This window comes from Lysobacter arseniciresistens ZS79, from assembly GCF_000768335.1.
GTDB lineage: Bacteria > Pseudomonadota > Gammaproteobacteria > Xanthomonadales > Xanthomonadaceae > Novilysobacter > Novilysobacter arseniciresistens.
On record NZ_AVPT01000009.1, the window covers coordinates 1 to 55,470 of the forward strand.

Here is a 55,470-nt window from a genome sequence, read left to right on the forward strand (position 1 = left end):
CGGCGACCTCCCACTGGCCGAAGCCCGCGCCGCCTGCCTCTACCGGCCGCCGCTGGACCGCCTGCTGCCGCGCTTCAAGTTCCACCGCGACCTCGCCGCCGGCCGGCTGCTGGCCCGGTTGATGGCGGTCGCGCTGGCGCCGCTCGCGCACGCGTGGCCGGCGCCCGCGACGCTGGTACCGGTCCCGCTGCACCGCGCCCGCCTGCGCCGGCGCGGCTACGACCAGGCGCTGGAACTGGCCCGCCCGGTGGCCACCACCCTCGGACTGCCGCTGCAGGCCGGCGCGCTGGTGCGGGTACGCCACACCGACCCGCAGTCGACGCTCGACGCCGACGCCCGCCGCGCCAACCTGCGCGACGCGTTCCGGGTCGTCCCGGGCGTCGCCTTGCCGGCCCACGCGGTGCTGGTCGACGACGTCATGACCACCGGCGCGACCCTGCACGCGGCCGCCGACGCGCTGCGCCGCGCCGGCGTCGCGCGGGTCGATGCCTGGGTGTGCGCGCGGGTGCCGTAGCCGCGCCCGGCACGCGCCCGCATCCGCCGCCGCTCTACGTAGGAGCGATATCAGTCGCGACCCACTGACCTCAAAAGAACGACGATCAGCGCGCTTCCGCGATCGCGCGACCGCTGCATCGGGTTGAGCGCGGCCGAACGGCTGTCAGTGGGTCGCGACTGACGTCGCTCCTACAGGAGTCCCGACGCCGCGGACCTTCGTCGGCACGGCCGCCGCAACGCCCCTCACCACAGCGCCAGATCCGCAGCGATCCCGGCGAACACCGCCAGCCCGACCCAGTGGTTGTGCAGGAACGCCCGGAAGCACGCATCGCGCCCGCGCCGGCGGGTGGTCACGAATTCCCACGCCACCAGCACCAGCGCCACGCCCCAGCCGGCCCAGTAGTACCCGCCCAGCCCGGCGCGCTGCCCCACCAGCGCCAGCGCCGCGAAGAAGAGCGCGTACAGCACGCCCTGCGCGACGAGGTCCATCTCGCCGAACAGGATCGCGGTCGACTTGCTGCCCACCTTCAGGTCGTCCTCGCGGTCGACCATCGCGTACCAGGTGTCGTAGGCGGTCGACCACAGGATGTTGGCGACGTACAGCAGCCACGCCAGCGCCGGCACCTCGCCGGTGACCGCGGCGAACGCCATCGGGATGCCCCAGCCGAACGCCATGCCGAGGTAGACCTGCGGCAGGTAGGTGTGGCGCTTGAGGTAGGGGTAGCTGGCCGCCAGCAGCACGCCGACGAAGCTCAGCAGCACGGTCAGCCGGTTGAGCGTCAGCACCAGCGCGAACGCCGCCAGCATCAGCACCGCGAACAGCGCCAGCGCCTCGCGCCCGCGCACCGCGCCGGTCGCCAGCGGGCGGTTGCGGGTGCGCTCGACGTGCGGGTCGAGCCAGCGGTCGGCGTAGTCGTTGATCACGCAGCCGGCCGAGCGGGTCAGCCACACCCCGGCGGTGAACACGAACCACGTCCACAGCGGCGGCACGCCTCCGGCCGCCAGCCACAGGCCCCACCAGGTCGGCCACAGCAGCAGCAGCCAGCCGATCGGGCGGTCATTGCGGGTCAGCTTCCAGTACAGCGCCAGCCGGGTCTTCCACGGCGCCGGTTCGGCCGCGGCGTCGGATCGTTCGTCACTCATGGCGCGCAGGGTAACGGAGGGCGGCCGCGACCGCGCCAGACACGGCCGCGCTTTTGCCGCTAGAATGCCCTGCTCGCGTGCCCGGCCCGGCCGGCTGCGCGTCCAAGCCAGGCGCCCGTAGCTCAGCCGGATAGAGTAGTGGCTTCCGAAGCCATTGGTCGGGGGTTCGAATCCCTCCGGGCGCGCCAACCTTACGTTTGGTGGATCGTGCGCAACTACGACCTCGAGTTCCTCAAGAAATTCTCCATGGTCATCGGCTTCCTCGTGCTGGTGACGCTCGGCCTGATCCTGGTGGCGTGGTTCGCGCACCGCTCGCTGCCGCAGGACGTGCCGGAAGGCGTGACGCGGCGGATCGAGGCGCGCATCGCCCCGGTCGGCGCGGTCTACGCCGGCAGCACCGGTGCCGCGGCACAGGCCGCCGCGCAGGCGGCCGCGGCCGCCGCCGCGTCGGCCCAGGTCGCCTACGGCGGCACGCTCGACGGTTCGGTGATCTTCAACAACCTCTGCACCGGCTGCCACACCTCCGGCGCCGGCGGCGCGCCGACCATGGCCGCGGCCGACTGGGCCTCGCGCATCCCGCAGGGCATCGACGTGCTTCACCAGCATGCGATCGAGGGCTACACCGGCAGCACCGGCGTGATGCCGGCCAAGGGCGGCAACCCGGCCCTGACCGACGAGCAGGTCATCGCCACCGTCGACTGGATGCTCGACAACCTGCAGTAACCGGCCCCGCCGTGCAGACGAAGACGCCGCCTCCGGGCGGCGTTTTCCGTTGTGGCCGGGCGTCCAGCGCGGCGTCTTGCCGGAACCCCGCCCGGCCCGCACGCGCCGGCCTCGCACCAGCACCCCGACCGCGCGCCGTATCATGGCCGGATGGACACCCCCACTTTCCCGGCCGGCGACGACTTCCGCGCCGGCAAGCCCGTCGCACTGACCCTGTCCGGCCCGGCCGGCGCGATCGAGGCGATCGTCGAAGGCCCCGAGCCCGACGTCCCGCCGCGGCCGCTGGTCTGCGTGGTCTGCCACCCGCTGCCGACCGAGGGCGGGACGATGCACAACAAGGTCGTGACGATGACCGCGCGCGCGTTCCACCTGTGCGGCGCGAGCACGGTCCGCTTCAACTTCCGCGGCGTCGGCGCCTCCGAGGGCGCGTTCGACCACGGCGACGGCGAGGGCGAGGACCTGCGCGCGGTGTTCGAGTGGGTGCGCGCGCAGCGGCCCGACGCGCAGGTCTGGCTGGCCGGTTTCAGCTTCGGATCGTACGTCGCCTACCGGATGGCGGCCGAGCTCAAGCCGGGCATGCTGGTGATGATCGCGCCGCCGGCCAACCGCGGTTACGGTTTCGACCGGGTCACCCCGTTCGACGGCCCGTGGCTGGTGGTGCAGGGCGAGGCCGACGAGATCGTCGACCCGCAGGCCGTGTACGCCTGGGTCGACGGCCTGAAGCAGCCGCCCGAACTGGTCCGCATCCCCGACACCAGCCACTTCTTCCACCGCCGCCTGATGGACCTGCGCGGCGCGGTCAAGAACGGCATCCGGCCGTACCTGCCGGCGGCGACCACCACCCCCGATGACTGAGCCCGACGCGGCGCTGCCCAGCGCGCGCTATGCCGCCGGCGTCGCCCGCGGCGACTGGAACGACGACCCCGCCCAGCACCCGGTGCTGGTCGAACTCGACCGCCTGCACGCCGCGCTCGTCGCGCCGCCGAAGCAGCGCCTGCTCGACCGCCTGCGCGGCATCCCGGCGCCGGCGCCGCAGGGTCTGTACCTGTGGGGCGGGGTCGGCCGCGGCAAGACCTTCCTGATCGACCTGTTCTTCGACGGCCTGCCGATCGCGCACAAGCGCCGCACCCACTTCCACCGCTTCATGCGCGAGGTCCACGCGCAGCTGCGCGCCCACGCCGGCGAGTCCGACCCGCTGAAGACCATCGCCCGCCAGTGGCGCGACGACCTGCGGGTGCTGGTGCTCGACGAGTTCTTCGTCACCGACATCGGCGACGCGATGCTGCTCGGGCGCCTGCTCGAGCGCCTGTTCGCCGAGGGCGTGGCACTCGTGACCAGCTCCAACATCGAACCGGCCGGGCTGTTCAAGGACGGCCTGCAGCGCGAGCGCTTCCTGCCCGCGATCGCGCTGATCGAGCGCCACTGCAAGGTGCTCTACATGGACAGCGACACCGACTACCGGCTGCGCGCGCTGACCCGCTCGCCGGTGTACCGCGCACCGCTGGACGCCGGCAGCGACGACTGGCTGCGCGAGCGCTGGGACGAGCTGACCGCCGGCGCCCCGCGCGAGGACGGCCCGCTGGTGGTCGACGGCCGGCCAATCCCGGTGCGCTGCCTCGCCGAGGGCCACGCCTGGTTCGACTTCGCCGCGCTGTGCGAAGGCCCGCGCTCGGCGGGCGACTACATCGAGATCGCCACCGAGTACCACACCGTGCTGGTCGGCGGCGTGCCCTGCTTCGACGGCGGCAACGACGACCCCGGCCGCCGCTTCGTGCACCTGGTCGACGAGCTGTACGACCGCCACGTCAACCTGGTCTGCACCGCCGCCGCCGCGCCGCCGGCGCTGTACACCGGCCGCAAGCTGGTCGGCGCGTTCGAGCGCACCGCCTCGCGCCTGATCGAGATGCAGTCGGCCGAGTACCTCGCGCTCGAACACCGCGGCTGACCACCACCGACACGCGGCCTGAACATCGCCGCGCCAATAGTCGGTCCGGACTGTCCACGGACCGACGCCATGAGCCGACCACGCGAGTCCCAGGGGCTCGACCTCGACCAGCAGCTCGACTTCCAGCGCCACATGTTCGCGGTGCGGCGGGTCGGCGTCGCGCTGCTGTCCGCCGGCGTGCTGGCGACGCTGGCCGGACTGTTCGGCGGCAAGGGGCCGCTCGCGTCCGGCCATGCGGAGACCGGTGCGTTCAGTGCGACCTGGCCGCGCTTCAGCCGCTACCAGATGCCGGACCGGCTCGCGTTCGAGATCGACACCGCGGCGCTGCCGGCCGGCGACACCTTCGAGCTCGTCATCGCAGGGGATGATGGGCGACGACTTCTCGGTGACGACCGCGCTGGTGCTGGTCAGCACGCTGGTGCTGATGGAGCTCGGGCTGGCCTTCATCAAGCAGCACTCGAAGACCGCCGAGCGCTGGCTCGACGACGCACCGCTGGTCGTGGTCGAGGACGGCAAGCCGCTGCAGGAGCGGATGGACCGCGCCCGGGTGGACGTGGAGGACGTGCTGGAGGCCGCACGCAGCAGCCACGGGCTGGAGAACCTGTCGCAGGTGAAATACGCGGTGCTGGAGCGCGGCGGAACGATCTCGGTGATCCCGCGGAAGAACTGAGCGCGGCGCGCTAGGATCGGCGGACCACATCCGGGGGACCACCGATGCGCCGACTGCTGCTGCCCGCCCTGCTCGCCAGCCTGCTGGCCCCGACCGCCGCGGCGCAGACCGCAGCGACCGCACCCGCCGCCACCGAACGCCCCGAAGTCAGCGCCGCCGCCGAGCGCCTGCGCGACGACGTGGTCGCGCTGCGCCGCCACTTCCACCAGTTCCCGGAGCTGTCCAACCGCGAGGCCGAAACCGCGGCCAAGGTCGCCGAGCACCTGCGCGGGCTCGGCCTGGAGCCGCGTACCGGCATCGCCCACCACGGCGTCACCGCGATCATCACCGGCGGCAAGCCCGGCCCGCGGATCGCGCTGCGCGCCGACATGGACGCGCTGCCGGTGACCGAGCAGACCGGCCTGCCGTTCGCGTCGAAGGCGACCACCACCTTCAACGGCCAGCAGACCGGCGTCATGCACGCCTGCGGCCACGACGCCCACACCGGCATCCTGCTCGGCGTCGCCGACGCGCTGGTGGCGATGCGCGAGGAGCTGCCGGGCGAGGTGATGCTGGTGTTCCAGCCGGCCGAGGAAGGCGCGCCGGCCGGCGAGGACGGCGGCGCGTCGATGATGCTCGACGACGGCCTGTTCTCCGACTTCGAGCCGGAGGCGATGTTCGGCCTGCACGTGTTCTCGTCGCTGCAGGCCGGCACGATTGGCGTTAGACAGGGTCCGCTGATGGCGGCGTCGGACAAGTTCACCATCACCGTGCAGGGCGTGCAGACGCACGGTTCGCGGCCGTGGGGCGGGGTCGACCCGATCGTCGCCGCGGCCGACCTGGTCGGCACCGCGCAGACCGTGGTCAGCCGTCGCAGCGACATCGCCAGACTGCCGGCGGTGGTCAGCTTCGGCGCGATCCACGGCGGCATCCGCTACAACATCATCCCGGACTCGGTCGAGCTGGTCGGCACCATCCGCACCTTCGACGAGGGCATGCGCGAGAAGATCCACGCCGACCTGAAAAACGTCGCCGAACACGTCGCCGCCGCCCACGGCGCCACCGCCGACGCCCGGGTGCCCGACAGCGAGGGCAACCCGGTCACCGTCAACGACCCGGACCTCACCGCGCGGATGCTGCCGAGCCTGCGCGCGGTCGCCGGCGCCGCCAACGTGATCGAACCGCCGTTGCAGATGGGCGCCGAGGACTTCGCCTACTACGCCCGCGAGGTGCCGTCGATGTTCTTCTTCGTCGGCGCCACCGCGCCCGGCATCGACCCCGCGACCGCGCCGGGCAACCACTCGCCGAAGTTCATGCTGGACGAGTCCTCGCTCGACCTCGGCCTGCGCGCGATGCTGCAGGTGACGCTGGATTACCTGCACGGCGCGCGATAATGCGCGGATGACGTCCTCCGACCTCCCCCTCGGCCGCCAGGTCGACTACCCGCACGGGTACGACGCGTCGCTGCTGTTCCCGATCGCGCGGTCGCTCGGCCGCGGCGAGATCGGCCTTGGCGACGCCGCGGCGCTGCCGTTCGCCGGCCACGACCGCTGGCACGCCTACGAGCTGGGCTGGCTCGACCGCCTCGGCAAGCCGCGGGTGGCGACGGCGACGCTGACCGTGCCGGCCGATTCGCCGAACCTGGTCGAGTCGAAGTCGCTCAAGCTCTACCTCAACTCGTTCAACGCCAGCCGCTTCGACGACGACGACGCGGTGCGCGAGCGCATCGCCGACGACCTCTCGCGCGTGGCCGGCGCGCCGGTCGCGGTCGCGTTCGGGCTGCCCGGGTTCGACCGGGCCGACGATGCCCGCGTCCACTGCATCGACGACCTGCCGGTCACGATCGATCACTACGGCCCGCCGCGCGCCGACTTCCTGCAGGCCGACGCCACCGGGATCGTCGAGGAGACCCTGTCCAGCGCGCTGCTGAAGTCCAACTGCCCGGTCACCGGCCAGCCCGACTGGGCGCGCGTGCTGGTCGCCTACCGCGGCCCGCGGATCGACCGCGCCGGGCTGCTGCGTTACCTGGTCTCGTTCCGCGACCACTGCGAGTTCCACGAGCAGTGCGTCGAGCGCATCTTCATCGACCTCATGCAGCGGGTCGCGCCCGATCAGTTGTCGGTGGAAGCGCGCTACACCCGCCGCGGTGGCCTCGACATCAACCCGTGGCGCGCGACCCCGGGCACCGCCGCGCCCGCCGCCGGCCGCGACCTGCGCCAGTAGCGCGCCGCGTCGCCGCGGCAATTCGTAAGCGGCCCGTTCACGTTTGCGACATCACCGCTTAACAAACCGGCTGTCATGTTGTGCGCGCCCTTACCAGAAGGCCCGATGCACATGACCCCTGACAGGAAAGCCGACTTTTCCGGCGTGAGTTCCAGCGTCGACACGACCGGCGACACCACCGGCCGCAAGGCCGATTTTTCCGGCGTGAGCAGCAGCGTCGACACCAGCGCCGACGTCGTGGACGGCGGCGAGCAGACCTACACGGTCGAGAGCGGCGACACCCTGTCGCACATCGCCAAGCGCTTCTACGGCAAGGCCGGCGAGTGGAACCGGATCTTCCAGGCCAACCGCGACCAGCTCGACGACCCCGACCTGATCCAGCCCGGCCAGGTGCTGCGCATCCCCCCGCACGACACCGACGCCGACTGAGCCACGCGGCCAGCCCCGCGGCCGAACCCTCAAGGAGAACCACCCGATGAGCCTCACCCCCCGCCATGCCCTTGCCGCTGCCGTGCTCGCCTGTGTCGTCATGGCCGGCTGCAAGAAGGACGAGGTCGACACCACCGCCGACACCGGCATCACCCCGCCGGTCGCCAGCGAGCCGGCACCGGCCCCGCTGCCGCCGGCCGACGCCCCGGCACCGACCGCTACGGCCGCGCTCGACGTCAGCTCGGTCACGCTCGGCACCGCCGCCGGCGCCGACCTGTCGATCACCAACCCGACCAGCACCTTCGGCGTGAACGACCCGATCATCGTCTCGGTCGCGACCAACGGCGCGGCCAGCAACGCCGAGGTCACCGTCCGCCTGAAGTACCAGGACGGCCAGCAGGCCGGCGAGGAGTCCGAGACGATCACCACCACCGGCGCCGAGACCACCAACTTCACCTTCGAGAACGCCAACGCCTGGCCGGCCGGCAGCTACACCGCCGAGGTCTGGATCAACGGCACCCAGGCAGAGACCAGCACATTCACGGTCCGCTGAAAGAGCGACATCTCTCTCCTCCGCTAACGCGGGCAAGCTGGGCGCGAGCACTCTCGCGCCCTCTTTTTTTTCCGGACCACGCCAACCGCCGACACCGATGACCGCGCCCGCCACCCGTCCCCGCCACCGCATCAACCCGCCGGTGTTCTTCACCTCGTTCGCGCTGGTGCTGGTGTTCGTCGGGGCCGCGGTGATCTGGCCGCACGAGTCCGAGCGCATGTTCGTCGCCGTGCAGGGCTGGGTGATCCACAGCGCGGGCTGGTTCTACGTGCTGGCGGTGGCCGGCTTCCTGGTGTTCGTGGTGGCGGTGGCGGCTTCGCGCTACGGCGCGATCAAGCTCGGCCCCGACCATAGCGAGCCCGACTACAGCTACACCGCGTGGTTCGCGATGCTGTTCTCGGCCGGCATGGGCATCGGCCTGATGTACTTCGGCGTGGCCGAGCCGATCATGCACTACACCAGCCCGCCGGTCGGCGAGCCGGCGACGGTGGCCGCGGCGCGGCAGGCGATGCGCATCACGATGTTCCACTGGGGCCTGCACGCGTGGGGCATCTACGCGGTGGTCGGGCTGGCGCTGGCGTACTTCTCGTTCCGCCAGGGGCTGCCGCTGGCGATCCGCTCCTCGCTGTACCCGCTGATCGGCCGGCGCATCCATGGCCCGATCGGGCACGCGGTCGATGTCTTCGCCGTGCTCGGCACCCTGTTCGGCGTCGCCACCTCGCTGGGCTTCGGCGCGATCCAGGTCAATTCGGGGCTGGACTACCTGTTCGGCATCCCGGTCGGCACCGGCGTGCAGGTCGCGCTGATCGCGGTGATCACCGCCTTCGCCACCCTCTCGGTCGGGTTCGGGCTGGACGCGGGTATCCGCCGGGTGTCGGAGTTCAACCTGATCCTCGCCGTCGCCCTGCTGCTGTTCGTGCTGGTCACCGGGCCGACGATCTTCCTGCTGCAGACGCTGGTGCAGAACACCGGCGCCTACCTGTCCAACCTGTTCTCGATGACGTTCAACCTCTACGCCTACCAGCCGACCGGCTGGATCGGCGGCTGGACGCTGTTCTACTGGGGCTGGTGGATCGCCTGGTCGCCATTCGTCGGCATGTTCATCGCGCGCATCTCGCGCGGCCGCACCATCCGCCAGTTCACCGTCGGCGTGCTGCTGGTGCCGCTGGGCTTCACCTTCCTGTGGATGACCGTGTTCGGCGACACCGCGATCCACATGGTGATGGTGCAGGGCATCACCGGGCTGGCCGACGCGGTCGCCACCGACGAGTCGGTCGCGCTGTTCCGCTTCCTCGGCGAGCTGCCGCTGGCGTCGGTCTCCTCGCTGCTGGCGACGGTGCTGGTGGTGACCTTCTTCGTGACCTCGTCGGACTCCGGCTCGCTGGTGGTCGACATGCTGACCTCCGGCGGCGCCGGCGACTCGCCGACCTGGCAGCGGGTGTTCTGGTCGGTGCTGGAGGGCGTGATCGCCGCGGCGCTGCTGGTCGCCGGCGGGCTGGGCGCGCTGCAGACCGCGTCGATCGCCAGCGCCCTGCCGTTCGCGATCGTGATGATCGTGATGTGCTGGGGCCTGCTGCGGGCACTGCGGATCGAGGGCGCCAAGCGCACCAGCCTGCGGGAGGCGCGGGTCGGGCCGCACGGGCCGCACGCCGCGCTCAACTGGAAGCAGCGGCTCGGCCAGATGCTGCACCACCCGACCCGCGCCGAGGTGGTCGAGTACCTGCACGAGACCGTCGAGCCGGCATTGCAGGAAGTCGCTTCCGAGCTGCGCCGGCGCGGGCTGGACGCGGTGGTCGAACACGGCGACGACGGGCGGGTGTGGGTGGAGGTCGGTCATGGCGAGGAGATCGACTTCCACTACTCGGTGCGGCCGCGCCCGTACGAGCCGCCGGCCTTCGTGCTCAACGACACCCGCGACGAGCGCGCCGAGGCACTGAAGTACTACCGCGCCGAGGTCCACCTGCGCGAGGGCGGGCAGGACTACGACATCATGGGCTGGCGCGGGGAGACCGTGATCAACGACGTGCTCGACCACTACGGCCGCCACCTGCACTTCCTCGCCGCGGTGCGCTGAGCAAGGCCCCGCCGGCTACCATTGCCGCCCGTGACATCCCCCGCCGAGACCCGACCGATGACCAAGCCCACCCACCTCGACGACGCCCAGATCGAGCGCCTGGCCGACCTGCTCGAACAGCGCGCGGTGCCGTTCAAGGGCTTCAACCTGGAGGCGCTGGACGGCTACCTGTCGGCGCTGGCGGTGTCGCCCGGCGAGGCGCTGCCGATGTCGGCGTGGGAGCCGGACGTGTGGGGCAAGCCGCCGCGCTGGGACGACGAGGCCGAGCGCGCCGAGGTCGTCACCCTGCTGCTGGCCCACCACCACATGGCCACCGCCCGCGTGCGCCACGGCGACGACGACCTGCCCGACCACCTCGCCCCGCTGCTGTGGCTGCCCGAGGACCCGGAGGAGGAAGCCGACGACGAACTCGACGTCGGCCGCGACTGGGCGCTGGGCTTCTTCACCGCGGTCGCCCTGCGCGAGGCCGAGTGGGACCGGTGGCTCGACGACAACGAGTGGATCGACGACATCTTCGGCCTGCTCGACCGCCTGGCCAGCGGCGAGGTGCTGGCCGAGGACCCGACCGCCCCGGCCACCCCGATCAGCTACCGCGAGCGGCTGGAGATCATCGCCGGCCTGCCCGACATGCTGGCCGACCTGCACCACCACCGCATCGACGCCCTGACCCCGCGCGAACCGATCCGCCGCGACGCCACCCCCGACCGCAACGACCCGTGCCCATGCGGCAGCGGCAAGAAATACAAGAAGTGCTGCGGCGCGAGCTGAGCCGGACGGGATGCGCGCCGCGGCCGATGGGCCGTGCCGGTAATCCTTGATCCGTAATCGTCCGGGGCACGCCCATTCACCGCTTTTCGTAGGAGCGACGTAAGTCGCGACCCGCCGACCCCGCCTACCGATGTACAGGTCGCGACTCACGTCGCTCCTACATCCAGGCGACCATCCGGTGCCCGCGGCCACGGGCTCCCGCCCCACCGCGCCCCATCCTCACAACAACCGCGTTCCCAGCGGCACCTCCCGATCGGGCACGCACAACGCCACGTCGCCGTTCGCGTCGTGGAAGCCGGTCACCAGGCACTCCGACATCAGCGGCCCGATCTGCTTGGGCGGGAAGTTCACCACCGCCACCACCAGCCGCCCGACCAGCTCGTCCGGCGTGTACAGCGCGGTGACCTGCGCGCTCGACTTGCGCACCCCGATCGCCTCGCCGAAGTCGACCCGCAGCACGTAGGCCGGCTTGCGGGCCTGCGCGAACACCTCGGCGCCGACGATGCGGCCGACCCGCAGCTCGACCTTCAGGAAGTCCTCGAAACCGATCGTGTCCATCGTCGTCTCCATGCGCGGCATCCTACGCCGCCGCCGGCGTCCGCACGCTTCAGCCGCCCGCGCGGAACCGCCAGGCCACCGTTGCTATCCTTCCGCGCGGAGGACGACCTCCCCCGTTGCGGGCACCACGACCAGGACGGCCTGGCACCACCAGGAGCCTGCCATGGCCTGGATTTCCCTGTTCTTCGCCGGACTGCTCGAAGTGGTCTGGGCGTTCTCGATGAAGCAGTCCGAAGGCTTCACCCGGTTGATGCCGAGCCTCGTCACCGCGGTCGCGATGACCGCCAGCTTCGCCCTGCTCGCGTTCTCGATGCGGCAGCTGCCGCTGGGCACCGCCTACACCGTCTGGACCGGCATCGGCGCGGTTGGCGCGTTCATCGCCGGCGCCGCCTTCCTCGGCGAACCGCTGACCCCGATGCGGGTCACCGCCGCGGCGCTGATCGTGTCCGGGCTGGTGCTGATGAAGCTGTCGTCGTAGCGGCGGCCCGCCCCCGTCCGCGCGCCCCGGTTCCTGTAGGAGCGACGCAAGTCGCGACCCGCCGACCCCGCCAACCGACGTACAGGTCGCGACTCACGTCGCTCCTACCGCCGCACGCATCGCCACCACCCGTGCACCGACGCACCGCCCCATGTAGGAGCGACGTAAGTCGCGACCCGCCGACCCTGCCTACCGACCCACAGGTCGCGGCCCGCGTCGCCCCAACCGGCAAATGGATGCCGCGCCCGCCGGTGGATGCCCACGCCCCGCTCAGCGCGGCAGCATCGCCACCGCGCGGATCCCCACCCACACCGCCGCGATGCCGAGCACCATGCTCGAGCCCGCGTACAGCGCCGCCACCGCGAACTCGCCGCGGCGGACCAGCTGGGTCGCTTCCAGCCCGAACGCGGAGAACGTGGTGAACCCGCCGAGCACGCCGGTGAACAGCAGCAGCCGCGTGCCCGGCCCGAACACCCCGTAGCGCGCCACCGCGCCGGCCAGCAGCCCCATCACCAGGCAGCCGGCCAGGTTGACCGCGAACGTCGCGAGCGGGAACCGCGTCGGCCCCGCGAAGTGCAGCACCCAGCCGCCCAGCGCATACCGCGCGACCGAGCCGGCGAACCCGCCGAGCCCGACCAGCAGCAGCTCCTTCAGCGCCACGCGCGACGCCCCGGCGCCGGCCACGGGTGCGCCGTGGTCAAACCCGCGCCTCCAGCACCAGCCCGGCCAGCACCAGCCCGATGCCGAGCAGCGAGGCCCAGCGCCCGGTCGCGTCGACCGGCACCGGCTCGCCGGCGGCGTCGCGCGGGGTGCCGAAATCGTTGCGCCAGGTGCCGTAGGCGATCAGCCCCAGCCCGAGGCCGGTGAGCAGCTCGTCCATCGCCCAGCCGCCGGCGACGAAATCGGCCAGGTTGACCGCGGCGAGGATGCCCGCGACCCAGACGAAGACCTTGGCGCCGGTGCCGAGCGCGCGCGTCGGTGATGGATCGGTCATGTGTTGCCCCTGTGTGCGGTTGCGTTGTGCGGATGCCGGGCAGCTTACGCGTCACTCGAAACGTTCGATGGCGTCGGGCAGCCGCACCCACGGGTGGCGGCGCGCGTCGTACACCGACACCCGCGGCGGCGGGAAGCCGGCGTCGGCGAACGCGCCGGCCGGGATCGCGACCATGCCGGGGATCGCGTCCATCAGGTAGTAGACCGTGGCGCCGCACACCGGGCAGAAGTGGAAGCGCGCGGCGGTGCCGGCGTCGCCGGTGCGCGCGAACACCGTGCTGTCGCCGGCGACCGTCACCGCGTCCTGCGGGAACCGCGCCTGCACGCCGAACACGCTGCCGGTGCGCCGCTGGCAGGCGTGGCAGTGGCAGACCGAAATGCGGACCGGCTCGCCGGTGGTGGTGGCGGTGAGCTGGCCGCAGCTGCAGGAGGCGTGGCGGGTGGTCATGGGGGGAATCTACACGGCCACGATCCGTCGGGCATCGCAGGACGCGCAGCGACCGGGGCCTGTATCCCCTTGTTATGCTGCGCCCGGTTTCAAGGCGATATGGAGATTGCCGTGTCACGGATGTGGATCGTACTGGGTGATGTCACCACCAGCGGCGGGCGGGTGGTCACCGCCTCGCAGTTCACCGATATCGACGGGAAGGGCGTTGCCCGGCGCAACGACAAGGCGACCTGTCCCCAACACAAGGGCGTGTTCGCGATCGTGGGTGGCTACGACCCCACCACCGTCATCGACGATGCCGAAGTGGCCCTGCACGGGGCAACGCTCGCGTGCGGTTGCCAGGTACTGGCCACGCAGCAGTTCCGTGTGCTCAACACCACCGCACCTGGCGCCTCCGCAGCGCCCGCTTCGATGAGCGACGGCGGTGCGCAACCCGTAGGTACGCGGCAGTTCATGCCAAACAGCGGTTCTGGCCTGGGGGCGGATCTTGCGGATGTATCGGCCGTCACCGCAGCGGACGTCGAGGCGCCGGAAGGCGCCGGACCCGACGACTGCGAAGCAAGGTTCCACAAGGTGTCCCGCGTTGTGCTCGCCAACGAAGGCGGGTTTGTCGACGATCCCGACGATGCCGGTGGCGCGACGAACATGGGCATCGCATGGCGTACGTGGCAGAACTATGCAAAGACCGACCTGGGCGTCGATCCAACACTTGAGAACCTGAAGCGACTGACCGAAGACCAGGCGGAGACGATCTACCGCAAGCGCTATTGGGAGCCCCGCGGCTTCTGCAGGATCGACAACCCGCGCGTCGCCCTGATGGTGTACGACTGGACCATCACTTCGGGAAAGGCCGTCCGCGAGGTACAGCAGGTGCTTTCGGGGCGGTTCGGGGCGGACGTCACTGTCGACAATGCGATGGGTGGACAGACCATCGACGCCATCAACGACGTGCCGGATCAGGAGGCGCTGCTCAACGCCATCGCGGACGCACGCAAGGACTATTACCGCTCCCTGACCTTCAACCGGGACGGCAGCCGCAACAGCAATCAGAAGTTTCTCAAGGGCTGGCTTGCCCGTGTCGACCGCTGCCTGGGAGTGGGTCAATGAAGTGTCTGAAAGCCATCGTCATCGCCTTCACCTGCATCGTCTTGAGCGCCTGCGCTGCAACCCGAGCCGACTCGGGATCATCCGCCCTGGCCGGCAGTTGGGAAGAGGAAGTCCTGCGCGACGGCAGCGATGTCCCCTACTCGGTGCTCACGGTCGAGTTGCGCGTGTCCGGTCAGACGCTCGCTGGCTCCTACTGCTTCGTGACCCGATTCGGCGGGAAGATCGATTGCGACCCGGAGAGCGGCGACAACCTTGCAGGGGTGGTTCACCCGGATGGGTCGGCCACCGTTTACTTCGATTCGACGTTCGGCGCGACCGGCGGCATGGCCGTGCTGAAGTCCAGTGGCGACCGGTTGGAATGGACGACCGTGGAACCGCCGACCGGCGGCGATTTCTACGGCCCCGACTCGGCGGTGCTGCATCGAGTCGAGCGCTAGATGTGATCTCTCAGTAGGTTGTTCATCCGGGGTGATCCCGGAAGACTGGAGGTGCGAATCAACGCCTTGCGGTCGAGCCCTTTTGGTTGAGCGGGTGTTCGAACAGGGTTTGCGGGTGGAGGAGGCGGCACACGCTGCCAGAGTGAGCGTGCGCAGGACTAAGTCTGACCCGCATGCGGAAATCATCTTAATGACAAGCGGTTTTCCGGGTCGTGGCACCCGCGTGAGTAGACTCCGGGGGGGCATCACGGGGCATGGTGACCCCGGACAAGGAGCGTCATGGCATACGACCGACCATGGAAGTCATTTGAGGAGCAACTGGAGCTGCTGCGATCGCGCGGGCTACAGGTGTCCGATGAGCAGGCTGCGCTTCGCTGTCTGGAGCGCATCGGCTATTACCGCCTGAGCGCCTACTGGTACCCGTTCCGGGTGTTCCGGCACGTGCAGGATCCTGGCACCCACGCTCTGACGACGGTCAGGACTGACGAGTTCGTGCGCGACACCCACTTCTCGGATGCGTACGAGCTGTACTTGTTCGACAAGAAGCTGCGCCTGCTGGTGCTCGACGCGATGGAGCGGATCGAGATCGCGCTTCGAGTGGACGCGGCGTACGAACTCGGGCGCAGCGGGGCATTCGCGCATCTCGGAACCGAAGCCCTTCATGCCGTCGCCAGCAAGACGAACCGCCGCACGGGCCGTACGCGGTACGAGGAGTGGCGCTCCCGGTTCGACTCGCTTCTCGATCGCTCCAAGGAGGATTTCGTTGAGCACTACAGGGAGCGCCACGGCGCCGACCTGCCGATCTGGGTGGCGGTCGAGGTGATGGATTTCGGCAGCGTCTCCCAACTGTTCTCGATGATGAAAGTTTCCGCCCTGCGAAACATCGCGGACAAGTACGGAGTGCCGGATACCCGAGTACTGCTCGGCTGGCTGCGGTCGCTGAACTACCTGCGCAACCTCGCGGCACACCACAGCCGCTTGTGGAACCGAAACGTGATCGATCAGCCGGTGCTGTGCGGGCCTAGCGAACTGGAGTGGTGTGATGCCTTCATCGGCCAGCCCTCCCTGGTTGCAAAACCATTCCTGCTGTTGGCGATTGCACGGCACATGTTGCGAGCGCTTTTCCCCGAGACCCGCTGGGCGGCGCAGGTGGCAGAGCACCTGAACCACTTCCCCAGGCAACAATCGAGCCGGAAGCTTTCCCTGACCGATATGGGAGCACCCGACGGGTGGGAAGCCTGGTGGACACGCAAATAAAAACCCCCGCGCAGTTCCCAGCGATTTGCAGGGAGGCGGGGGCCGTGTTGACGCTAACGTTAGGCGTTCGGACCATTGCTGTCAATTCCGCCGGGGACAACGGGTCAGCCGCTGCTAATTCCCGTCGGACTGGGCAGGACGGCACTTCACTTCCCGCGCCTCCCCGCCCACCGGGACAAGTACGTTCTTCTCCAGCGTCCGGACCAGCAGCGCCCCCGAAGCCAGCCGGTGCCAGCGGGTCGGGGCGCCGGGCAACTCCACCGACGTCGTGTGTACCGTGTCGCCCTGCTCGGTGACCGTGATGATGGAACCGACGCCGTTCATGGAATCCATGAAGCCCCGCCCGGCCACGACCTGGAAGCCATCGGGGATCGGCTGGATACCCCGGATGTTGATGTCTGCCAGCATCCGGTCGGTCCCGTTGCCATCGCGGTAGACCAGCTCGCCGCCGAACTCGCCGTGGTCGCGACCCAGCAGCCAGCCGTCGAATGCGCGGACGGCAACGGTGGGCGCTATCGGTCCCGGCGGGTGGATGCCCACGGTGTAGGACAGGTGCTCGAGTCCACCGTCACGATGCGTGGCGTGCAGCACCTGCGCCGCGGCAGGATTCTCGGCCGGGCTACAGTCGATCGGGCGAGCCGCGAGGTAGGCAGTCCATTCGTCCGGGGGCGCGAGTGCGAGGGTGGCGGCAACGACGGCGACAGCGGCCCCCAATCCGAGTGCGAGGGCCAGTCCCAATCGCGGCCTGCGGCGATCGGACGACTCAATAGGTGACATAGCTTTCTCCAAGCCGCACGACGCGCAGGCGGTCCTGTTCCAGCAATGCCATGTAGTCGTCATATACCCAGCCGTGCAGTCCGGCGGAGTCGGCGATGTAGGCGTTCTTGCGGACGGTGAACGCACTTACCAAATCGCCTGAGCCGATGCCCGCGCCCATGTTTGCGCCGACAACATCGTCGGGCGTCTGTCCCCAGGAATAGCCGCGGTCCTTGCCGACCCATCCGCCGGGATAGGGGTGGGTATGCACATACGCGACCAGCTCGCCCTGGGTATAGGGGCCGTGTTCCAGCAGTCCATTGCAGTTGTCGTAGGCGCCCGCGCTGTAGGCGCCGCCCAGGTGGTAGTTGCCGTCGGGGGTGCGCGTGATCAACGCGCCGATCTCGACGCCGTGGTCGTCGGCCACCGGCAGCACTTCGCCGCGCCACGCCTTGGCTGCGGCGAGTTCGGTCGGATAGGGGCGGAAGGCGCCCGCTTGGCGCAGAGCGGCGTTGGCCGACCGCACCGCATCGCGCGCCTTGGCTACGTCTGCCTCGCCGCCCCCTTCATTGAAGTTGGTCGCAAGGTGATCGTGCAGGTGACCGGCGGCGGGCGTCGTGGATGCAGCCTGAAACACAGGTGCCGGAGGCGTCGCGGCGGTTCGCACCGCTCCGGCTTCCAGCGACACGCGGATCTGGGCGGTTGCGAGCACCTGACAGCCGCAGCTAAGGGTTGCGCCATGCAGTGCAACGGGTTGTCCGTCGATGATCGTCGTCGGATCACATCCGCCGACGATCGGGAACGTCCCCTTGTGAGTCGGGCACGTGGCCTTGTCGCCGAACCGGGCGACACCCTTCCCGTCCACGTCGGTAAACGGGGTGAAGGTGACAACCCGACCGCCACTGGTGGTCGTGTCCCGTTCAACAATCCACATCCTTGTCATGGCTCCCACTCCGGTCGGGAAAAGCTCCGAGGCGTCACGGTACCGCGGCGGGCCACATCCGTCAGCGTACGCCGGCCTTTTGCCCTACCCCTGCGCGGGCGCGACAATGCGGGCTGCCGCGCAGCTGCATGCGCCACTCCCTCAAAGGAACCGAACCCCCATGTCCGACACCCCCCAGCCCCAGAACCCGGTGATCATCTACACCCTCACCGACGAAGCCCCCTTCCTGGCCACGCAGTCGCTGCTGCCGATCGTCGAGGCCTTTGTCGAGACCGCCGGGGTCGAGGTGGAAACGCGCGACATCTCCCTGGCCGGACGCATCCTGGCGCAGTTCCCGGACGTGCTGCCGGCGGACCGGCAGGTCGGCGACCACCTGGCCGAGCTGGGCCAGCTGGCCACCACGCCGGAAGCCAACATCATCAAGCTGCCCAACATCTCGGCCTCGGTGCCGCAGCTGAAGGCGGCCATCAAGGAGTTGCAGGCGCAGGGCTACCCGCTGCCGGACTACGCCGACACGCCTGCGACCGATGCCGAGCGCGACGCCAAGGCGCGCTATGACCGGGTCAAGGGCAGCGCGGTCAACCCGGTGCTGCGCGAGGGCAACTCGGACCGCCGCGCGCCGCTGTCGGTCAAGAACTACGCGCGCAAGCACCCGCACCGGATGGGCAAGTGGTCGGCGGATTCGCGCTCGCACGTGGCCCACATGGACGGCGGCGACTTCTACGGCAGCGAGCAGTCGGTGACGGTGGACAGCGCCACCGACGTGCGCATCGAGCTGGTCGGCACCGACGGCGTGACCACGGTGCTGAAGGAGAAGACCTCGCTGACCGACCGCGAGGTGATCGACGCCTCGGTGATGGACACGCGCCGGCTGGCGCAGTTCATCGATGCGCAGATCGACGACGCCAAGGCGACCGGCGTGCTGTTCTCGCTGCACCTGAAGGCGACGATGATGAAGGTCTCCGACCCGATCATCTTCGGCGTGGCGGTCAACCGCTTCTACGCGCCGGTGCTGGCCAGGTACGACCGCGAGCTGATGGAGGCGGGCTTCGATGCCAACAACGGCATCGGTGACCTGTACGCGCGGCTGCCGTCGCTGCCGGCGGAGCTGCAGGCGTCGATCAAGGCCGACATCGATGCGCTGTACGGCGAGCGCCCGGCGCTGGCGATGGTCAACTCGGACAAGGGCATCACCAACCTGCACGTGCCGAGCGACGTGATCGTCGACGCGTCGATGCCGGCGATGATCCGCGACAGCGGCAGGATGTGGAACGCGGCCGGCGAGCTGCAGGACGCGAAGGCGATCATCCCCGACCGCAGCTACGCGGGGATCTACCAGGCGGTGATCGAGGACTGCAAGGCCCACGGTGCGTTCGACCCTGCGACGATGGGCAGCGTGCCCAACGTAGGCCTGATGGCGCAGAAGGCCGAGGAGTACGGCAGCCACGACAAGACCTTCCGCGCGCCGCGCGACGGCACCATCCGGGTGGTCGACACCGCCGGCAAGGTGCTGCTGCAGCACGCGGTGCAGGCCGGCGACATCTGGCGCATGTGCCAGACCCGCGACCTGCCGGTGCAGGACTGGGTGAAGCTGGCGGTCAGCCGTGCGCGCATCAGCCACTCGCCGGCGGTGTTCTGGCTGGACCCGCAGCGCGCGCACGACGCGCAGCTGATCGCCAAGGTCGAGGTCTACCTGAAGGACCACGACACCAGCGGGCTCGACATCCGCATCCTGTCGCCGGTGGAGGCGATGAAGCTGTCGCTTGAGCGCATCCGCCGCGGCGAGGACACCATCTCGGTGACCGGCAACGTGCTGCGCGATTACCTGACCGACCTGTTCCCGATCATGGAGCTGGGCACCAGCGCGAAGATGCTGTCGGTGGTGCCGCTGATGGCCGGCGGCGGGCTGTTCGAGACCGGCGCCGGCGGCAGCGCGCCCAAGCACGTGCAGCAGTTCGAGGCCGAGGACTACCTGCGCTGGGATTCGCTCGGCGAGTTCCTGGCGCTGGCGGCGTCGCTGGACCATGTCGCGCAGACCACCGGCAACGCCAAGGCGAAGGTGCTGGCGGACGCGCTGGACGCGGCCAACGGGGCGTTCCTCGACAACGACAAGTCGCCGTCGCGCAAGCTCGGCGGCATCGACAACCGCGGCAGCCATTTCTACCTGGCGATGTACTGGGCGCAGGCGCTGGCCGCGCAGGATGCGGACGCGGCGCTGAAGACGAAGTTCGCGCCGCTGGCGAAGGCGCTGGCGGAGAACGAGGAGACGATCGTCGCCGAGCTGGTCGCGGTGCAGGGCAAGCCGGTGGAGATGGGCGGGTACTACCACCCGGACCTGGCCAAGGTGGGCGCGGCGATGCGGCCGAGCGCGACGTTCAACGCGGCGCTGGCGGGGTTGTGATCTGAAGCGGGTCGCGGCCGCGCGCGGGGGGTCTGCGCGGTCGCGACTTGCGTCGCTCCTACAGGGGTTTGGCGGGGGTGGGCTCCACCGCGGCCGGGACGCCGTTTTCGCCGCGGCTCCGGGCGCGGCCCTGCAGCCAGGCTTCGGCTTCCTCGGCCGTCATCTCGTAGGCGGGGGCGAGGTGCGGGGCGAGCAGGCGGACCCAGGCGTCGTTGGCGCGCTGGGCTTCGGCGGGGCAGGTCTTGGCGCGGCTCTCGGGCAGGTCGCCGCGGTCGACCATGTCGGCAAAGCGCTCCGGGTCGGAGCCGTACAGCAGGCACTGCAGGTTGAAGTAGCGCTGCAGGCCCAGCGAGTGCATGTCGGCGTAGGCCTGCAGGCTGACGTCGGTGGCGGCCTCGGCCAGGAACGAGTGGCTGGCCATGCGCAGGTTCTGGGCGACCTCGCGCGGGGATTCGTCCTCGCCGCCGATGCGCTGCATCAGGGCGGTGGCGAACTGGTCGACGGCGTCCTCCTCGCGGCCGGTGATCGGCAGGTCGAGCAGGTCGATCAGGGCGTGGCCGGTCTCGTGGGCGACGATGAAGCGCAGGTTGGCCCAGACGTAGCGCTCGGCCAGCTGGTCGGCCGGGATGTCGGGCAGCTCGAGCGCGCTGCCGCCGGTGGCCGCCAGCTGCTCGCCCTGAGCGTACAGCGCGTGCAGGGTCTCGTAGCACAGCACCACCTCGCGCTTGGCCGGCAGGTAGTAGGCGTCGGGCTTGCCGCAGGCGGTGGCGACGTAGGTGACAGGCGCCGGCAGCAGCAGCAGGCCGTCGAGCCACTTGACCTCGGGCAGGCGGCGCAGCAGGTCTTCCTCGCGCACGCGGGCGGCGGTGGCGGCCATCGCCGGGTCGAGCGGGTCGAGGTAGCGGTAGGTGAAGTTGACCGGGTCGGGGGTGGGCGGCTCGGCCGCGGGGTCGGGTTCGGGCGCGGCCGGGGGTGGCGGCGGCACCGCCGGCGGCTGCGGCGCGTCGGCGGCATCGGCCACCGCGGTGGCGTAGCCCCAGGCGCCGACGACAACGCCGACCAGCACCAGCATCAGTCCCGCGAGAATCCTGCCCAGCATCGGTCGCCCCCCCTTGCGCACGCCGCCATCCTACGGCGGCGGCGTGTGCCCGGCGTCAGTACGGCAGGAACGGGTGCGGGCGATTGTTCAGCCGGCGCCAGGCCGCGGCGATGGCGAGGCCGAGCAGTGCGTAGGCGGCCAGCCAGGTCAGTGCGAGCACCAGCGGCGTGGTCGGGCCCGGCGCCTTGACCGCGGTGGCATAGGTAATGGTGCCCATCGCCAGCAGCAGCACCGGCGCCGCCAGCAGCAGCATGCGCCAACCGTTCATCGGCAGTCCGGCCAGCGGGCGCAGGCAGGACAGCGCGGTGGTCAGCACGACGCCGACGCCGGCCATCACCACGAGCGCCAGCAGCCGCGGCTCCAGACCGATCGCCAGTCCCAGGCCGAGCAGCAGCACCAGCACCATCGCCATCGCAATTGCCGGCGCGCGCGCCACCGCCGACAGCAGCCGCGTGCGACGCAGCGGCATGTCGCCCAGGCCGGGCAGCAGCGCGAGTTCGTCGAGCTCGGTGCCCGGCTTGCGGTAGATCGCCTCCAGCCGCTGCGCGTACATCACCACCATCACCGCCGCGCCGCCGGCCGCGCCGCCGACGAGGGTGCTGGCATCGTGCGGGTCGCCGTCCATCTGCAGCAGGAAGTAGGCGATGACCACCACGCCGATGCCGAGCTGGACCACCAGCTGCCCGCCCGACAACGGCGCGAACGGCGTGCCCATCAGCGCGCGCATGGCCCGCACCGGTCGCGCCGGGCCCGCGCCGAAGGTCTGCCCGGCCGGCCACAGCCAGTCCGGCAGCTGTGCGCTGGACGCGTCGCCCGACAGCCAGTCGAAACCGCCGCCGGTGCGCGGGTTGGCGGTCACCGCCGGCTGCCACCAGACCGACCGCGCATCGTCCGGCGCCTGCCGCGCGACCTTGAACCAGCGCCAGCCGGCCAGCGCCAGCACCGGCAGCACCGCCCAGGTGATGTACTCGGTGCGCATCGGCGGCAGCTCCAGCGCGCCCGCAGGCAACAGGCGTTCGGCCAGCGAGTACAGCAGGCCAAGCAGCAGCGGTGCCAGGCACAACAGCAGATAGAAGATCCGCGGCAGGGTCGCGACCAGCACGCCGGCGCCGGCAGCCAGCGCCAGCGCGCACACCGACAGCGCGAAGTCGATCCCGCCGGCGGCCAGCAGCAGCGACGGCAGCAGCACCGTCGCGAGGAACGCCAGCGACACAGTGCCGCCGATCGCCATCTCGACCCCCGGCGTGCGCGACTGGCGGGCCTCGGTGTGCAGCAGCACCAGCCGCGCGAGCCAGATGCCCCACAACGCCGAGACCGCGAGGCCCGACAGGAACAGCGTGACCGACAACCACTCCCCGTTGTCGATGGTCGCCAGTGCCAGCGCGGAAAGCGCGCCGAACGCCACCGCCAGCGCCACCGCCAGCACCCGCATCGACCGGCTGGCGCAGCTGCCCAGCAGTGCCGCCGCGTGGCGCGTGCGCCAGCCGAAGCTGTCGGTCTCGAACGGGTAGGCGCGGGCGTTCACTCCGCCACCTCGACGAACAGGTCCTCCAGCGAGAGCACGTCGGCGTGCACGCCCGGTGCGGTCGCCAGCGCCGGCCAGGCGTCGCCCTCGTCGCGCACGATCACGATCGACAGCGCACCGTCGGCCAGCGCGCGGCGGGCGACCTCGCCCGGCACCCGGCCGTCCAGCTGGGCCGCCGCCGAGGCCGGCACGCGCAGGCGCAGGTGGCGCTCCTTCAGTGTGTCCAGCTCGGTCTGCAGCACCACCCGGCCCTCGTGCATGAAGGCGACGTGCGAGGCGGCGCGCTCCAGGTCCGACACGATGTGGGTCGAGAACAGCACGCTGGTGCCGGACTCGCCGGCGCGCTGGGCGATCTCGCGCAGCAGCTCGCGGCGGGCGACCGGGTCGAGCGCGGCGGCCGGTTCGTCCAGCACCAGCAGGTCCGGCCGCGGCGCCAGCGCGCGGATGATCGCGACGCGCTGGCGCTCGCCGGGCGACAGCTTGGCCAGCACCTTGTTGCGCGGCAGGCCCCAGCGGTCGAGCGTGGCGGCGACGAAGCCGGCGTCCCAGCGCGGGTAGAAGCGGCCGACGAAATCCAGCATGTCGCCGACCTTCAGCCACGACAGCGCCTCGGGCTGCTGCGGCACGTAGCCCAGCCGCGCCTTGCGGGCGTCGTCGAGCATCAGCGACGACTGGCCCCAGACGCGCGCCTGGCCGGCATCGGGTTCGACCAGCCCGAGCAGGACCCGGATCAGGGTCGACTTGCCGGCACCGTTGCGGCCGATCAGGCCGAGCACCGCGCCCGGCTCCAGCTGCAACGAGGCGCCCGCGAGCACGGTCTGGCCGTCGTAGCGCTTGTCGATGGCGGTGGCGGCCAGCGGCGGCTCGATGCCGGGCTGCGACAGGTCGAGCGGCGCGGCGGCCGGGGCGATTGCGTTGGCGACGGCGTTCATGCGTGTTCCTCCATCCGTAGGCGGAGCCGGGCGATGACCTCGTCCGGCGGAAGTTCGAGCTCGCCGGCCTGGCGGGCGAGCGCGTCGAGTGCGGGTTCCAGCAGGTCCCAGCGCTGCGCCGGCGATGGCGGCGCGGCGGCCCCGGCGGCGACCGCCATGCCCTTGCCGCGCTGGCGCTCGAGCACGCCTTCGGCCTCCAGCTGGCTGTAGGCCTTGGAGACCGTCATCGGGTTGATGGCATGGGTGGCGGCGACGTCGCGCACCGACGGCAGCGTGGTGCCGGCGGCGAGCTGGCCGCCGGCGACGAGGCGGCGGATCTGCTCGGCGATCTGCCGGTAGATCGGCTGCGGCGCGGCGGGCTGGATGTGCAGCAGGGTTGCGTCCATGTGTATTACTACAACGATACACTTGGGCGATGTCAAGCACTTTCTGCGCGCGGTTGCCGCTGCGCTACGCTGGCCGCCTTTCCGCCACCGGGACCGCCGCGATGAAACGCCTCCTGCTTGCCGCCCTGCTGCCCGCCGCCGCCGCCTGCACCGTCAACATGTCGGGGTCCAACGCGGCCGGCGATGCCGAGGCCGCCTCCGCGCAGGCGGCCGCTCCTGCCGCCGAGACTGACGACACGGCACCGGCCGCGACCGACGCGCACCTCGCCGCGATGCTCGCCGGCGACTGGCGCGACCCGGCCAACGTCGCCCGCGACCGCTACCGCCACCCGGCCGAAACGCTCGGCTTCTTCGGGCTGGCGCCGGGGCAGACCGTGGTCGAGATCACCCCCGGCGGCGGCTGGTACGCCGAGATCCTCGCGCCCTACCTGCGCGACGGCGGCCAGTACGTCGCCGCGGTGGTCGACCCGGCCGCGCTGCCCGCCGGCGGCGGCCGCGACTACCAGCAGCGCAGCCGCGACCGGCTGGAGGCGAAGTTCGCCGGCGACGCCGAACGCTACGACCGCGCCACCGTGGTCGCGTTCGACCCGGCCGCACCGGTGTTCGGCCCGGCCGGCTCGGCCGACCTCGTCCTGACCTTCCGCAACGTCCACAACTGGCGCGGCGACGGCAACGCCCAGGCCATGTTCAACGGCTTCTTCGACGTGCTGAAGCCGGGCGGCACGCTCGGCGTGGTCGAGCACCGCGCCGCCGCCGACGTGGCCGACGACGACAAGAGCGGCTACGTCGGCACCGACCAGGTGATCGCGCTGGCCGAGGCCGCCGGCTTCGAGCTGGCCGGCCGCAGCGAGGTCAACGCCAACCCGGCCGACACCAAGGACCACCCGAACGGCGTGTGGACCCTGCCACCGGGCAACAACCACGACGAAGCCGACGCCACGAAGTACCGGGCGATCGGCGAGAGCGACCGGATGACCCTGCGCTTCCGCAAGCCGGCGGCAGGGTAAACCACCCGTCACTGCCCGGCCCGTCCCGGTAGGAGCGACGTGAGTCGCGACCCACTGACCGATGGAGCCACTGCGATCAACGCGCAACCCCGGTCGCGCGATCGCTGGACATCCGCCCACGAACACAACTCCGCGTGGACCGGCGCGCATCCCGTTGCCAGTGGGTCGCGACTCATGTCGCTCCTACCGGCGCGCGGGTCGGCGCACAGTGATCCACGACGGTACGAGGCTCCATGCTCATCGCCTTCAACAAACCCTATGGCGTGCTGTGCCAGTTCACCGACCGCAGCACCCCGCCGCGGCCGACGCTGGCGGGGTTCGGGCTGCCGCCGGGGGTGTACGCCGCCGGTCGGCTCGACCACGACAGCGAGGGCCTGCTGCTGCTCACCGACGACGGCGGCCTCGCGCACCGGCTGACCGACCCGCGCCACAAGCAGCCCAAGACCTACCAGGTGCAGGTGGAAGGCGAGCCGCGGCCTGAGCAGCTGGCGGCGCTGCGCCGCGGGGTCGAACTGCGCGACGGCCCTACCCGTCCCGCGAAGGTCGAGGCGATCGCGGCGCCGGCGCTGTGGCCGCGCGATCCGCCGGTGCGGTTCCGCAGGACCGTGCCCGACGCCTGGCTGCAGCTGGTGATCGGCGAAGGCCGCAACCGCCAGGTGCGGCGCATGACCGCGGCGGTCGGGCTGCCGACACTGCGGCTGGTGCGCGTCGCGATCGGCGCGGTCGCGCTGGACGGCCTGGAACCCGGCCAGTGGCGCGAGGTCGATCCGCGCCACGCCACCCGCGAGTCGCTCGCCTGAATGATTCATAAATCGCGCGCGGGATGATTGGCCTGCGCGGGCAAACCTGCGATTCTGCAAGGGTTGCCCGTTCAGCTTGATCGGGTGCGCCGGCTCCAGGTGGGGAACCCGATGATGCACTCCGAAACCACCCTTGGCCGCATCCTGGTCGTCGACGACCAAGCCGCCAACCTGCGCGTGGTCAGCGCGCTGCTGACGCGCGAGCGCTACCAGGTGATCACCGCCGCCAGCGGCGAGGAAGCCCTCGCGCGCTACGCCGAGGCGGTGCCCGACATGATCCTGCTCGACATGATGATGCCGGGCATGGACGGTTTCGAAGTGCTCGCCGCGTTGCGCGCGCAGGAGCCGCCGCTGCGGATCCCGGTGGTGTTCGTCACCGCCGCGCACGACCGCGACCTGCTGCTGCGCGCATTCGACGCCGGCGTGGTCGATTACGTGACCAAGCCGTTCCTGCCGGAGGAACTGCTGGCGCGGGTCAACGCGCACATCGGCCTGAAGCTCACCCGCGACCGGCTGGAGCGCGTGGCGCGCGAGCGCGAGGAGCTGGTCAACCTGGTCGCGCACGACCTCAAGAACCCGCTGTCGAGCGTGCTGTTCGCCAGCGACATCCTGATCAACCACGGCTGCAAGCCCGAGCGCATCCCGCGCTACCTGCAGATGATCCACGAGAGCGCCGACGACGCGCTGGGCTACATCCGCCATTACCTGGAGTCGCGCGCCGGCGCCGACGGCCACCGCGTCCGCGACTGCGGCGACCTCGGTGCAACGCTGGAGTGGCTGGTCGACCGCTACGAGTTCCAGCTCGACGCGCGCGGCATCGCGGTGGAGCTGGCCTTGCCGCCGGCCGACACGCACGTCGCGATCGACACGCGGGTGCTGCGCCAGCTCGGCGAGAACCTGGTCACCAACGCGATGAAGTACGCCCCCGGCAGCGAGCTGCTGCTGGCCGGCCGTGCCGGTGCGCCGGGCTACTGGCAGCTGGTGGCGGCCGACCGCGGCCCCGGCATCCCGCCGGCCCAGCAGCGCGAACTGTTCAAGCCGTTCACCCGCCTGCAGCAACCCGAGGACGGCATCTCCAGCGGCCTCGGGCTGTCACTGGCCAAGCAGATCGTCGCCAACGCCGGCGGCCAACTCTGGTACGAGGACCGCGAAGGCGGCGGTGCCTGCTTCGTGATCGAACTGCCCGAGGCCGACGGCGACGCCGACTGCTGAGCCGGCGTCGCGGTTGAGCGATCGACCGGTCGGGCGATTTGCCGGGTGCCTCAGTCCGAGCTGGGCGTGGTGGCGGCGCCGCTGCGCGCCCTGCTCGTGGTCTTGCGCGCGGTGGACGAACTCCGGGCAGTCGACGAGCCATTGGAGCGACGCGCCTCGACCCGGCGCGCGTTGCCTTCGATCGGCGCCTCCTGCGCCTGCCGTGCCCTGCGACGGGCGGCGTACCACAACAGGCCGGCGCCGGCGGCGGTCGCCACGAGCAGCGCCGGGTGGCGGCGGGCGAAGAACCTGGCCGCGCGCAGGCCGCCCTTGGCCGCGCCGAGCTTCATGCCGGTGCCGAGCAGGACGCCGGCCTTGCTCGGCACGGCGTTGCGCAGGCTGTCGCCGACGCTGCTGGCCAGGCGCAGGGTGTGGTCGGACAGGGTGTCGAAACGGCTCATTCGTGGGTCCTCGCGGGGGGCGTATGCGAAGCAGTTTCCGCAGCGCCGCGTAGTCCCCGCGTGAGCCGCGCCGGCGCCGTTGGGGTGGCGCTCAGGTCCCGCGCGGCTTGGCCCGGTGGGTGGCGGTCGCGGTCCACGGGTCGTCCGGCCACGGATGGCGCGGGTAGCGGCCCTTCATTTCCTTGCGGACCTCGGGGTAGGTGCGCTCCCAGAAGCTGCGCAGGTCGCCGGTGACCTGCAGCGGACGGCCGCCGGGCGACAGCAGGTGCAGGGTCAGCGGCACCCGGCCGTCGGCGATCCGCGGGGTGTCGGCCAGCCCGAACAGCTCCTGCAGCTTGACCGCCAGCACCGGCGCCAGCGGTTCGCCGGCGATGTCGTCGAAGCCGTAGCGGACCGGCCGCTCCAGCCCCGACGGCACCGCGATCCGGACCGGCGCCAGCGCGTCGATGCGCTGGCGGGTGGCCCAGTCGACGCCGGATTTCAGCGCTTCGGCCAGTTCGGTTTCGGCCAGCGCGTCGAGCCGGGTCTTGCCGGCCAGGGCCGGTTGCAGCCAGTCGGCCAGGCGCTCGAGCAGGACGGTATCGAACAGGTCCGGCAGGTCGAGGTCCGGACACCAGTGGCGCAGGCTGCGGACGCGGTCGCGCCACTGCCGCAGCGTGTCGGTCCACGGCAGCGCGTCGAGGCCGAGCTGGCGAACCGCGTCGACCAGCGCCTCGGCGTAGCGCGCGCGATCGGGCTGGGCGATCGGACGGCGGTCGAGCACGATGCGGTCGAAGCGCCGTTCGCGCACCGCGGCAATGGCGTTGCGCCCGGCGTCCCAGACCACGCGGTCCTCGCTGGTGAAGCGGCCCGGCCAGTCGCGTTCCAGCCGCTGCGGGTCGAGCGGCGCGGCGCGCAGGATGCGGGCGTCGCGGCCGGGCTGGCGGCCGTCGTCGCGCAGCTCGGCGACCAGCAGCCACGGCTCGCCGAACAGGGCGCTGTCGTCGAACAGGCGCGCGCCGCGGCCGTTGGCGAGCTGGTAGCGCAGCGGGTCGGACGGGTGCTGGCGGGCGATGCGGTCCGGCCAGGCGTGGGCGAGCAGGTCGCCGATGCGATGCGGCGCGACGTGGTCGGGCGGTGTGCCTTCGACCCGCAGGCGACGGCGCCAGTGGCGCGCGGCCTGGTCGATCGCGGCAAGTGCGGAGCGCGACGCGGTGTCGGGTACGCGCCCCTGGCGGAACCCGGCCAGCGCCTGCCAGCGCGCGGCGAACGCATCGCCACCGCTGCGCAGCGGGTCGCGCGCCTCGACCAGCGCGGCGAGGTCGCAGGCCAGCGCACGCTCGTCGTCACCGGCGGCCAGCAGCATCGCCGCCAGCCGCGGGTGGGTGCCGAGCGCGAGCATGCGCCGGCCGAGCGCGGTGATCGCGTCGCCATCGAGCGCGCCGAGGCGCTGCAGCAGTTCGCGCCCGGCGGCGAGCGCACCCGCGGGCGGCGGATCGGGGAAGCGCAGGTTGGCATCGCCCCAGCCGGCGAGTTCCAGCGCCAGGCCCGACAGATCGACCTGGGCGATCTCGGGCCGGCGCTGCGGCTCCAGCCGCTGCGACTGCGGCCACAGGCGGTAGGCCCAGCCGTCGGCGACCCGGCCGGCGCGGCCGGCACGCTGGTCGGCGGAGGACTGCGCGATGCCGACCACGTCGAGCCGGGCGAAGCCGCTGTTGGGGTCGTACCGCGGCTCGCGCGCGAGGCCGCTGTCGACCACCACCCGCACGCCGGGCAGGGTCACGCTGGACTCGGCGACGTTGGTCGCCAGCACCACGCGGCGGCGGCCGTCGTCGCCCGGCTGCAGCACGCGCGCCTGCTGCTCGACCGGCAGCTCGCCGTGCAGTGCGAGCAGTTCGACGCCGGGCGTGGCGGCTTCGAGCACGCGCAGGGCGCGGTCGATCTCGCGGCGGCCGGGCAGGAACGCGAGCACGTCGCCCGGGTGCGTCGCCAGCGCATGCTCGACCGCGCGACGCAGCTGGTGCTCGGCCTTCTCGTCGCGGCGCGCGGGGAAGTGCGCGATGTCGACCGGGAAGCTGCGGCCGGCGCTGGCCAGCCGCGGCGCGTCGAGGAACTGCGCGAGGCGCTCGCCGTCGAGGGTCGCCGACATCACCACGATCCGCAGGTCTTCGCGCAGGCCGGTCTGCACGTCGAGCGCGAGTGCGAGGCCAAGGTCGGCCGACAGGTGGCGTTCGTGGAACTCGTCGAACAGCAGGGCGCCGACACCGTCCGGCCCGCTTCCGCCAAGCTCGGGATCGTCCTGCAGCATGCGGGTGAGGATGCCTTCGGTGACGACCTCGATGCGGGTGGCGGCGCTGACCTGGTGGTCGAAGCGGATGCGGTAGCCGACGGTTTGGCCGACGGGTTCGCCGAGCTGCGCGGCCATGAAACGGGCGGCGGCGCGGGCGGCGACGCGGCGGGGTTCGAGCATCACGATGCGGCGGCCGGCGAGCCACGGTGCATCGAGCAGGGCCGGCGGCACGCGGGTGGTCTTGCCGGCGCCGGGCGGGGCTTCGAGCACGAGCCGCGGGTGCGAGGCGAGGCTGTCGCGGATCCGCGGCAGCAGGTCGTCGATGGGGAAGGTCTGGGGGCTCACCTGCGGAAGGATAGGGGTTCACCTAGAATCCGCGCCCATGGACTTGATCGACATCGGCGCCAACCTCACCCACGACTCCTTCGACCACGACCGCGACGCCGTCATGCAGCGTGCGCGCGATGCGGGCGTAGCGCAGATGGTCGTCACCGGCGCGAGCCGCGAGCACTCGCCGCAGGCGCTTGCACTCGCCCGGTCGCACCCTGGCGAACTTTTCGCCACCGCCGGCATCCACCCGCACCACGCCAGCGAGTACACCGCCGAGTGCGACGCCGAGATGCGCGCGCTGCACATGCATGCCGAGGTGGTCGCCGTCGGCGAATGCGGACTCGACTACTTCCGCGACTTCTCGCCACGACCGGCGCAGCGCCGCGCGTTCTCGATGCAGCTGCAGATCGCTGTCGACACGGGCAAGCCGCTGTTCCTGCACCAGCGCGATGCACACGCCGACTTCATGTCGGTGATGCGCGAGTTCGACGGGCGGCTCGGCCCGGCGGTCGTGCACTGCTTCACCGGCAGCCGCGAGGAGCTGTTCGACTACCTCGACCGGGACTGGCACATCGGTATCACCGGCTGGCTGTGCGACGAACGCCGCGGCCAGCACCTGCGCGAACTTGTGAAGAACATCCCCGCCAACCGGTTGATGATCGAGACCGACGCACCCTACCTGCTGCCGCGCACGGTGAAGCCTTCGCCGTCGCACCGGCGCAACGAGCCGATGTACCTCGCCCACATCGTCGAGGAGCTTGCCCGCGACCGCGGCGAGGACGTCGCGGTGACGGCCGCCAACAGCACCGCCACCGCGCGCGCGTTCTTCGGGCTGCCGTCGCGCTGAGCACGCACAACACGCGCGGCGTTGCGACGACCGCGATCAGCCGAGCTTCACCAGCTCGACGCGGCGGTTCTTCGCCTTGCCGTCCTCGGTGCCGTTGTCCGCCACCGGCTGGTCCTGGCCCAAGCCCTGCGCCCGCAGGCGCGAAGCGTCGATGCCCTGCGCGGTGAGCGCGGCCACCACCGACGCCGCCCGTGCTTCGGAAAGCTCGCGGTTGCGCGCGGCGTCGCCGGTGTTGTCGGTATGGCCGTTGACAGACAGCTTCAGCTCCGGGTCGTCCTTCAGCAGCTGTACGACCTGATCGAGCTGCGGTTTCGACTCCGGCAGGATCTCCGCCTCGTTGGTCGCGAAGTTGACCTGCAGGGCGACCTTGCCGTCGGCGTCGAGCTTCTGCTTGATCTCGCTGGCCGGCAGCAGCGACGCGGTCGCCTCGAACGGCGCCGACTCGACCACCATCCACGAACCGCTCGCGGTGTTGCCGACGAAGTGCAGCCAGATGTTGCGGTCCGGCCGGCGCACCAGCCAGGTCGCCACCTTCTCGTTGTATATGTCGCCGCGGCCCTCCGAGTACGCCTGCTCCGCGTCCCAGGCGTCGATCACCTCCTGCGGCGGCCGGCTCTCGGTCACCTTGACGCCACCGGCCTGCGCGACCTGGTGGTCGAGGTTGCGCATCACCTCCGCCCGCGACCAGCCCTTGCCGTCGGCGGCATGCACGAGCGACTCGAACACGCGACCCTCGACCCACTCGAGCCGGTCGCCGGTCCAGACCGCGACGCGGTCGAAGTCGCGCACCGGGATCGGGCTGTTGGGGTTCCCGTAACCATTCGGCAGGCTGAAGTACGGGAAGTCGCCGAGCGGCGCCTGCGACACCGCGACCGCGTCGATGTCGAAGCCTTTCGGCTCTGCCGGCGCGGCCGGGTCCGCGGGCGCGGCCGGGCTGGCGTCCGGCACCGTCGCGAAGGAGTCGGTGGCCGAGGCCGTGTCGGCGCCATCGGCGCTGCGGTCGCCACATGCCGTCGCTCCCACGGACAGCAGGACGAGCAGCAGGGCGTTGCGAAGTGGGCGACGCGGGTTGGGGTTCATTCGTACGATTCCTTGCGGTTTTTCAATGGCTGGTTCCGCCGGGACGCCGGGAGGTATGCGGCGCGTTCGCGGCATCGATTTGTTCGAGCGTGCGCGGAAGTTCGAAAAGTGACGCCTCGAGTGCCCCGTGTTCCACCGCGAACACCTCGTAACCGCGGACGTCGTCGCGCCCGGCAAGGCGGCCGCGGAACGCCATCAGCAGGCCGCTGCGCGGGTCGACCCAGAGGGTGCCGTTGTCGGTGCCGTCCGGGCCGCGTCCGTCGGCGCCGCGGTAGCGCCAGCGGCGTACGAGACGGTTGGCGATGACGTCCACCGCGCCGGCCTCGCAGCGCGCGCCCATGTGCGCGCAGGGCGCATCGGGGTCGAGCCGGAAGTGCGCCCAGGCCGGCGACGGCACCGGCAGTGCGACGTCGCCGTCGACGCTGACCAGCCACGCCCGGTTGCCGGCGGTATCGGCCAGCAGATAGCCATCGTCGCCCCCGGGGATACTGAAATCGATCCGCAGCCGCGACCCGGACATCCGCACCGTCATCGGCATCGTGGCATCGCCGCGCACCGGGCCGATGCCGGCGGCCCGTGCGTGCAGGATGACGTCGACTGCGCCCTCGCCTGCCACGGCGGTGCCCGCCGGCACCAGTGGCAGGCACAACCACAGCGCGATTCCGGCGATGCGTCGCACTTCAGCGCAGGCCCGACGGATTGTCGATCGGCGACTGCATGCGCACGATCGCGTACGACTCCAGCCGGATCCGGCTGTAGTGGCCGACCGAGCAGCGCAGGCTCTCGCGCCAGGTGTCGCCCTCGGTAATCAGCGCCGACAGCCCGCCGATCACCCGGTCGACAAACGGCACGATCATCGGGTAGCAGTAGCGCACGCGGATCTTGAGGATGTTGGCGTCCTGTACGCTGACGCCACTGCTGCCGACGCGGGTGTCGCGGAAGGCGAGGTTGTCGTTGGGCAGCGCGCGCTTGCCGTCCCATTGCACCTCGGCGAACTCGTTCCAGGCGCGCCGGGTCGGGCTGACGATCTCGACGTCGGTGTAGGCGAGCACGTCGGCACGGGCCTTGACCGCGCCCTCCGCCACGCCCGCCAGCCCGGGCGAATCGACGTAGAGCGGCGTCAGCCCGCGGGTCAGTCCCTGGCGGATCTCGCCGCGGTCGGCACCGTGCACCGCGCCGCTGCGCGCGGCCTCGAGCGCGGCATAGTCGAGCGTTGCCTTGGCCCGGTAGATCAGCATGAACTGGAACACCGCCAGCAGCAGGAACAGGAAGGCCGGCACCACGATCACGAACTCCAGCAGCGACTGCCCGTGCTGAGCCCGCCGCACGCCGGCAGGCATGCCCCGCACACGCTTCATGCGTCGATCGGCTGCCATTGCAGCACCTCCCCTTTCACCGGGTCGAGCCGTGCCAGTCCGCCGGCGCGGAGCTCGACCGTCGCATGCGCGCCGCGCTGCGCACATGCGCGCCACGGCTTCACGTCTTCGCGCCAGCCGACCACCTCGCCGTCGCGACCCAGGAACAGCAGGTCGAGCGGATAGCCCATCCAGAACGTGTGCACCGAGTTGCACGGCGACAGCCACAACGCCTCGGCGCCATCGCCGGCGAGCGGGTGGCGACCGAGCAGGCCGCGCAGGCGCTGCCACCACCGGTCGGCGCGCCACACCCGTGGCACCAGGCAGTCGCCGTCGCGGCAGAGGCGACCCGTCTTCACAGGATCCCCTGCTGTTTCATCTGCAGGTAGATGAAGTACGCCAGCACCAGGAAGATCAACGGAAAGAAGAACATCACCAGCGGCAGCATCATCTTGACCGGCGCTTCGAGCGCGAGCTTCTCGGCACGCAGGAAGCGCTCCTCGCGGCGCTGGCCGGCCTGCGCACGCAGCGCGTCGCTGAGGCTGGCACCGACGCGGTCGGCCTGGATCAGCGAGCTGGTGAAGTTGGAGATCTGCGAGATGTCCATGCGGTCGGCCATGCGCCGTAGCGCCTCGGCGCGCGGCAGGCCGGCGCGCAGGTCGCGCAGCATGCGCGCGAACTCCTGCCCCAGCGGACCCTGCGGCCCCTTCTGCACCGCCTGTTCGATCGCACCGGTGATGTTGAGGCCGGCCTCGACCGCCATGGTGATGAAGTCGAGGTAGGTCGGCAGGTCGCGAACCACCTTGCGGCGGCGCAGGTTGCGCTTCTCGCTGAGCCACAGGCTCGGGTACATCCAGCCCAGCGGCGCGCCGAACAGCACGCACATCAGCAACGTCGCGAAACCGGCGCGCCCTAGCATCAGCACCAGCAGCCCGAAGAACAGCACGACGACCGCGGCCGCGACCACGCGCAGGCCGTACAGGCTCTCGGGCGTCAGCACGTAGTCCTGGCCCGCCGACTGCAACGCGCGGTGGGTCTTCTCCAGCTGCGCCGACTTCAGCCGCGGCGCGATCGCCAGCGTGGTCGCGGTGACCACCGGCCAGATCAGCTGCAGCCCCTTCGGCAGCGGGTCCTGGTAATGGCGGTCCTCGGCCGGCACCTGCTGCAGCAGCCCGCGGGTGGCCACCAGCACCAGCCCGACGGCACCGGCTGCGGCGATTGCGACGAGGATCAGCAGCATGCTCATACGTCGATCGTCATGATCTTGCGGCACATGCGGTAGCCGAGGTACTCCATCACCGCGCAGATGGCGATCACCGTCCATCCGATCGGGGTGTGGAACATCGGCCGCATGGTCTCGGGGTAGGCGAACGCAAGGAACGCGACCATCGCCACGGGCAGCATCGCCATGACGATGCCCTGCAGCCGGCCCTGCGACGTCAGCGCCTTGACCTTGCCTTCCATGATCAGCCGGCGACGCAGTGTCTCGGCGAGGATGGTCAGGCTCTCGGCAAGGTTGCCGCCGACCTCGCGCGAGATCTGCACCGCCGAGACGAACAGCTTGACGTCCTGCACCGGCACGCGCTCGGCGAAGTGGTCCAGCGCCTCCTCGGTCTTCACGCCCATGCGCTGCTCGCGCAGCACCAGTGCCAGCTCCTGCGCCAGCGGCGGCATGCCGTCGGCGACCATCGCCTCCATCGCGGGGCCGAAACCGACGCCGGCCTTCATGCTGCCGGCGAGCATCAGCAGGCCGTCGGGAAGCTGCTCCTGGATCCGGTCGATCCGGCGCTGGCGCATCCACACGTAGATCTTGCGCGGCAGGATCGCCAGCAGCAGCACAGCCGCGATCGGCAGCAGCAGGTTGCCGGTGGCGACCCAGAGCAACAGCGGTACCAGTACCAGCAGGCCGATGTTGAAGGCGAACAGGTTGCCGGTGTCCATGAACATGAACATGTCGGCCAGGTTGATCCGCGCCTGGCTGACGAAGCTCTCCTGGTAGCGGTGCATGAACCGCTCGCCGGCCTGCACAGCGACGATGCCGGCCGCGGCTACGCCGGCGAACACCAGCAGGCCGATGAGCCACACGTTCACTCGATGCTCCCGGGCTTGCGGAAGATCGCCAGGTCGACCGGCACGCCGCGTTCGGCCAGCTCCTCGTAGAACTCCGGCACCGCACCGGTGGCGACGAAATCACCCTCGACCCGCCCATCGGCGCCGGCGTGGTTTCGCGCACGGAACAGGAACACGTCCTGCATCTGGATGGTGCCGCTCTCCAGCCCGGTGATCTCGGTGATGTGGCTGACCTTGCGCGAGCCGCACGGGTAGCGGCGCTGGTGCACGATCAGGTCGACCGCCGAGGCGATCTGCTCGCGCACGACGGTCATCGGCAGGTCCATCGACGACATCAGCACCATGACCTCCAGCCGCGAAAGCGCCTCGCGCGGGTTGTTGGCGTGGGCGGTGGTCAGCGAGCCCTCGTGTCCGGTGTTCATCGCCTGCAGCATGTCCAGCGCCTCGCCGCCACGGCACTCGCCGACGACGATCCGGTCCGGACGCATGCGCAACGCGTTCTTGACCAGGTCGCGGATGGTGATCTGCCCCTTGCCCTCGAGGTTGGGCGGACGTGCCTCCAGCGCCACCAGGTTGGGCTGCACCAGTTTCAGCTCGGCGGCGTCCTCGATGGTGACGATGCGCTCGTGGTCCGGGATGAAGTTGGACAGGATGTTGAGCAGCGTGGTCTTGCCCGAACCGGTGCCACCGGTGACCACGATGTTGCGACGCTCGCGCACGGCGATGGTCAGGAAGTCGAGCATCTGCTGGTTCATCGACCCGAACGACAGCAGGTCCTCGCCGGTGAGCTTGCGCTTGGCGAACTTGCGGATGCTGACGCTCGCGCCGCGCAGCGCGACCGGCGGGATGATCGCGTTGACGCGCGAGCCGTCCTTCAGGCGCGCGTCGACCATCGGCGAGCTCTCGTCGATGCGCCGGCCCAGCGGGGTGACGATGCGCTCGATCGCCGACAGCACTGCGCGCTCGCTGGTGAAGCACACCTCGGATTTTTCGATCCGGCCGTTGCGCTCGATGTAGATCTGGTCGAACGCGTTGACCATGATCTCGGTCACCGTGTTGTCGTCGATCAGGTCTTCCAGCGGGCCGAGGCCGATCGCCTCGTCGAGCACCTGCTTGGCCAGCCGGCGCGGATTGATGTTCTTGGGCAGGTCGGCGAAGTCGCGCGCCATGATCTCGTCGATGAGCTTCATGGTGGCCTCGCGCAGGGCCTCGTCGCTGAGGCTGCGCACGTCGAGCCGGCGCAGGTCCATCTGCTTGACCAGCGCGCCGTGCACGCGTGCGCGCCAGACGTTCATCTCCGGCGGCAGATCGGCGGCGCGGGCGATCTCGCGCGAGTCGGACATGCGCGCCGGTTCCGGGGCGGGCGACGGCGGTACCGGGCGGGCCGGTGCGACCGGCTCGTTGGCCGCGGCGACCGGGGTACTGCGCGAATCCTCGTTGACCACCCGGATGCGGTACTCGCCGATCTCGACCAGGTCGTGGCGGGTCAGCGGCCCGTGGCTGGTCTTCACCTTCTGGCCATTGACCAGCACCGCCGCGCGGCCGCCTCCGAGCGACTCGATGAAGATGCCGTCGTCCATCCGCCGCAGCGCGGCGTGGCGGCTGCCGATGTTCCAGCCCTGCAGCACCACCAGGTTGCCGTCGCCGCGGCCGATGCCGCACTCGCGGTGCAGGCAGCGCACCTCGCGCGGATCGCGGTTTCCGGTTTCGATCAGGACGTTGAACATGCGCGCACCACCTACTTGTCGAGCTTGCGCCCGAGGTCGTCCTCGTACATCCGGCGTATCTGCCGGCCCTGCTCGATCCGGTCGAGGTTCTGCTGCGAATCCGGCCCGACGATGCGCGGGGTGACGAACACCACTAGGTCGGTCTGGTTGGCGCGGAACCGGTCGGAGCGGAACAGCCGGCCGAGGATCGGGATCTCGCCGAGGATCGGGAACTTGTCGGCCGACTTGGCCGCGTTGATGTCGGTCAATCCCGAAATGACAATGGTCTCGCCGTCGCGGACGTTGGCTTCCGAGCGGGTGCGCCGGGTCAGGAACCCCGGAATCCCGTTGACGGTGATGCTCGGGTCGATCCGGCTGACCTCGGCCATCAGCGTGGTGAGGATCTCGCCCGAGCCGTTGACCACCGGCGAGATGTCGAGCTTGATGCCGTACTCCTTGAACTCGACCTGGGTCTGGCCGAACAGCGAGGACACTGGGATCGGCACCTCGCCGCCGACCAGGAAGTTGGCCTCGCCGCCACTGCGCGTGCTCAGGTGCGGCGACGCGAGCGCGTAGGCCTTGCCCTTGTTGACCAGCAGGTTGATCCGCGAGGTGATCGAGGTGGCCAGGCCGAACGCGGTCTGGATCGGGTTGGCCAGTCCGTCGAACTCGGGCTTGTCGAAGTCGCTGCCCTCCGGCAGCACGCGGAACTCCGAGGACGACGAGTCGTACAGCGCGCCGGCATTGGGGCCGTCGATGCTGCTGTCCCAGCGGATGCCGAGTTCCTCCAGCGCGTTGCGGTCGAACTCCATGATCTGCACGTCCATCGCCACCATCGGCCGCATGCCGACCGCGTCGACGCTGCCGAGGTTGACGATGCTCGGGTAGGCCTTGCGCATCTCCTCGATGCGGTACCAGTCGGCCTGGCTGATGTCCTGCCCGGTGACCACCACGTTGCCGCCGACGATCGCCACCCGCGCGCTGCTCGCCGGGCCGAGCATCGACTGCAGCACGCGCGCAGCCTGCCCGAGGTTGTCATCGACGATGGTGACCGGCACGTCGCGCTGGCTGCCGTCGGTGAACCACAGGTGCAGGGCGGTGTTGCCCGGCTCGTTGGCGATGATCACCAGCTCGCGGCTGCCGAGGGTCTTGACCTCCAGCAGCTTGCCGCTGCCGACGGCGACGCGGCGCAGCGCGCGGTCGACACCGTGCACCACCACCTGGCCGCCGTAGAGGGTCAACTCGGCTGGCAGCGGGCCCTGGCCGTTTGTGCCCGCGGCCGGGATCGCCGCTGCACCGGTCGCGCGGGTGCGTTCGATCTCGCTGGTCTCGGGCACGTAGGTGGCGCCCGCGGGGGGCGTCGCGGCCGGTGCCGGCTGCGCGGCGCCGCGCAGCATTTCGCCGGCGCGGCTGATCACCTCGGCGGCACTGGCGTCGCCACCTTCGTCCTGTCCCGCCCCCGCCGCGAACGCGGCGCCGCTCCACAACGCGAGCGGCAGCATCCATGCCGCCCGATGCCATCCCCTGCGACCCCATGTCGTCGACACCTTCAACTTCCACCCCCGATGATGAATTCCACGCCGCCGCCACGCCGCCGGGCCACCGGCCGGGGCGCGCCGCGCAGCAGTTCGCTTTCAGTCAGTCCGTCGAGGCCGAACGCGGTGCCGTCCTCGCGCTGCCGCAGCAGCACGCGCAGGTCGCCGGCCTTGTCGGCCACGGTCAGGCGCTCGGCTTGGCGCGGCTGCAGCTCCAGGGTCATGGTCGAGAAGCCAAGCCCGCCCTCGTCGTTGGCCAGTTCCTCGCCGACCCGCGTGCCGGTGGCGAGCACGTTGATGTCCTCCAGCAGCGGCATCACCCGGGTGTTGCCGCCGTCCTGCTCGACCGACATCAGGATGTCGACGCGGTCGCCCGGCGTGACCATGCCCGAGATCGAGTTGGTCTCGTCGACCTGCAGCGTGTAGCCGACCCGGCCCTCGCCGATCACCCGCGAGAACTGGTCATACAGCGGCACCAGCGCGGCGCCCGGCAGCGGTGCGCCTTCGCGCACCGGCGCCCGCAGCATGCGGCCCATCAACATGGTGTAGTTGTCCGGCGTGACGGCATCGGCCGGCACGAAGTCGACCGGCACCTCGCGCACCGCCAGGTCCTCCTCGTTGATCACGGTGCCGATGTCCATGTCGCGCTTGGGCACCGCGACCGGAACCATCTCGGTGGCGGCATCGCGCGTGCGCTCGTCGACCTCGGCGCGGATGTAGCCGACCGCGGCGACCGCGGCGATGACGCCGAGCAGCGCGGCCACCCCTATGTAGAGGAGGTTTCGGTTCACTGTGGGCATGCGGTTTTCCATCTAGATGGGAATCTCGAACCAGGACAGCGAGATCGCGTCGACGAACGCGACGTAGGCGTCGCCGATCGCCTGCACGAGCTCGAGGATGATGTTCGGGTTGGCGACCAGCACGAGCACCGCGCAAACCAGCAGCACGGTGTATTCGACCAGGCCTTGCCCGCGTTGGTAGTGGCGACCTCGCGGCGCGCGCATGCGACCTCCCCCCGTCATCGCTCCCCTCATCCCCCCGTGCGGTTGGCCAGCACGGTGGTGCTGTCCCCCTCGCGCTGGATCGCCAGCGACAGGTGTTCGTCGCCGCGGCTGAACTCCACCAGGCAGCGACTGGCCATGACCGAACAGCCCGGGCCTTCCGGCTTCCAGCCGTCGGCGGCAAGCCGGCTGCGGTAGAACAGATAGTTCTGGCTGGGACCGAGCGTGTTGCGCAGCGCGAGCGTGCGCGGACGGCCGTCCAGGTCGAGGTATTGCACGTCGCTGAGCACCTCGGTGTTGGCCGGGCGGGCGAGCCAGGCGCCAGGGGGCTGCTCCGGCTTGCCGACGCGGGTGTCCATGATCCCGACGGTCGCTTCGGTGCCGCCGCCGACGCCCTCGATCTGCACGGTGATGTAGTACCTGCCCTCGAGGTGCCCGAGCACGGTGCCGGCACCGAGGTCGTTCTCGACCACCGCACCCGCCCATTCGTCGCGGTAGAAGCGCTTCACGTCGTCCGGCCGGTCGCTCGTGCGGAACTTGCGGGTGCTCATCGGCAGCCCGTTGAACAGCATGTCGGCAGCGACGTCGATGCCTTCCGCGCCGCCAGGCATCGGCACGTCCGGCCAGTCCGCCGCCGCGGCCGGCGTCGCGAGCGCAAGCAGCACGAGCGCGAACACCTCAACGACGAGGCGCATACGGCTCCAGTCGGGGCTTGGGCACCACGTCGGGTTCGATGTGGCCGATGTCGAGGTTGTCGAGGACACCGACCACCGGGATCACGTCCGGAATCTTCCAGTCGGGCAACACTCCGTCGAGGTATGAGCTCGGTACCAGGGTGCGTACCTGGGCGAGGACACTGCGCGGGTGCGGCGACTCGCCCTTGCCGGCGCCGGCGGCGTTCCAGGCATCGGCCAGAAGCATCTGGTGCGATTCCATCCGCAGGTTGATTGTGTCGAACGGCGCGAGGTAGACCGCTGGCCGGCCATCGATCGTGCGCAGGTTCTGCGGATTGATGTTCACCCGGGTTTCGACAAGCCCCTTGTCGTTGGGCGGGAACTCGCCGGGAAACGATTCGGCCATATCCAGCACGTCGTCCATGAAGCCCGGCGCGCCGCGGTTCGCGTAGCGACCGAGCTGGACGTCCGCCCGGCGCAGCAGCGGCTGGTTGCTGAAGGTGTTGAGAAACACACCGGGTACCGGCGAACGCGGCGACGGCGCCGCCGGGACGGTGCTTCGGACCGGTTCGTTGGCTGGTGCGAAGTGGCGGGCCATCAGCAGCCGTTCCATGCGCGCGCGCTCGGGCACGCCGTAGTCCTTGTGCACCGTGGCCTGCCAGGCGGACGCCCGGGCCATCTGCTCGCCCTTGTGCTGCAGGTGGATGTACTTGGCGAGGATCGGCACCAGCAGGAACAGTGGCACCAGCACCGCACCCATCACCGCGACCTCGGTAAGGGATTGCCCACGCTGGCGCCGGTGCCACGCGCGCCGCCCACGGCGAGGTATCGAGCCCGTAGCGTCCCGGCGCACGTTCACGCGTCATCTCCGTCCGGATCGGCATAGGCGTCCGGATCCAGTGCCTCGCCAACGGTGAACGCAAGTGTGCGGATGCGACAACCCTTCCCGTCGAGGGGTTCCTGCGACAGCACGATCGCATCGAGGCTGGCTTCGACCGGACGCGTCGGGCTGCAGCCCTCTCCCGCGTCGCGATCGTCGAAGCCGAACGCGCGGCCTCCGGACCACAGGCATTGTTCGATCCCGCCCTCGATGCCACGTCCGCGCCACGCGCGGCACGACGCGCCGGCCACCTGGCTGGTGCCGATCGCCGTAAAGCCCGCCGGCGCGTCGGCCGCCGGATCCAGCGGGAAGCGCGGCAGGATTTCCCCGCCGGGCACCGGTTCGACCACGCCGGAGCCGGCCGACGCGGCGGTGCCCAGTTCCCGGCTCATCTCCGTCGAACCGTTGGCGTGGCTGTAGCGCCCGCTGTACTCGAGCTGGAACAGGCAGCTGTCGACCGGGGCACCGTCCTCCAGCCCGAGCGTCCAGTGATCGTCGCGGATGACTTCCAATCCCGGCGAGATCCACATCCGCAGGCGGGTGGTGCCCAACCGCTCCAGTTCGGCGACCTCCAGCTCGCGGACCGGCCAGCCGGTCTCGCGGCAGCGGTCCAGCGCGAGGTGGTAGTCGCGACGGGCGGCGTTCTCTCCGTCCACCATCCGCTCCTGTACCTGGTCGAGGTGGATCGCCGGCCAGTCTTCAACGGCGCCGTCGGGGGCGGAAAGATCCAGCCCGGCGCCGGGAGCCGGCGGCGTGTACTCGGCCTCGGCGGCGGGCCCGTCGGTGCAAGCCGCAAGACCGATTGCAAGCACGAGTGCCAGAACCGGCGTCACCGGGCCGGCCATACCTGCCCGCCGCGTCACGTCACGCCACCTGCAAGGCCAAGCGCGTTGCGCACGGCGCCGGGCGTCTCGACCAGCCTCGCTTGCCAGTAGGGGCTGAAAAGGCTGCCCCATTCGCGTAGCCCGTCGTGGCGTCGGAACATGTCCAGTGTCACCGGTCGTTCGAAGTAGACCTCGGCCGACGCCAGCGCGGAGATGCGCGCGGTCCGCTCACGCAATGCCATCCGGCCGCTCGCAAGGCCAACGGTGTTGCTGGTCCGGGCTTCGCGCATGTCGACGGTGGCCTCGACGGTGAACACCGGGCCGTTGCCGTAGGTGCCCTTCTTGTCTTTCTTGAGGTCGTGGTAGTCGCGCAGCCCGTTGTAGCCGGTGAAGTAGGCGCCCTTGGGCTGGCCGCCGTGAACCCGGACGTTGGGGTCGCCGCTTGCCGAGCGCGTGACGAGATCGCGCGGGTTCATGCCGCCGTAGATGCCGTGGCGCCGGTTGTCGAACGGCGAACGCCAGCCGCGGTTGCGGTTGAATCCCGGCAGGAAACGCTGGCGCCGGTAGCTGGATACCGCCTGGGCCCCGCCCCAGCCGGCCGGGATGTCGATGTCGTCCATGCCCAGCCAGCTCGGGAAGTCGATCTTCAGTTGCATCGTGTCCATGGCCGCCCAGCGGTCGTACTCGACCATGTCGGTACCGCCGTAGGTCGCGAACTTGATCGCGAAGCCGAGCGACTGGCTGCGGTTCCAGCTGAACTCGTCACGCGACTGCATGACGACGTTGCGGTAGCGGTTGAACGCCTCGCTCTGGCCGCGACGCGGAAGGCGGTGGAAGTCGAGGAAGCGGTTCTGCGACTCCACCAGCTGGCCGACGAGCACGCCGGCACCCAGAGTGCTCAGCCTGGCCCGGTCCACGTTGCCCTTGAGCACAGTGCTGGCAATATGCATCGCCTCGGCTTTGGAGGCGAAGGTGATCGCCAGCGCGGCCGCCCCGGCATAGAACCCGTTGAGCTCGTCCAGCAGGGTTATCGCCCCTTGGATCAGAGGCTGCGCCGTTCTACGGGCGGCTTTGAGGCCCTGGTCCGCAACCTTGAAGCCGGTCGCCAGGAACCGTGCGGGTATCGCCACCGGCGGAAACGGAATGAGGCTGAGCGCATCGAACAGGGTCTTGAGATTGAACGCAGCCTGGTTGAGGTGGTTGATCCACGAATAGATGCTGACGAACTGCGCCACCGCCACTTCGTTGGCTACCCGTCCGCGGTTCATGTAGGCCGCGAAGTTCCATGCGCGCGCCTGCTGCACGGCGACGCTGTAGGCGGCGGCGTCGGCGGCATTGGTCAACTGGACCTTGCGATGCACCACCTGCCCGGTGTTGAACAGCAGTACCGTGCCGACCGCGAGCACCAGGAGGAACACCACGCCCAGCACCAGTGCCTGCCCGCGTTGCCGGCGGCCTGCGGTCGCCCGGACCGCGCCGCGGCGAAACGGGCGGGGCCGGTCGGATGGGGTTGCTTGCATGCCCGGTCACCTCGCAACGGGGCCGCGGGCCATAGCCCGCGGTCGACGATGTCCTGGAGAGAAGGAGAAAAGGGCGTCGCCGTGGACGACGCCCGGGCCGGCCGGTGCCCGTCCATGGGCGACCGCGCGGCGGGTGCGGCTGCCTACTTGTTGTTGTAGGCGTCCATCCCCTTGGTCTTGTCGGCTTCCGCCTGCGCCTTGTTGGAGGTGTTCTTGGCGCGGTTGATCGACTGGGTCGCGCTCTGGCCGGACAGTTCCTTGGCCATGCCGGCGACGCCGCTGCGGACCGTGCCGCCGAAGGCGGTGATGGCGGCAATGGCGGCGATCGCGATGAGTGCGGTGATGATGATGTATTCGGTCATGCCCTGGCCGCGCTGGCGGCCGGCACCGAAGCGGCGCTGCTGGATCTGCATTGGGATCTCCCTGCGAATTGGTTCGACTTGAATGACGTTCCCCGCATCACCTCAGTGACAAATAATGTCAACATGTGTCACTTGAGGGCGAACCCGAGCCTACAAGGCACCCCCTTCAAGTCAACGGCAGTTAAATGACGATCAGCAGTTCTGTGATTTGAGTCACAGAATTTCCCCTGTTCATCCAGATTTTTGTGCTCTTCAGACAAACGAAAGCCGCGCGCCGTACTGGGACGACGCGCGGCTTGGAGACTGCGTCAGCGCAGGGAGGCGAGGACGGTTTCGCAGGTGTCCGTGCGCCGGCCGCCGGACATGGCGACGTCGTCGATCGCGACGCGGCGGGTGGCTACCGGCAGCGCCTCCTCGAACTGGCGGTCGAACTCGGCGGCGGCGGTGCCCATGGCGGTGGCCTGCTCGCGCTGGGCGGCCAGGTGCGCGTCGAGCTCGGCGGCGCTGGCGCCGCAGGCTTCGGCATAGGCGTGGTTGGTCGCGGCGGCGCCGGCCCAGCCCAGCTCCACCAGGCGTGCATCGAGCTCGGCGGCATCGCCCTCCGGCACGGCGCCGTCATTGCCCGCGACCGGATCAGCCGCTGGGCCAGCCATAGCTGCATCGTTTGCGGGACCCGGGGTGGCGCCCGTGGTTTCGGCCGGCGGCTCACTGCCGGAACAGGCCACAAGGCCGACGGCCAGCGCGGCGGCGATCAGGGTCGGGCGGAACAGGGACATGCGGACTCCTTTCAATATGGAATGAGGTGCCGCCGGTGGCGGGGGCCGGCCGGCGACGCGGTCATCATACGAAGGAGGCGGCCGCCGGGGCCGGCGCGGCGTCTCAGCTGCGCAGGCCGGTCCCGCGCCTGAGCAGCACCAGCCCGAACGCCGTCAGCGCGACCACGAACGCGAGCATCAGCGCGTACGCCACCCACAGCGGCACGTCGCTGACGCCGAGCAGGCCGTAGCGGAACGCGTTGACCATGTAGAAGATCGGGTTGGCGTGGGTCATCGCCTCGGCCCAGCCGGGCAGCAGCTTGACCGAATAGAACACGCCGCCCAGGTAGGTCAGCGGAGTCAGGATGAAGGTCGGGACGATCGCGATGTCGTCGAACTTGCGCGCGTACACCGCGTTGACGAACCCGGCGAGGGCGAAGATGGTCGCGCCCAGCAGCACCGTGGTCAGCGTCACCAGCGGGTGCGGTACGCGCACGTCGGTGAACAGCGAGGCGATCAGCAGCACGATCGCGCCGACCGCCAGCCCGCGCGCGACCGCACCGGTGACGTAGCCGCCAAGGATCACCCAGTTGGGCATCGGGCTGACCAGCAGCTCCTCGACGTGGCGGCCGAACTTGGCACCGAAGAAGCTCGACGCGATGTTGCCATAGCTGTTCTGGATGATGCTCATCATCACCAGCCCCGGCACGATGAAGTCCATGTAGGCGATGCCGTCCATGGTGCCGATGCGCGAGCCGATCAGGCCGCCGAAGATCAGGAAGTACAGCGTCATGGTGATCGCCGGCGGCACCAGGGTCTGGGCCCAGATGCGCAGGATGCGGCTGATCTCGCGGCGGACGATGGTGCCCAGCGCGACCAGGTTGTGGCGGCTCATGCGCGTGCCTCCGGTGCCGCGGCGGCGGGCGGGCCGGCGGTGACCATGCTGACGAACAGCTCCTCCAGCCGGTTGGATTTGGTCCGCATCGAACGCACCCGGATGCCGGCCGCGTCGAGCGCGGCGAACACCTGGTTGAGGTCCATCGCGCGCGGCATGTCGATGTCGAGGGTGTGGTCGTCGCGCGCGCAGACGGTGATGCCGGGGATCTCCGGCAGTGTCGCCGGCAGGGTGCCGTCGATGTCGAGCACGAAGCCTTCGACGTCGAGCCTGGCCAACAGCGCCTTCATCGGGCCGGACGCGACGATCGTGCCGCGGTCGATGATCGCGAGGTTGCGGCACAGGTGCTCGGCTTCCTCGAGGTAGTGCGTGGTCAGGATGATGGTGGTGCCGGCGGCGTTGATCTCGCGCAGGGTCTGCCACATGCCGCGGCGGATCTCGATGTCGACCCCGGCGGTGGGCTCGTCGAGGATCAGCAGGCGCGGCCGGGTCATCATCGCGCGGGCGATCATGAGCCTTCTTTTCATGCCGCCCGACAGCGTGCGGCTCATCATCCGCGCCTTGTCCCACAGCTGCGCGCGCCGGAGTTCCTCCTCCGCGCGCACGATCGCCTCCTCGCGCGGCACGCCGTAGAAGCCGGCGTAGTTGACCAGGATGTCGAGCGGCTGCTCGAAGGTGTTGAAGTTGATCTCCTGCGGCACCAGCCCCATCAGCCGCATCGCCGCGTCGCGGTCGCGGGTGATGTCGGTGCCGAAGATGCGGACCGAGCCGGAACTGAGGTTGACCAGCGAGCTGACGATGCCGATCAGGGTGCTCTTGCCGGCGCCGTTGGGGCCGAGCAGGGCGAAGAAGTCGCCCTCGGCGACGTCCAGCGACACGCCCTTGAGCGCCTCGATCCCCGGCTTGCGCGGGCCGGCGTCGTAGGTCTTGCGCAGGTCGTGGATGGACAGCGCGGGGACCGGCCGGCCGGGGGCGGTGGCGACCGCCTGGGTGTGGGGCATCGGGGCAACCTTGGGTCGTCGGAAGGACCGGCGCGGGCGGCGGCGCGGTGGCCACCGGCGAAGCCGCGCGGGCATTCCCGGTAGTATAGGCGGCCCGCAGGCGGCGGCCCGGTCCGCGCCTTGCACACACTGTTCCGCGGACTTCCCTGCCCCGCCGCCGCGAGGTCCCGCCTTCCCAGGGTACGCCGTGGCCATCCAGCACTTCCCCCTCAAGCTCGTCTCGCGCCGCATGCTCGCCCCGGGCGTCGGCCACTACGTGTTCGTGCGCGGCGACGGCGCGCCGCTGGACTTCATCCCCGGCCAGTTCATCCAGGTCCACTTCCGCTACGCCGACGGCACCGCGACCAAGCGCTCGTACTCGCTGGCGACCATCCACGACCACGCGATCGGCCCCGGCGAGGCGGTCGAGATCGCGGTCAGCTACGTGCCCGGCGGCGCGGCCACGGCACTGTTCGAAGGTCTCGACATCGGCGACGCGATCGACGCCAGTGGCCCGTTCGGCCGCTTCTGCCTGATGCCGGCCGATGACAACCGCCGCTACCTGCTGATCGGCACCGGCACCGGGGTGACGCCGTACCGCTCGATGCTGCCGCTGCTGGAGCGGGCGATCGCCGAGCGTGGCATCCGGGTGGTGCTGCTGTTCGGTGCGCGCACGCCGGCCGAGCTGCTGTACGGCGACGAGTTCCGCGCCTTCGCCGACCGGCACCCGGACCACTTCCGCTTCGTCCCGTGCTTCTCGCGCGAGCTGCCGGAAGCCGGTTCGCCGCACGCGCACGCCGACGTGCGCAACGGCTACGTGCAGCAGTTCCTGCCCGAGTTCGCGCCCGACCCGGCCGGCGACATCGCCTACCTGTGCGGCAACCCGAACATGGTCGACGCCTGCTTCGAGGCACTCAAGGACGGTGGGCTGGAGGTCAAGCAGATCCGCCGCGAGAAGTACGTCAGCTCCAAGTAACGGCGGCCCGCGGCACGACCTTTGTCACGTTTTCGGCGCCACCCCCGTCTGTCATCCTGAGGCGATTGGCCTTGGACCAGAGGGGATCCATGCACACCACCCGTTTCCTGCCCGCCGCGCTTGCGGCCGCGGCGGCCGCGCTTGCGCTGGCCGGCTGCGGCCCCGCGAGCGACGCGCCCGCATCCGCCGGCGCGCGTTTCGGCGACATCGCCTTCGAGCCGTGCTCGCTGCAGGGCGCCGCCGGCGTCGAGCCGGTCTCCGCCCAGTGCGGCACGTTCGAGGTCGCCGAGAACCCGGCGCAGCCCGACGGCCGCCGCATCGACCTGCGCATCGCGTGGCTGCCGGCCAACAAGGGCAGCGCGGTCGGCACCGGCGACCCGGTGTTCTTCCTCGCCGGCGGCCCCGGCCAGGCCGCGACCGAACACGCCGCCGCGGTACAGCGGATGCTGGGCGACGTCGCCAAAACGCGCGACATCGTCCTGGTCGACCAGCGCGGCACCGGCGGCTCGAACCCGCTGGAATGCGTCGACGCCAACGGTGAACCGATGGCGTTCGGGCCGGCGCTGGAGTCGCCCGACCGGATCGCCGCGTTCGCGCGCGAGTGCGCCGCCGGCCTCGCCGACCACGCCGACCCGCGCTTCTACACCACCACCGACGCGGTGCGCGACCTGGAGGCCGTGCGCGCCGCGCTCGGGGTCGAACAGGTCAACCTGGTCGGCGTGTCCTACGGCACCCGCGTCGCCCAGCAGTACGCCGCCACCCACCCCGACCGCGTGCGCACGATCGTGCTCGACGGGGTCGCGCCCAACAGCCTGGTGGTCGGCGGCGAGTTCGCGCAGACGCTGGAGGACGCGCTGGCGCTGCAGTCGGCCAAGTGCCGCGAGCTGCCGGCCTGCGCCCGGCGCTACCCGGTCGACATGCGCGAGCGCCTGCGCACGGTGATGGAACGGCTGGAGGCGGCGCCGGTCGAGGTCGACTACCGCCACCCGCGCACCGGCCGGCTGGAGCATGGCACCGTCACCGCCGACGCCGTCGGCGGGCTCGCCTTCATGTTCTCGTACGCGCCGCAGACCGCGTCGCTGCTGCCGCTGGTGATCGACGAGGCGGCACAGGGCCGCTACGCGCCGCTGATGTCGCTGGTGGAAATGAACACCCTGCGGATGGAAGGCCAGATGACCCGCGGCATGCAGTGGTCGGTGATCTGCGCCGAGGACGCCGGTCGCTGGCAGCCGGGCAGCGGCGGCGATGACACCCTGATGGGCGACGCGGTCGCCGAGGGCCTGTTCGCCGCCTGCGACGGCTGGCCGCACGGCAGCGCGCCGGAGGGCTTCCACGCGCCGTTCGCCTCCGACCTGCCGGTGCTGCTGCTGTCGGGCGAACTCGACCCGGTCACCCCGCCGCGCTACGGCGAACAGGTCGTCGAGCACCTGCCCAACGGCCGGCACCTGGTGCTGGCCGGGCAGGGCCACAACGTGTCGTGGATTGGTTGTGCACCCAAGCTGGTCGGGCAGTTCATCGAGGGCGCCGACGCGGCCGCGCTGGATGCCTCGTGCCTGGACACGCTGAGCTACGTGCCGCCGTTCGTCACCTTCAACGGCTGGTCGCCGTGAACCTGGCCGGGGAGCCCACCGCATGATTTCCGCAGACAACCTGCACAAGGCGTTCAAGACCAGGACCGGCACGGTCAAGGCGGTCGACGGCGTGACCTTCGAGGCGCGCGACGGCGAGATCACCGGCCTGCTCGGCCCCAACGGCGCCGGCAAGACCACCACCCTGCGCATGCTCTACACGCTGATGACGCCCGACAGCGGCGCGGTCGCGGTCGACGGCGTCGACGCGGCCGCCGACCCGGCCGCGGTGCGCCGCGCGCTCGGCGTGCTGCCCGACGCACGCGGCGTCTACAAGCGCCTGACCGCGCGCGAGAACATCGCCTACTTCGGCCAGCTGCATGGCATGTCGAAGGCCGACATCGCCGCGCGCACCGCCGCACTGTCGACGGCGCTGGACATGGACGCGATCCTCGACCGCCAGACCGAGGGCTTCAGCCAGGGCCAGCGGACCAAGACCGCGATCGCCCGCGCGCTGGTGCACGACCCGCGCAACGTCATCCTCGACGAGCCGACCAACGGCCTGGACGTGATGACCACCCGCGCGATGCGCGAGTTCCTGCGCCAGCTGCGCGCCGAGGGCCGCTGCGTGATCTTCTCCAGCCACATCATGCAGGAGGTGGCCGCGCTGTGTGACCGCATCGTCATCATCGCCAAGGGCCAGGTGGTCGCCGCCGGCAGCGCCGACGAACTGCGCGAGCGCTTCGGTGAACCCAATCTCGAGGACGCCTTCGTCAAGGCGATCGGCAGCGACGAGGGCCTGCACGCATGAGCGCTTCCAGCACTTTCACCCAGCTGTGGGCGGTCGCGGTCAAGGAACTGCGCGACTTCGCCCGCGACCGCCGCACGCTCGCATTGACCCTGCTGATGGGGCCGCTGCTGTACCCGGCGATCATGCTCGGCCTCGGCACCATGGCCGAAAGCCGCGCCCGCACCCAGCTCGACGAGCCGCTGGAGATCCCGGTGGTCGGCGCCGAACACGCGCCGCACCTGGTCGCCTTCCTCGCCGGCCACGGCATCGAGGCGGCGGACGAGCTGCCGGCCGACGTCGACGCCGCCGTGCGCGAGCAGACCTTCGACGTCGCACTGTCGATCGACGCGCAGTTCGGCGAGGACTGGCGTGCCGGCCGCCCGGCGCGGGTCGACGTGATCCACGACAGCACCCGGCGCACCGCCGAGATCCCGGTCAAGCGCCTGCGCGCGGCGTTGCAGGCCTATGCCGGCCAGGTCGGCGCGCTGCGGCTGTACGCCCGCGGCATCGACGCCACGGTGACCCAGCCGATCGCACTGGGCAGCCGCGACCTCGCCACGCCGGAGGCCAAGCGCGGCGTGCTGCTGTCGATGCTGCTGCCGTACCTGCTGATCCTGATGTCGTTCCTCGGCGGCGCCTACCTGATCATGGACGCCACCGCCGGCGAACGTGAGCGGCAGTCGCTGGAGCCGCTGCTGGCGACGCCGGCGTCGCGCGGGGCGATCGTCAGCGGCAAGATGGTGGCCGCATGCCTGGTCGGGATCGCCTCGCTGCTGCTGACCCTGCTGGCGTTCAAGCTCAGCGCGCAGTTCGCCGGCGGCACCGCGCAGATGCTCGACGTGCGCTTCAGCGCGATCGCCAAGCTGCTGCTGATCCTGCTGCCGATGCTGTTCATCGGCACCACCCTGCTGAGCTACCTGTCGGCGGCGTCCAAGAGCATGAAGGAGGCGCAGAGCCACATGACCTGGCTGATGCTGCTGCCGATGCTGCCGATCATGCTGCTGGCGGTGAACCCGCTGAAGTACGAGCCGTGGCAGTTCGCGGTGCCGTTCCTGGCCCAGAACCAGATGATCCAGAAGGTGATCCGGGCCGAGCCGGTCGATCCGCAGACCTGGACGATCTACCTGGTGGCGGGGTTCGGGCTGGCGGCGCTGCTGTGGTTCGCCGCGGTGCGCCGCTACCACCAGGAGAAGCTCGCGATCTCCGGCTGAGCCGGCGGTCGCGGCCATGAAAAAGCCCGGCGCGCGCCGGGCTTTTTCGTTGCGGCGCTGTCCGCCGGGGCGGGTCAGCCGCCCGGGTTGAAGCCGATCGCGCGGCGGGTGGTCACCGGCGCGGAGATCGGCTGGAAGCGCCAGCTCTGCACCGCGTCGAGCGCCGCGCGGTCGAACACCCGGGCCGGCTCCGAGCGCACCACGCGCGCGGAGGTGACCGAGCCGTCGGTGCCGACGGTGTACTCGACCACGACCTCACCCGACTGGCGCGCACGCAGCGCGTCACGCGGGAACACCGGCGCCGACATCGACAGCGGACGCAGGTCGTCGGCGGTCGGCTTGGCAGCGGCGGCGGCACGCGCGGCGGCGGCACGGCGTTCGGCCGCCTGCTGCTCGGCCTGCTGCTCGGCGAGCCGCTCGGCTTCGGCGGCCTCGGCGGCCTCCTTGTCGGCAGCCTCCTTGCGGGCCAGTGCGCGCGCGGCTTCCTGCTGCTGGCGCTGCTGGTCGGCTTCGCGCTGGCGCTCGATCTCGGCCTGCCGCGCCGCCTGTTCCTCGGCGCTGGTCGCCTCGGCGGCGGCACGCGCCACCGCGGCCTGCTGGCGCGACTCGATGTTGGTCTTCAGGCGGTCCAGCGCCGGATGCGTCGGTTGCGCCTTCTCGACCAGCGCCGCCAGCCGGCGGGCCTCGTCGAAGTCCTCGCGGTTGATGCTCTGCTCGGTCGCGATGACGGTCATCGGCAGCAGGTCGGTCAGCGCGCTGGAGGCGCCGGCGTCGTCGGGTGCCTTGTCGCGCAGGGCGAGGTAGTACTCGACCGCGTTGTCCTCGGCCGGCGCGTACAGGCGGTTCTCGCTGTAGGCCGTGCGCGCGGCGGCTCGCAGTTCGTCGATGCTCAGCGCGTTGACCTTGTCGGAAACCGCGGTCTCGGCGGTCGGTGCCGGCGCGGTGTCGGCCGCGGCGGCGGGTTCGGCGGCGGCCGGTGCGGCGCCCCCCGGCGCCTCCTCGCTGCCACAGCCCGCCAGGGCCAGGCCAAGGGCCAGCACCAGCGACAGTTTTGCAACGGCAAAAGGACGGCCCGATGGCCGGTCGATGTCTGTAACGATCATGAATGGAACTCCCCCTAAAGTGCGGCCGTTTGGGCGCACGCGCACAAGGTCACGACAGCGCGCCCGCTTTGTCAAGCGGGGCCGGGTGACCGGCCGGCCATCCGCGCCGAAAGATGACGCCGGTCACGATTCCACGCAGCCGGCCGATCGCGCCCGCGGCCGGCTATTTGCCGACGCAGAAACTCGAAAAGATGTGGCCCAGCAGGTCGTCGGCGCGGACCCGACCGGTGATCTCGCCGAGCGCGTCGTGGGCGGCACGCAGCGCTTCGGCGGCCAGGTCGAGCGATTCGTGCGACAGCTGGGCGCGGGCCGCGGCCAGTTCCACCGCCGCCTGCCGCAGGGTGTCGACGTGGCGGCTGCGGGCGGTGAACGCGCCGGTGCCTTCGCCGATGTCGTCGCCGGCGGCGAGCGCCTTCAGGCGCGCATGCAGGGCGTCAAGGCCGACGCCGCTCAGGGCCGACAGCCGCAGTGGCGGTTCGTCGCTCGCGCCGGGGGTCGCGTCCGGTGCGCCGTCGTTGCCGGCGGGTGATGCGGGTTCGCCCGCCGCCAGCAGGTCGGCCTTGTTGTGGACCCATACGCGCTGCGGGACGCCGGCGATCGCATCGGCCACCGCGGTGCGGCCGCCGGCCGGGTCGCGCGCGTCGAGCACGATGATCGCCAGGTCGGCGCGCTGGAGTTCGGCGTGGGCGCGGCGCATGCCCTCGCGCTCGATCGCGTCGCCACCATCGCGCAGGCCGGCGGTGTCGACCAGCGACAGCTCGACGCCGTCGATCCGCACCACTTCGTGCAGCAGGTCGCGGGTGGTGCCGGCGATGTCGGTGACGATCGCGCGGTCGCTGCCGGCCAGCGCGTTGAGCAGCGAGCTCTTGCCGGCGTTGGGCGGGCCGACGATCACCGCATGCAGGCCGTCGCGCAGGCGGCGGCCGTGTTCGGCGCGGGCCAGCAACGCATCGAGCGCGTCGCCGGTGGCCGCCAGCCGCGCGCGCAATGCGGCGCCGCCGAGGGTGTCGAGCGGTTCGTCGGCGAAGTCGATCGCCGCTTCGACATGGACCCGGATCGCCAGCAGCTCGGCGGCGATCGCCTCCACCCGTTGCGAGAACTCGCCGTCCAGCGCCCGTCGCGCGGCGCGGGCGGCACGGGCATCGCCGGCGGCGACCAGGTCGGCGACCGCCTCGGCCTGGGCGAGGTCGAGCCGGCCCTCGAGGAATGCGCGCTCGCTGAACTCGCCGGGCCGCGCCAGCCGCGCGCCGAGTTCGCGGCAGCGCGCCAGCAGCACCTGCAGCACCGCGGTGCCGCCGTGGCCCTGCAGTTCGACCACGTCCTCGCCGGTGTAGCTGGCCGGCGCGGCGAAGTAGAGCGCGATGCCGTCGTCGATCGCCTCGCCCGCGGCGTCGAGGAAGCGTGCGTGGTGGGCGTGGCGCGGACGCAGCGCACGGGCCGTCACCGCTTCGCCGATCGCCCGCGCGCGCGGCCCGGACAACCGCACGATGCCGACGCCGCCGGCACCGGCGGCGGTCGCGATGGCGGCGATGGTGTCGCGGTCGGTCATGGCGTCGCCAGTGTGTCGCAGGCGCAAACGAAAAGCCCGCCGGTCGGCGGGCCTTCGCCTTGCTTCGCGGCCGTCAGGCCTTGGCCGGCGCCTCGCTGTACTTGCGGATCATCCACCACTGCTGCAGCAGGCCGAGGCCGGCGTTGGTGACCCAGTACAGCACCAGGCCGGCCGGGAAGAACGCGAACATCACGCCGAACACCAGCGGCATGAACTGCATCATCTTCGCCTGCATCGGGTCGACGCCGGTCATCGGGTTGAGCTTCTGCGTCGCCCACATCAGCGCCATGTTGATGACCGGCAGCACGAAGAACGGATCGCGCGCGGTCAGGTCGTCGATCCACAGGATCCACGGCGCGTGGCGCAGCTCGACCGACTCGGCCAGCATCCAGTACAGCGCCAGGAACACCGGCATCTGCACCAGCAGCGGCAGGCAGCCGCCGACCGGGTTGATCTTCTCCTTCTTGTACAGCTCCATCATCGCCTGCTGCAGCTTCTGGCGGTCGTCGCCGTAGCGCTCCTTCAGCTGCGCCATGCGCGGCTGGAACTTGCGCAGCCGCGCCATCGACTTGTACTGCGCGGCCGACAGCGGAAACATGATCAGCTTGATGATCACCACCAGCCCGACGATCGCCCAGCCCCAGTTGCCGAACACGCCGTGCAGCTTGGCCAGCACCCAGAACAGCCAGCCGGCCAGCGTCGCCATGATGCTGAAGCGGCTGAAGTCGATCGCGCGCTCCAGCCCCGGCACCTGCTGCGACTGGATGTTGGCCACCAGCTTGGGGCCGACCCACAGCCGCGCCTGGGTCGCGGCGCTGGCGCCGGGGGCGACGCTGACGCCGGGGCCGAGCTCGCGGATCAGGTAGTGGGTGCCGCCGGTGCCGCTCGGCGTCGCCAGCGAGAACGTGCTGGTGTCGCCGGCCTCCGGGATCCACGCGCCGAAGAAGTGGTGCTGCAGCATCGCGATCCAGCCGCCGGTGACCTGGCGGTTGAGCGGGCCGTCGTCGACGAAGTCCTCGTAGTCGCGGCGATCGTACTCGCCGTCGCCGAACCACGCCGCGCCCTGGAAGCTGTACTGCTCGACGCTCATCGGCCCGGACGACTTGAGCGCGCGCGGCACCCGGCTCAGCTGGCGGTAGACGAAGCCCTGCCACGGCGAGGCGCCGTTGTTGACCACCTCGTCGCGCACGTGGACGACGTAGTCGCCGCGGTTGAAGGTGTAGGTGCGGCGGATGGTGACGCCGTCGGCGCCGGTCCAGGTGAACGGCACCACGACCTGCTCCTCGCCGGCATCGAGGGTGAGGTCGGCGCCGGCCGGCAGGGCGGCGCGGTCGAACGCGAAACCCGACTGGTGGGTCGGCGCGGCACCGCTGTTGCTGACCCAGCCGCTCTGGGCGACGAAGTAGTTG

At 70.7% G+C, this 55,470-nt stretch carries 58 protein-coding genes and 1 tRNA gene (1 of these 59 only partly in view); 25 read left to right on the top strand and 34 right to left on the bottom strand.

What is annotated here, in order from left to right; all coding sequences use genetic code 11:
* On the top strand, positions 1–514 hold a 514-nt coding region (locus tag N799_RS06355; RefSeq protein WP_036209602.1), incomplete at its 5' end, for a ComF family protein.
* A gap of 224 nt (positions 515–738) precedes the next feature.
* Here the strand turns inward: N799_RS06355 and ubiA are convergent.
* On the bottom strand, positions 739–1,638 hold the full coding sequence (gene ubiA / locus N799_RS06360) for a 4-hydroxybenzoate octaprenyltransferase (protein ID WP_036209605.1): 900 nt from the start codon (positions 1,636–1,638) through the stop codon (positions 739–741).
* A 111-nt stretch (positions 1,639–1,749) separates the two neighbouring features.
* On the opposite strand from ubiA, the gene N799_RS06365 reads away from it, so the two are divergent.
* The 11 genes from N799_RS06365 to N799_RS06415 all read left to right on the top strand — a co-directional run bounded on the left by N799_RS06365 (position 1,750) and on the right by N799_RS06415 (position 11,002).
* Positions 1,750–1,826: transfer RNA gene (locus N799_RS06365), tRNA-Arg, on the top strand.
* A 19-nt stretch (positions 1,827–1,845) separates the two neighbouring features.
* Positions 1,846–2,361 (top strand): c-type cytochrome, encoded by a 516-nt coding sequence (locus N799_RS06370; RefSeq protein ID WP_036209608.1) that lies wholly within the window; start codon positions 1,846–1,848, stop codon positions 2,359–2,361.
* Positions 2,362–2,511: 150 nt separating this feature from the next.
* The gene (locus tag N799_RS06375) at positions 2,512–3,216 is read left to right on the top strand and encodes an alpha/beta hydrolase (protein WP_036209611.1); all 705 of its coding nucleotides are present in this window, start codon (positions 2,512–2,514) and stop codon (positions 3,214–3,216) included.
* The gene (gene zapE / locus N799_RS06380; protein WP_036209614.1) at positions 3,209–4,306 is read left to right on the top strand and encodes a cell division protein ZapE; all 1,098 of its coding nucleotides are present in this window, start codon (positions 3,209–3,211) and stop codon (positions 4,304–4,306) included. The genes N799_RS06375 and zapE overlap by 8 nt, the downstream gene beginning before the upstream one ends.
* A gap of 364 nt (positions 4,307–4,670) precedes the next feature.
* Positions 4,671–4,976 (top strand): DUF421 domain-containing protein, encoded by a 306-nt coding sequence (locus N799_RS06385; RefSeq protein ID WP_052101306.1) that lies wholly within the window; start codon positions 4,671–4,673, stop codon positions 4,974–4,976.
* Positions 4,977–5,020: 44 nt separating this feature from the next.
* Positions 5,021–6,349 (top strand): amidohydrolase, encoded by a 1,329-nt coding sequence (locus N799_RS06390; protein ID WP_036209616.1) that lies wholly within the window; start codon positions 5,021–5,023, stop codon positions 6,347–6,349.
* Between the two features lie 7 nt (positions 6,350–6,356).
* Complete coding sequence (gene queF / locus N799_RS06395) at positions 6,357–7,178, top strand: NADPH-dependent 7-cyano-7-deazaguanine reductase QueF (protein ID WP_036209619.1); 822 nt, start codon at positions 6,357–6,359, stop codon at positions 7,176–7,178.
* Between the two features lie 111 nt (positions 7,179–7,289).
* Positions 7,290–7,607, top strand: coding sequence for a LysM peptidoglycan-binding domain-containing protein (locus tag N799_RS06400; RefSeq protein ID WP_036209622.1), 318 nt, complete (start codon positions 7,290–7,292; stop codon positions 7,605–7,607).
* 46 nt (positions 7,608–7,653) lie between these two features.
* On the top strand, positions 7,654–8,160 hold the full coding sequence (locus tag N799_RS06405; RefSeq protein ID WP_036209625.1) for a hypothetical protein: 507 nt from the start codon (positions 7,654–7,656) through the stop codon (positions 8,158–8,160).
* Between the two features lie 97 nt (positions 8,161–8,257).
* The gene (locus N799_RS06410; protein ID WP_036209627.1) at positions 8,258–10,234 is read left to right on the top strand and encodes a BCCT family transporter; all 1,977 of its coding nucleotides are present in this window, start codon (positions 8,258–8,260) and stop codon (positions 10,232–10,234) included.
* A gap of 57 nt (positions 10,235–10,291) precedes the next feature.
* Positions 10,292–11,002 carry a UPF0149 family protein gene (locus tag N799_RS06415; protein ID WP_036209630.1) on the top strand — a complete coding sequence of 237 codons (711 nt, stop codon included), beginning with the start codon at positions 10,292–10,294 and terminating at the stop codon, positions 11,000–11,002.
* Positions 11,003–11,221: 219 nt separating this feature from the next.
* Here the strand turns inward: N799_RS06415 and N799_RS06420 are convergent, their stop codons facing one another.
* On the bottom strand, positions 11,222–11,572 hold the full coding sequence (locus N799_RS06420; RefSeq protein ID WP_343122748.1) for a tRNA-binding protein: 351 nt from the start codon (positions 11,570–11,572) through the stop codon (positions 11,222–11,224).
* Between the two features lie 151 nt (positions 11,573–11,723).
* On the opposite strand from N799_RS06420, the gene N799_RS06425 reads away from it, so the two are divergent.
* Positions 11,724–12,038 (top strand): DMT family transporter, encoded by a 315-nt coding sequence (locus N799_RS06425; protein ID WP_036209633.1) that lies wholly within the window; start codon positions 11,724–11,726, stop codon positions 12,036–12,038.
* Positions 12,039–12,308: 270 nt separating this feature from the next.
* Here N799_RS06425 and crcB read toward each other — a convergent pair whose 3' ends face one another.
* The 3 genes from crcB to N799_RS06440 are packed head-to-tail and all read right to left on the bottom strand — an operon-like array spanning position 12,309 to position 13,479.
* On the bottom strand, positions 12,309–12,722 hold the full coding sequence (gene crcB / locus N799_RS06430) for a fluoride efflux transporter CrcB (RefSeq protein WP_238978819.1): 414 nt from the start codon (positions 12,720–12,722) through the stop codon (positions 12,309–12,311).
* A 13-nt stretch (positions 12,723–12,735) separates the two neighbouring features.
* The gene (locus tag N799_RS06435; RefSeq protein ID WP_036209636.1) at positions 12,736–13,032 is read right to left on the bottom strand and encodes a hypothetical protein; all 297 of its coding nucleotides are present in this window, start codon (positions 13,030–13,032) and stop codon (positions 12,736–12,738) included.
* A 51-nt stretch (positions 13,033–13,083) separates the two neighbouring features.
* Positions 13,084–13,479, bottom strand: coding sequence for a GFA family protein (locus N799_RS06440; protein WP_036209639.1), 396 nt, complete (start codon positions 13,477–13,479; stop codon positions 13,084–13,086).
* A gap of 120 nt (positions 13,480–13,599) precedes the next feature.
* Between N799_RS06440 and N799_RS15260 the strand changes: the two genes are divergently transcribed.
* From N799_RS15260 to N799_RS06455, 3 genes are all read left to right on the top strand, one after another.
* Positions 13,600–14,586, top strand: a complete 987-nt coding sequence (locus N799_RS15260; RefSeq protein WP_203225034.1) for a glycosyl hydrolase 108 family protein — start codon at positions 13,600–13,602, stop codon at positions 14,584–14,586.
* Entirely contained in the window at positions 14,583–15,023 is a 441-nt protein-coding gene (locus N799_RS06450; RefSeq protein WP_052101308.1) for a hypothetical protein, read from the top strand. The genes N799_RS15260 and N799_RS06450 overlap by 4 nt, the downstream gene beginning before the upstream one ends.
* A gap of 279 nt (positions 15,024–15,302) precedes the next feature.
* Entirely contained in the window at positions 15,303–16,280 is a 978-nt protein-coding gene (locus N799_RS06455; RefSeq protein ID WP_036209642.1) for an Abi family protein, read from the top strand.
* Between the two features lie 114 nt (positions 16,281–16,394).
* Here N799_RS06455 and N799_RS06460 read toward each other — a convergent pair whose 3' ends face one another.
* Positions 16,395–17,057 (bottom strand): hypothetical protein, encoded by a 663-nt coding sequence (locus tag N799_RS06460; protein ID WP_152597844.1) that lies wholly within the window; start codon positions 17,055–17,057, stop codon positions 16,395–16,397.
* A complete protein-coding gene (locus tag N799_RS14675) occupies positions 17,044–17,979 on the bottom strand; it encodes a PAAR domain-containing protein (protein ID WP_081974760.1) in 936 nt (311 codons plus the stop codon). Before N799_RS14675 ends, N799_RS06460 begins: the two co-directional genes overlap by 14 nt.
* Positions 17,980–18,139: 160 nt before the next feature.
* On the opposite strand from N799_RS14675, the gene N799_RS06470 reads away from it, so the two are divergent.
* Positions 18,140–20,380 carry an NADP-dependent isocitrate dehydrogenase gene (locus N799_RS06470; protein WP_036209650.1) on the top strand — a complete coding sequence of 747 codons (2,241 nt, stop codon included), beginning with the start codon at positions 18,140–18,142 and terminating at the stop codon, positions 20,378–20,380.
* 58 nt (positions 20,381–20,438) lie between these two features.
* Here the strand turns inward: N799_RS06470 and N799_RS06475 are convergent, their stop codons facing one another.
* Genes N799_RS06475 through N799_RS06490 form a run of 4 tightly spaced genes read right to left on the bottom strand, consistent with a single transcriptional unit; the run spans position 20,439 to position 24,322 of the window.
* Complete coding sequence (locus tag N799_RS06475; RefSeq protein WP_081974762.1) at positions 20,439–21,479, bottom strand: DUF4344 domain-containing metallopeptidase; 1,041 nt, start codon at positions 21,477–21,479, stop codon at positions 20,439–20,441.
* A 55-nt stretch (positions 21,480–21,534) separates the two neighbouring features.
* Positions 21,535–23,004, bottom strand: coding sequence for a hypothetical protein (locus N799_RS06480; protein WP_036209653.1), 1,470 nt, complete (start codon positions 23,002–23,004; stop codon positions 21,535–21,537).
* Positions 23,001–23,936: an ABC transporter ATP-binding protein gene (locus N799_RS06485; protein WP_081974764.1), complete on the bottom strand. Its 936-nt coding sequence runs from the start codon at positions 23,934–23,936 to the stop codon at positions 23,001–23,003. Before N799_RS06485 ends, N799_RS06480 begins: the two co-directional genes overlap by 4 nt.
* Entirely contained in the window at positions 23,933–24,322 is a 390-nt protein-coding gene (locus N799_RS06490) for a GntR family transcriptional regulator (RefSeq protein ID WP_036209656.1), read from the bottom strand. Before N799_RS06490 ends, N799_RS06485 begins: the two co-directional genes overlap by 4 nt.
* 158 nt (positions 24,323–24,480) lie before the next feature.
* Between N799_RS06490 and N799_RS06495 the strand changes: the two genes are divergently transcribed.
* From N799_RS06495 to N799_RS06505, 3 genes are all read left to right on the top strand, one after another.
* Positions 24,481–25,329 carry a class I SAM-dependent methyltransferase gene (locus N799_RS06495; RefSeq protein ID WP_036209857.1) on the top strand — a complete coding sequence of 283 codons (849 nt, stop codon included), beginning with the start codon at positions 24,481–24,483 and terminating at the stop codon, positions 25,327–25,329.
* A gap of 233 nt (positions 25,330–25,562) precedes the next feature.
* Entirely contained in the window at positions 25,563–26,129 is a 567-nt protein-coding gene (locus N799_RS06500) for a pseudouridine synthase (RefSeq protein WP_036209660.1), read from the top strand.
* Positions 26,130–26,240: 111 nt separating this feature from the next.
* Positions 26,241–27,341 carry a hybrid sensor histidine kinase/response regulator gene (locus N799_RS06505; protein ID WP_036209663.1) on the top strand — a complete coding sequence of 367 codons (1,101 nt, stop codon included), beginning with the start codon at positions 26,241–26,243 and terminating at the stop codon, positions 27,339–27,341.
* A 50-nt stretch (positions 27,342–27,391) separates the two neighbouring features.
* Here N799_RS06505 and N799_RS06510 read toward each other — a convergent pair whose 3' ends face one another.
* Positions 27,392–27,781, bottom strand: a complete 390-nt coding sequence (locus tag N799_RS06510; protein ID WP_036209666.1) for a hypothetical protein — start codon at positions 27,779–27,781, stop codon at positions 27,392–27,394.
* A 91-nt stretch (positions 27,782–27,872) separates the two neighbouring features.
* Positions 27,873–30,395, bottom strand: coding sequence for an ATP-dependent helicase HrpB (hrpB, locus tag N799_RS06515; protein WP_036209669.1), 2,523 nt, complete (start codon positions 30,393–30,395; stop codon positions 27,873–27,875).
* A 37-nt stretch (positions 30,396–30,432) separates the two neighbouring features.
* On the opposite strand from hrpB, the gene N799_RS06520 reads away from it, so the two are divergent.
* Positions 30,433–31,227 (top strand): TatD family hydrolase, encoded by a 795-nt coding sequence (locus N799_RS06520; RefSeq protein ID WP_036209672.1) that lies wholly within the window; start codon positions 30,433–30,435, stop codon positions 31,225–31,227.
* 36 nt (positions 31,228–31,263) lie between these two features.
* On the opposite strand, the gene N799_RS06525 is transcribed toward N799_RS06520, so the two are convergent.
* From N799_RS06525 to N799_RS06610, 18 genes are all read right to left on the bottom strand, one after another.
* A complete protein-coding gene (locus N799_RS06525; protein ID WP_238978822.1) occupies positions 31,264–32,307 on the bottom strand; it encodes an OmpA family protein in 1,044 nt (347 codons plus the stop codon).
* A 22-nt stretch (positions 32,308–32,329) separates the two neighbouring features.
* The gene (locus tag N799_RS06530; RefSeq protein ID WP_052101310.1) at positions 32,330–32,986 is read right to left on the bottom strand and encodes a hypothetical protein; all 657 of its coding nucleotides are present in this window, start codon (positions 32,984–32,986) and stop codon (positions 32,330–32,332) included.
* Between the two features lies 1 nt (position 32,987).
* Positions 32,988–33,665, bottom strand: a complete 678-nt coding sequence (locus N799_RS06535) for a TadE/TadG family type IV pilus assembly protein (protein ID WP_036209675.1) — start codon at positions 33,663–33,665, stop codon at positions 32,988–32,990.
* The gene (locus N799_RS06540; protein WP_036209678.1) at positions 33,662–34,021 is read right to left on the bottom strand and encodes a DUF192 domain-containing protein; all 360 of its coding nucleotides are present in this window, start codon (positions 34,019–34,021) and stop codon (positions 33,662–33,664) included. Before N799_RS06540 ends, N799_RS06535 begins: the two co-directional genes overlap by 4 nt.
* Positions 34,018–34,908 (bottom strand): type II secretion system F family protein, encoded by an 891-nt coding sequence (locus N799_RS06545; protein ID WP_036209680.1) that lies wholly within the window; start codon positions 34,906–34,908, stop codon positions 34,018–34,020. The genes N799_RS06540 and N799_RS06545 overlap by 4 nt, the downstream gene beginning before the upstream one ends.
* Entirely contained in the window at positions 34,905–35,753 is an 849-nt protein-coding gene (locus N799_RS06550; protein ID WP_036209683.1) for a type II secretion system F family protein, read from the bottom strand. Before N799_RS06550 ends, N799_RS06545 begins: the two co-directional genes overlap by 4 nt.
* Positions 35,750–37,459, bottom strand: coding sequence for a TadA family conjugal transfer-associated ATPase (locus tag N799_RS06555; protein ID WP_036209691.1), 1,710 nt, complete (start codon positions 37,457–37,459; stop codon positions 35,750–35,752). Before N799_RS06555 ends, N799_RS06550 begins: the two co-directional genes overlap by 4 nt.
* An 11-nt stretch (positions 37,460–37,470) precedes the next feature.
* Positions 37,471–38,940, bottom strand: a complete 1,470-nt coding sequence (locus N799_RS06560; RefSeq protein WP_052101311.1) for a type II and III secretion system protein family protein — start codon at positions 38,938–38,940, stop codon at positions 37,471–37,473.
* A gap of 47 nt (positions 38,941–38,987) precedes the next feature.
* Positions 38,988–39,773, bottom strand: coding sequence for a Flp pilus assembly protein CpaB (gene cpaB / locus N799_RS06565; RefSeq protein ID WP_238978824.1), 786 nt, complete (start codon positions 39,771–39,773; stop codon positions 38,988–38,990).
* Between the two features lie 12 nt (positions 39,774–39,785).
* Complete coding sequence (locus N799_RS06570) at positions 39,786–39,977, bottom strand: hypothetical protein (protein ID WP_036209697.1); 192 nt, start codon at positions 39,975–39,977, stop codon at positions 39,786–39,788.
* A gap of 26 nt (positions 39,978–40,003) precedes the next feature.
* The gene (locus tag N799_RS06575) at positions 40,004–40,669 is read right to left on the bottom strand and encodes a hypothetical protein (RefSeq protein ID WP_036209700.1); all 666 of its coding nucleotides are present in this window, start codon (positions 40,667–40,669) and stop codon (positions 40,004–40,006) included.
* On the bottom strand, positions 40,653–41,408 hold the full coding sequence (locus N799_RS15630) for a hypothetical protein (RefSeq protein WP_036209702.1): 756 nt from the start codon (positions 41,406–41,408) through the stop codon (positions 40,653–40,655). Before N799_RS15630 ends, N799_RS06575 begins: the two co-directional genes overlap by 17 nt.
* A gap of 95 nt (positions 41,409–41,503) precedes the next feature.
* Positions 41,504–42,361, bottom strand: a complete 858-nt coding sequence (locus N799_RS06585; protein ID WP_160279956.1) for a hypothetical protein — start codon at positions 42,359–42,361, stop codon at positions 41,504–41,506.
* A gap of 26 nt (positions 42,362–42,387) precedes the next feature.
* On the bottom strand, positions 42,388–43,872 hold the full coding sequence (locus N799_RS06590) for a pilus assembly protein TadG-related protein (RefSeq protein WP_238978826.1): 1,485 nt from the start codon (positions 43,870–43,872) through the stop codon (positions 42,388–42,390).
* Between the two features lie 143 nt (positions 43,873–44,015).
* Complete coding sequence (locus N799_RS06595) at positions 44,016–44,285, bottom strand: hypothetical protein (protein WP_036209708.1); 270 nt, start codon at positions 44,283–44,285, stop codon at positions 44,016–44,018.
* Positions 44,286–44,542: 257 nt separating this feature from the next.
* Positions 44,543–45,010, bottom strand: a complete 468-nt coding sequence (locus tag N799_RS06600; protein ID WP_036209710.1) for a hypothetical protein — start codon at positions 45,008–45,010, stop codon at positions 44,543–44,545.
* 103 nt (positions 45,011–45,113) lie between these two features.
* Positions 45,114–45,884, bottom strand: coding sequence for an ABC transporter permease (locus N799_RS06605; protein ID WP_036209713.1), 771 nt, complete (start codon positions 45,882–45,884; stop codon positions 45,114–45,116).
* A complete protein-coding gene (locus N799_RS06610) occupies positions 45,881–46,885 on the bottom strand; it encodes an ABC transporter ATP-binding protein (protein WP_052101313.1) in 1,005 nt (334 codons plus the stop codon). Before N799_RS06610 ends, N799_RS06605 begins: the two co-directional genes overlap by 4 nt.
* Before the next feature lie 187 nt (positions 46,886–47,072).
* Between N799_RS06610 and N799_RS06615 the strand changes: the two genes are divergently transcribed.
* The 4 genes from N799_RS06615 to N799_RS06630 all read left to right on the top strand — a co-directional run bounded on the left by N799_RS06615 (position 47,073) and on the right by N799_RS06630 (position 51,409).
* Positions 47,073–47,840: a ferredoxin--NADP reductase gene (locus N799_RS06615; protein WP_338038893.1), complete on the top strand. Its 768-nt coding sequence runs from the start codon at positions 47,073–47,075 to the stop codon at positions 47,838–47,840.
* Between the two features lie 89 nt (positions 47,841–47,929).
* The gene (locus tag N799_RS06620; RefSeq protein ID WP_036209716.1) at positions 47,930–49,450 is read left to right on the top strand and encodes an alpha/beta hydrolase; all 1,521 of its coding nucleotides are present in this window, start codon (positions 47,930–47,932) and stop codon (positions 49,448–49,450) included.
* 22 nt (positions 49,451–49,472) lie between these two features.
* Positions 49,473–50,219, top strand: a complete 747-nt coding sequence (locus N799_RS06625) for an ABC transporter ATP-binding protein (protein ID WP_036209719.1) — start codon at positions 49,473–49,475, stop codon at positions 50,217–50,219.
* Positions 50,216–51,409 (top strand): ABC transporter permease, encoded by a 1,194-nt coding sequence (locus tag N799_RS06630; RefSeq protein WP_036209722.1) that lies wholly within the window; start codon positions 50,216–50,218, stop codon positions 51,407–51,409. Before N799_RS06625 ends, N799_RS06630 begins: the two co-directional genes overlap by 4 nt.
* A gap of 74 nt (positions 51,410–51,483) precedes the next feature.
* Here N799_RS06630 and N799_RS06635 read toward each other — a convergent pair whose 3' ends face one another.
* The 3 genes from N799_RS06635 to yidC form a co-directional block, all read right to left on the bottom strand.
* Positions 51,484–52,512 (bottom strand): energy transducer TonB, encoded by a 1,029-nt coding sequence (locus tag N799_RS06635; protein ID WP_036209725.1) that lies wholly within the window; start codon positions 52,510–52,512, stop codon positions 51,484–51,486.
* A 163-nt stretch (positions 52,513–52,675) separates the two neighbouring features.
* A complete protein-coding gene (mnmE, locus tag N799_RS06640; RefSeq protein ID WP_036209728.1) occupies positions 52,676–54,061 on the bottom strand; it encodes a tRNA uridine-5-carboxymethylaminomethyl(34) synthesis GTPase MnmE in 1,386 nt (461 codons plus the stop codon).
* Between the two features lie 73 nt (positions 54,062–54,134).
* Positions 54,135–55,470: the 3' portion of a membrane protein insertase YidC gene (gene yidC, locus N799_RS06645; protein WP_036209730.1), read on the bottom strand. 374 nt of this gene lie beyond the right edge of the window; only the last 1,336 of its 1,710 coding nucleotides appear in the window; the start codon falls outside the window, past its right edge; its stop codon occupies positions 54,135–54,137.

Bases quoted from the DNA above. Each gene is read 5' to 3' on its own strand.
- N799_RS06425 (WP_036209633.1), top strand. From the start codon at position 11,724: ATGGCCTGGATTTCCCTGTTCTTCGCCGGACTGCTCGAAGTGGTCTGG.
- N799_RS06440 (WP_036209639.1), bottom strand. From the start codon at position 13,479: ATGACCACCCGCCACGCCTCCTGCAGCTGCGGCCAGCTCACCGCCACC.
- N799_RS06435 (WP_036209636.1), bottom strand. From the start codon at position 13,032: ATGACCGATCCATCACCGACGCGCGCGCTCGGCACCGGCGCCAAGGTC.
- N799_RS06390 (WP_036209616.1), top strand. From the start codon at position 5,021: ATGCGCCGACTGCTGCTGCCCGCCCTGCTCGCCAGCCTGCTGGCCCCG.
- N799_RS06510 (WP_036209666.1), bottom strand. From the start codon at position 27,781: ATGAGCCGTTTCGACACCCTGTCCGACCACACCCTGCGCCTGGCCAGC.
- N799_RS06605 (WP_036209713.1), bottom strand. From the start codon at position 45,884: ATGAGCCGCCACAACCTGGTCGCGCTGGGCACCATCGTCCGCCGCGAG.
- N799_RS14675 (WP_081974760.1), bottom strand. From the start codon at position 17,979: ATGACAAGGATGTGGATTGTTGAACGGGACACGACCACCAGTGGCGGT.
- cpaB (WP_238978824.1), bottom strand. From the start codon at position 39,773: ATGCCCACAGTGAACCGAAACCTCCTCTACATAGGGGTGGCCGCGCTG.
- N799_RS06600 (WP_036209710.1), bottom strand. From the start codon at position 45,010: ATGTCCCTGTTCCGCCCGACCCTGATCGCCGCCGCGCTGGCCGTCGGC.
- N799_RS06595 (WP_036209708.1), bottom strand. From the start codon at position 44,285: ATGCAGATCCAGCAGCGCCGCTTCGGTGCCGGCCGCCAGCGCGGCCAG.
- N799_RS06400 (WP_036209622.1), top strand. From the start codon at position 7,290: ATGACCCCTGACAGGAAAGCCGACTTTTCCGGCGTGAGTTCCAGCGTC.
- N799_RS06625 (WP_036209719.1), top strand. From the start codon at position 49,473: ATGATTTCCGCAGACAACCTGCACAAGGCGTTCAAGACCAGGACCGGC.
- N799_RS06535 (WP_036209675.1), bottom strand. From the start codon at position 33,665: ATGAAGCGTGTGCGGGGCATGCCTGCCGGCGTGCGGCGGGCTCAGCAC.
- N799_RS06520 (WP_036209672.1), top strand. From the start codon at position 30,433: ATGGACTTGATCGACATCGGCGCCAACCTCACCCACGACTCCTTCGAC.
- N799_RS06470 (WP_036209650.1), top strand. From the start codon at position 18,140: ATGTCCGACACCCCCCAGCCCCAGAACCCGGTGATCATCTACACCCTC.
- N799_RS06405 (WP_036209625.1), top strand. From the start codon at position 7,654: ATGAGCCTCACCCCCCGCCATGCCCTTGCCGCTGCCGTGCTCGCCTGT.
- N799_RS06375 (WP_036209611.1), top strand. From the start codon at position 2,512: ATGGACACCCCCACTTTCCCGGCCGGCGACGACTTCCGCGCCGGCAAG.
- N799_RS06415 (WP_036209630.1), top strand. From the start codon at position 10,292: ATGACCAAGCCCACCCACCTCGACGACGCCCAGATCGAGCGCCTGGCC.
- zapE (WP_036209614.1), top strand. From the start codon at position 3,209: ATGACTGAGCCCGACGCGGCGCTGCCCAGCGCGCGCTATGCCGCCGGC.
- N799_RS06410 (WP_036209627.1), top strand. From the start codon at position 8,258: ATGACCGCGCCCGCCACCCGTCCCCGCCACCGCATCAACCCGCCGGTG.
- N799_RS15260 (WP_203225034.1), top strand. From the start codon at position 13,600: ATGTGGATCGTACTGGGTGATGTCACCACCAGCGGCGGGCGGGTGGTC.
- N799_RS06505 (WP_036209663.1), top strand. From the start codon at position 26,241: ATGATGCACTCCGAAACCACCCTTGGCCGCATCCTGGTCGTCGACGAC.
- N799_RS06490 (WP_036209656.1), bottom strand. From the start codon at position 24,322: ATGGACGCAACCCTGCTGCACATCCAGCCCGCCGCGCCGCAGCCGATC.
- N799_RS06450 (WP_052101308.1), top strand. From the start codon at position 14,583: ATGAAGTGTCTGAAAGCCATCGTCATCGCCTTCACCTGCATCGTCTTG.
- N799_RS06475 (WP_081974762.1), bottom strand. From the start codon at position 21,479: ATGCTGGGCAGGATTCTCGCGGGACTGATGCTGGTGCTGGTCGGCGTT.
- N799_RS06630 (WP_036209722.1), top strand. From the start codon at position 50,216: ATGAGCGCTTCCAGCACTTTCACCCAGCTGTGGGCGGTCGCGGTCAAG.
- ubiA (WP_036209605.1), bottom strand. From the start codon at position 1,638: ATGAGTGACGAACGATCCGACGCCGCGGCCGAACCGGCGCCGTGGAAG.
- N799_RS15630 (WP_036209702.1), bottom strand. From the start codon at position 41,408: ATGGGTGCGGTGCTGGTGCCACTGTTCCTGCTGGTGCCGATCCTCGCC.
- N799_RS06570 (WP_036209697.1), bottom strand. From the start codon at position 39,977: ATGCGCGCGCCGCGAGGTCGCCACTACCAACGCGGGCAAGGCCTGGTC.
- N799_RS06455 (WP_036209642.1), top strand. From the start codon at position 15,303: ATGGCATACGACCGACCATGGAAGTCATTTGAGGAGCAACTGGAGCTG.
- N799_RS06525 (WP_238978822.1), bottom strand. From the start codon at position 32,307: ATGAACCCCAACCCGCGTCGCCCACTTCGCAACGCCCTGCTGCTCGTC.
- N799_RS06485 (WP_081974764.1), bottom strand. From the start codon at position 23,936: ATGAACGCCGTCGCCAACGCAATCGCCCCGGCCGCCGCGCCGCTCGAC.
- N799_RS06610 (WP_052101313.1), bottom strand. From the start codon at position 46,885: ATGCCCCACACCCAGGCGGTCGCCACCGCCCCCGGCCGGCCGGTCCCC.
- mnmE (WP_036209728.1), bottom strand. From the start codon at position 54,061: ATGACCGACCGCGACACCATCGCCGCCATCGCGACCGCCGCCGGTGCC.
- N799_RS06555 (WP_036209691.1), bottom strand. From the start codon at position 37,459: ATGTTCAACGTCCTGATCGAAACCGGAAACCGCGATCCGCGCGAGGTG.
- N799_RS06385 (WP_052101306.1), top strand. From the start codon at position 4,671: ATGATGGGCGACGACTTCTCGGTGACGACCGCGCTGGTGCTGGTCAGC.
- N799_RS06575 (WP_036209700.1), bottom strand. From the start codon at position 40,669: ATGCGCCTCGTCGTTGAGGTGTTCGCGCTCGTGCTGCTTGCGCTCGCG.
- N799_RS06560 (WP_052101311.1), bottom strand. From the start codon at position 38,940: ATGCTGCCGCTCGCGTTGTGGAGCGGCGCCGCGTTCGCGGCGGGGGCG.
- N799_RS06495 (WP_036209857.1), top strand. From the start codon at position 24,481: ATGTCGGGGTCCAACGCGGCCGGCGATGCCGAGGCCGCCTCCGCGCAG.
- N799_RS06590 (WP_238978826.1), bottom strand. From the start codon at position 43,872: ATGCAAGCAACCCCATCCGACCGGCCCCGCCCGTTTCGCCGCGGCGCG.
- N799_RS06460 (WP_152597844.1), bottom strand. From the start codon at position 17,057: ATGTCACCTATTGAGTCGTCCGATCGCCGCAGGCCGCGATTGGGACTG.
- N799_RS06500 (WP_036209660.1), top strand. From the start codon at position 25,563: ATGCTCATCGCCTTCAACAAACCCTATGGCGTGCTGTGCCAGTTCACC.
- queF (WP_036209619.1), top strand. From the start codon at position 6,357: ATGACGTCCTCCGACCTCCCCCTCGGCCGCCAGGTCGACTACCCGCAC.
- N799_RS06620 (WP_036209716.1), top strand. From the start codon at position 47,930: ATGCACACCACCCGTTTCCTGCCCGCCGCGCTTGCGGCCGCGGCGGCC.
- N799_RS06420 (WP_343122748.1), bottom strand. From the start codon at position 11,572: ATGGAGACGACGATGGACACGATCGGTTTCGAGGACTTCCTGAAGGTC.
- N799_RS06635 (WP_036209725.1), bottom strand. From the start codon at position 52,512: ATGATCGTTACAGACATCGACCGGCCATCGGGCCGTCCTTTTGCCGTT.
- N799_RS06545 (WP_036209680.1), bottom strand. From the start codon at position 34,908: ATGAGCATGCTGCTGATCCTCGTCGCAATCGCCGCAGCCGGTGCCGTC.